General features: G+C 37.7%; 45 protein-coding genes (1 of these 45 running past the window's edge). 28 read left to right on the top strand and 17 right to left on the bottom strand.

Annotation, left to right across the window (positions count from 1 at the left end):
• The 10 genes from K0B81_04860 to K0B81_04815 all read right to left on the bottom strand — a co-directional run.
• Positions 1-1,120, bottom strand: partial view of an FAD-dependent oxidoreductase gene (locus K0B81_04860; protein ID MBW6515934.1) — the 5' portion only. Its footprint begins 1,361 nt before the window's first position; only the first 1,120 of its 2,481 coding nucleotides appear in the window; the start codon lies at positions 1,118-1,120; its stop codon lies off the left edge, out of view.
• A 46-nt stretch (positions 1,121-1,166) separates the two neighbouring features.
• Entirely contained in the window at positions 1,167-3,557 is a 2,391-nt protein-coding gene (locus tag K0B81_04855; GenBank protein MBW6515933.1) for a molybdopterin-dependent oxidoreductase, read from the bottom strand.
• A 2-nt stretch (positions 3,558-3,559) separates the two neighbouring features.
• Positions 3,560-5,086 (bottom strand): FAD binding domain-containing protein, encoded by a 1,527-nt coding sequence (locus K0B81_04850; GenBank protein MBW6515932.1) that lies wholly within the window; start codon positions 5,084-5,086, stop codon positions 3,560-3,562.
• 186 nt (positions 5,087-5,272) lie between these two features.
• Entirely contained in the window at positions 5,273-5,974 is a 702-nt protein-coding gene (locus K0B81_04845) for a hypothetical protein (GenBank protein ID MBW6515931.1), read from the bottom strand.
• A 207-nt stretch (positions 5,975-6,181) separates the two neighbouring features.
• Complete coding sequence (locus tag K0B81_04840) at positions 6,182-7,021, bottom strand: hypothetical protein (protein ID MBW6515930.1); 840 nt, start codon at positions 7,019-7,021, stop codon at positions 6,182-6,184.
• Between the two features lie 134 nt (positions 7,022-7,155).
• Entirely contained in the window at positions 7,156-8,241 is a 1,086-nt protein-coding gene (locus tag K0B81_04835) for a hypothetical protein (GenBank protein MBW6515929.1), read from the bottom strand.
• Positions 8,242-8,315: 74 nt separating this feature from the next.
• The gene (locus K0B81_04830) at positions 8,316-9,401 is read right to left on the bottom strand and encodes a hypothetical protein (protein ID MBW6515928.1); all 1,086 of its coding nucleotides are present in this window, start codon (positions 9,399-9,401) and stop codon (positions 8,316-8,318) included.
• Between the two features lie 113 nt (positions 9,402-9,514).
• Entirely contained in the window at positions 9,515-12,892 is a 3,378-nt protein-coding gene (locus tag K0B81_04825; protein ID MBW6515927.1) for a M6 family metalloprotease domain-containing protein, read from the bottom strand.
• Between the two features lie 82 nt (positions 12,893-12,974).
• Positions 12,975-17,063 carry a S8 family serine peptidase gene (locus K0B81_04820; GenBank protein MBW6515926.1) on the bottom strand — a complete coding sequence of 1,363 codons (4,089 nt, stop codon included), beginning with the start codon at positions 17,061-17,063 and terminating at the stop codon, positions 12,975-12,977.
• Positions 17,064-17,210: 147 nt separating this feature from the next.
• Positions 17,211-19,718: a S8 family serine peptidase gene (locus tag K0B81_04815; protein MBW6515925.1), complete on the bottom strand. Its 2,508-nt coding sequence runs from the start codon at positions 19,716-19,718 to the stop codon at positions 17,211-17,213.
• 252 nt (positions 19,719-19,970) lie between these two features.
• Between K0B81_04815 and ssnA the strand changes: the two genes are divergently transcribed.
• The 4 genes from ssnA to K0B81_04795 all read left to right on the top strand — a co-directional run bounded on the left by ssnA (position 19,971) and on the right by K0B81_04795 (position 25,150).
• Positions 19,971-21,299 carry a putative aminohydrolase SsnA gene (ssnA, locus tag K0B81_04810; protein ID MBW6515924.1) on the top strand — a complete coding sequence of 443 codons (1,329 nt, stop codon included), beginning with the start codon at positions 19,971-19,973 and terminating at the stop codon, positions 21,297-21,299.
• 101 nt (positions 21,300-21,400) lie between these two features.
• The gene (locus tag K0B81_04805) at positions 21,401-22,603 is read left to right on the top strand and encodes a YgeY family selenium metabolism-linked hydrolase (GenBank protein ID MBW6515923.1); all 1,203 of its coding nucleotides are present in this window, start codon (positions 21,401-21,403) and stop codon (positions 22,601-22,603) included.
• Between the two features lie 31 nt (positions 22,604-22,634).
• Positions 22,635-23,801, top strand: coding sequence for a threonine synthase (thrC, locus tag K0B81_04800; GenBank protein ID MBW6515922.1), 1,167 nt, complete (start codon positions 22,635-22,637; stop codon positions 23,799-23,801).
• 41 nt (positions 23,802-23,842) lie between these two features.
• Positions 23,843-25,150 carry an amidohydrolase family protein gene (locus tag K0B81_04795; protein MBW6515921.1) on the top strand — a complete coding sequence of 436 codons (1,308 nt, stop codon included), beginning with the start codon at positions 23,843-23,845 and terminating at the stop codon, positions 25,148-25,150.
• Between the two features lie 31 nt (positions 25,151-25,181).
• Here the strand turns inward: K0B81_04795 and K0B81_04790 are convergent, their stop codons facing one another.
• Positions 25,182-27,446 (bottom strand): S8 family serine peptidase, encoded by a 2,265-nt coding sequence (locus K0B81_04790; GenBank protein MBW6515920.1) that lies wholly within the window; start codon positions 27,444-27,446, stop codon positions 25,182-25,184.
• A 223-nt stretch (positions 27,447-27,669) separates the two neighbouring features.
• Here K0B81_04790 and K0B81_04785 point away from each other — a divergent pair, with 223 nt between their 5' ends.
• From K0B81_04785 to uvsE, 7 genes are read left to right on the top strand one after another with little or no spacing between them, the layout of a single operon-like run.
• Positions 27,670-29,937: a xanthine dehydrogenase family protein molybdopterin-binding subunit gene (locus K0B81_04785; protein MBW6515919.1), complete on the top strand. Its 2,268-nt coding sequence runs from the start codon at positions 27,670-27,672 to the stop codon at positions 29,935-29,937.
• Between the two features lie 29 nt (positions 29,938-29,966).
• Positions 29,967-30,446, top strand: a complete 480-nt coding sequence (locus K0B81_04780) for a (2Fe-2S)-binding protein (GenBank protein MBW6515918.1) — start codon at positions 29,967-29,969, stop codon at positions 30,444-30,446.
• Between the two features lie 40 nt (positions 30,447-30,486).
• Positions 30,487-31,671 carry a knotted carbamoyltransferase YgeW gene (gene ygeW / locus K0B81_04775; GenBank protein ID MBW6515917.1) on the top strand — a complete coding sequence of 395 codons (1,185 nt, stop codon included), beginning with the start codon at positions 30,487-30,489 and terminating at the stop codon, positions 31,669-31,671.
• A gap of 17 nt (positions 31,672-31,688) precedes the next feature.
• The gene (locus K0B81_04770; protein MBW6515916.1) at positions 31,689-33,146 is read left to right on the top strand and encodes a pyridoxal-phosphate dependent enzyme; all 1,458 of its coding nucleotides are present in this window, start codon (positions 31,689-31,691) and stop codon (positions 33,144-33,146) included.
• Between the two features lie 16 nt (positions 33,147-33,162).
• The gene (locus K0B81_04765; GenBank protein ID MBW6515915.1) at positions 33,163-33,705 is read left to right on the top strand and encodes an NTP transferase domain-containing protein; all 543 of its coding nucleotides are present in this window, start codon (positions 33,163-33,165) and stop codon (positions 33,703-33,705) included.
• The gene (locus tag K0B81_04760) at positions 33,698-34,498 is read left to right on the top strand and encodes an XdhC family protein (GenBank protein MBW6515914.1); all 801 of its coding nucleotides are present in this window, start codon (positions 33,698-33,700) and stop codon (positions 34,496-34,498) included. The genes K0B81_04765 and K0B81_04760 overlap by 8 nt, the downstream gene beginning before the upstream one ends.
• Complete coding sequence (uvsE, locus tag K0B81_04755; protein ID MBW6515913.1) at positions 34,495-35,406, top strand: UV DNA damage repair endonuclease UvsE; 912 nt, start codon at positions 34,495-34,497, stop codon at positions 35,404-35,406. Before K0B81_04760 ends, uvsE begins: the two co-directional genes overlap by 4 nt.
• A gap of 203 nt (positions 35,407-35,609) precedes the next feature.
• Here uvsE and K0B81_04750 read toward each other — a convergent pair whose 3' ends face one another.
• Positions 35,610-36,014, bottom strand: a complete 405-nt coding sequence (locus K0B81_04750; protein ID MBW6515912.1) for a hypothetical protein — start codon at positions 36,012-36,014, stop codon at positions 35,610-35,612.
• Between the two features lie 180 nt (positions 36,015-36,194).
• Here K0B81_04750 and K0B81_04745 point away from each other — a divergent pair, with 180 nt between their 5' ends.
• Complete coding sequence (locus K0B81_04745; GenBank protein ID MBW6515911.1) at positions 36,195-36,641, top strand: hypothetical protein; 447 nt, start codon at positions 36,195-36,197, stop codon at positions 36,639-36,641.
• 78 nt (positions 36,642-36,719) lie between these two features.
• On the opposite strand, the gene K0B81_04740 is transcribed toward K0B81_04745, so the two are convergent.
• Positions 36,720-37,403, bottom strand: a complete 684-nt coding sequence (locus K0B81_04740) for a M48 family metallopeptidase (protein ID MBW6515910.1) — start codon at positions 37,401-37,403, stop codon at positions 36,720-36,722.
• 188 nt (positions 37,404-37,591) lie between these two features.
• Between K0B81_04740 and K0B81_04735 the strand changes: the two genes are divergently transcribed.
• Complete coding sequence (locus K0B81_04735) at positions 37,592-38,797, top strand: M28 family peptidase (protein MBW6515909.1); 1,206 nt, start codon at positions 37,592-37,594, stop codon at positions 38,795-38,797.
• Between the two features lie 59 nt (positions 38,798-38,856).
• Here the strand turns inward: K0B81_04735 and K0B81_04730 are convergent, their stop codons facing one another.
• From K0B81_04730 to K0B81_04720, 3 genes are all read right to left on the bottom strand, one after another.
• Positions 38,857-39,504 carry a type 1 glutamine amidotransferase gene (locus tag K0B81_04730; protein ID MBW6515908.1) on the bottom strand — a complete coding sequence of 216 codons (648 nt, stop codon included), beginning with the start codon at positions 39,502-39,504 and terminating at the stop codon, positions 38,857-38,859.
• Positions 39,505-39,855: 351 nt separating this feature from the next.
• Positions 39,856-40,596 (bottom strand): hypothetical protein, encoded by a 741-nt coding sequence (locus K0B81_04725; GenBank protein MBW6515907.1) that lies wholly within the window; start codon positions 40,594-40,596, stop codon positions 39,856-39,858.
• Positions 40,597-40,644: 48 nt separating this feature from the next.
• On the bottom strand, positions 40,645-41,298 hold the full coding sequence (locus K0B81_04720; protein MBW6515906.1) for a hypothetical protein: 654 nt from the start codon (positions 41,296-41,298) through the stop codon (positions 40,645-40,647).
• 308 nt (positions 41,299-41,606) lie between these two features.
• Between K0B81_04720 and K0B81_04715 the strand changes: the two genes are divergently transcribed.
• The 15 genes from K0B81_04715 to K0B81_04645 all read left to right on the top strand — a co-directional run bounded on the left by K0B81_04715 (position 41,607) and on the right by K0B81_04645 (position 57,126).
• On the top strand, positions 41,607-42,611 hold the full coding sequence (locus K0B81_04715) for a hypothetical protein (GenBank protein ID MBW6515905.1): 1,005 nt from the start codon (positions 41,607-41,609) through the stop codon (positions 42,609-42,611).
• Positions 42,592-43,329: a polysaccharide deacetylase family protein gene (locus K0B81_04710; protein MBW6515904.1), complete on the top strand. Its 738-nt coding sequence runs from the start codon at positions 42,592-42,594 to the stop codon at positions 43,327-43,329. The genes K0B81_04715 and K0B81_04710 overlap by 20 nt, the downstream gene beginning before the upstream one ends.
• Before the next feature lie 94 nt (positions 43,330-43,423).
• On the top strand, positions 43,424-44,605 hold the full coding sequence (locus K0B81_04705; GenBank protein ID MBW6515903.1) for a phosphatase PAP2 family protein: 1,182 nt from the start codon (positions 43,424-43,426) through the stop codon (positions 44,603-44,605).
• A 139-nt stretch (positions 44,606-44,744) separates the two neighbouring features.
• Positions 44,745-44,927 (top strand): 50S ribosomal protein L32, encoded by a 183-nt coding sequence (gene rpmF, locus K0B81_04700; protein MBW6515902.1) that lies wholly within the window; start codon positions 44,745-44,747, stop codon positions 44,925-44,927.
• Positions 44,927-45,922 carry a phosphate acyltransferase PlsX gene (gene plsX, locus K0B81_04695; protein ID MBW6515901.1) on the top strand — a complete coding sequence of 332 codons (996 nt, stop codon included), beginning with the start codon at positions 44,927-44,929 and terminating at the stop codon, positions 45,920-45,922. Before rpmF ends, plsX begins: the two co-directional genes overlap by 1 nt.
• A 1-nt stretch (position 45,923) precedes the next feature.
• Positions 45,924-46,919, top strand: a complete 996-nt coding sequence (locus K0B81_04690; protein MBW6515900.1) for a ketoacyl-ACP synthase III — start codon at positions 45,924-45,926, stop codon at positions 46,917-46,919.
• A gap of 134 nt (positions 46,920-47,053) precedes the next feature.
• Positions 47,054-47,944 carry an ACP S-malonyltransferase gene (fabD, locus tag K0B81_04685; protein MBW6515899.1) on the top strand — a complete coding sequence of 297 codons (891 nt, stop codon included), beginning with the start codon at positions 47,054-47,056 and terminating at the stop codon, positions 47,942-47,944.
• Positions 47,944-48,684 (top strand): 3-oxoacyl-[acyl-carrier-protein] reductase, encoded by a 741-nt coding sequence (gene fabG, locus K0B81_04680; protein MBW6515898.1) that lies wholly within the window; start codon positions 47,944-47,946, stop codon positions 48,682-48,684. The genes fabD and fabG overlap by 1 nt, the downstream gene beginning before the upstream one ends.
• 18 nt (positions 48,685-48,702) lie before the next feature.
• The gene (locus tag K0B81_04675; GenBank protein ID MBW6515897.1) at positions 48,703-48,936 is read left to right on the top strand and encodes an acyl carrier protein; all 234 of its coding nucleotides are present in this window, start codon (positions 48,703-48,705) and stop codon (positions 48,934-48,936) included.
• 154 nt (positions 48,937-49,090) lie between these two features.
• On the top strand, positions 49,091-50,329 hold the full coding sequence (gene fabF, locus K0B81_04670; protein MBW6515896.1) for a beta-ketoacyl-ACP synthase II: 1,239 nt from the start codon (positions 49,091-49,093) through the stop codon (positions 50,327-50,329).
• 124 nt (positions 50,330-50,453) lie between these two features.
• Positions 50,454-51,227, top strand: a complete 774-nt coding sequence (rnc, locus tag K0B81_04665) for a ribonuclease III (GenBank protein ID MBW6515895.1) — start codon at positions 50,454-50,456, stop codon at positions 51,225-51,227.
• Positions 51,224-52,282: a radical SAM protein gene (locus K0B81_04660; GenBank protein MBW6515894.1), complete on the top strand. Its 1,059-nt coding sequence runs from the start codon at positions 51,224-51,226 to the stop codon at positions 52,280-52,282. Before rnc ends, K0B81_04660 begins: the two co-directional genes overlap by 4 nt.
• Before the next feature lie 62 nt (positions 52,283-52,344).
• The gene (locus K0B81_04655) at positions 52,345-53,844 is read left to right on the top strand and encodes a hypothetical protein (protein ID MBW6515893.1); all 1,500 of its coding nucleotides are present in this window, start codon (positions 52,345-52,347) and stop codon (positions 53,842-53,844) included.
• A gap of 8 nt (positions 53,845-53,852) precedes the next feature.
• Positions 53,853-55,130, top strand: a complete 1,278-nt coding sequence (locus tag K0B81_04650) for a hypothetical protein (protein MBW6515892.1) — start codon at positions 53,853-53,855, stop codon at positions 55,128-55,130.
• 1 nt (position 55,131) lies between these two features.
• Positions 55,132-57,126 carry a hypothetical protein gene (locus K0B81_04645; GenBank protein MBW6515891.1) on the top strand — a complete coding sequence of 665 codons (1,995 nt, stop codon included), beginning with the start codon at positions 55,132-55,134 and terminating at the stop codon, positions 57,124-57,126.
• A 126-nt stretch (positions 57,127-57,252) separates the two neighbouring features.
• On the opposite strand, the gene K0B81_04640 is transcribed toward K0B81_04645, so the two are convergent.
• Positions 57,253-57,393: a hypothetical protein gene (locus K0B81_04640; protein ID MBW6515890.1), complete on the bottom strand. Its 141-nt coding sequence runs from the start codon at positions 57,391-57,393 to the stop codon at positions 57,253-57,255.
• Positions 57,394-57,671 lie beyond the last annotated feature (278 nt).

The raw sequence follows: 57,671 nt of genomic DNA, 5'->3' as shown, positions 1-57,671 counted from the left end.
CACCGGTTATTACTAACTTCACATCAGGCATGAAGTTATGCTTTTCTATGAGTGAGGGTTTGTTACCGATAGCTATAAAAACCAGATCAAAGAGACGGATAGTATCACCGCTGCCCGGTTCATCAATAATCTTTGAGGGATGAAAATCCTCACCAAGAGGCAACATAACCGGTTTTGTCTTAACTCCCTTAACTATACCCTCATCATGAAGAATTTCAGTTAGTCTTGTACGGGGAGTGATGTGTACCCCTCCCTTCAACAAATCTTCTCTTTCCTTGTTCGTTAACGGCATTTCAGCGATACTTTCCAATACGATCATTTCACAATGAGCAGCTCCCATCATCTTAGCCAGAAGAGCAATATCGGCAGCAATAGCTCCACCTACGAGAGCGATCCGTTTGTCTTTTACTTCTATTGAGATGGGATTTTTCAAGTATTCAGTCCCATAAACAGCATACTCATCTCCGGGTATATTCAATCTTATCGGTTCAGTGAGCCCTACAGCCAAAACTACGCCGTCAAAGCCTTCTTCCAAGAGCTTTTGTGGATCATCTACCGGTTTTGCGAAGTGGAAGTTCAAACCGAAGCTTTTCTGAAGGAAATCTATATCTGTCAGCAGGACATTCTTATTTAGTCGCCATTCTGGGATAAGAAGACAGGCACCACCGTACGATTCATTCTCATCGAGAATATCTACCTGATATCCCTTTTGTGCTAATGTTACTGCAGCCCCTATTCCTGCAGGTCCTGCACCTACTACGGCGACTTTTTTGCCGTTCGGTTTTTCTCTCTTAAATTTGGGAAGTCGGTTTAATTCTTTAGCTTTTTGGATTATATAACCCTGTATTGCAGGTATATCGAGTGGTCGGTCAAACCCCTCTTTCACACAACCCTGCATACAGTGATAATCCGGACAGGCAGCGCCACAAACTCCACCAAGCGGGTTTTTCCCTATTATCATTTGAGCTGCCCGCTCAAAGTCCTGAGGATATCCGGCAGCTACTGCCATGATAAAATCTGCCGGTGAGCAATCTGAAGGGCAGGCAGCTTTACACGGTTTTTCTGCACAATAAATACACCGGGCTATCTCATTTTTAAATTGAGCTTCGGTCAGAAAGATATTATTTTCCAATTACTTATACCCCTTTAAGAATATTTTCATAAGTTTATAATTCAGGCTCGATCCCTGAAATTATTGATTTGATTTTCGGTTTCGGTTTTGTTGTCTTTTTTATCAGATTTTCTGCTATTTTTACTTTTGTTGGATTCTTTTTCTTGATCTTCTCTATTGTCATCAGAACTGCTTCAGGAGTTGCCGGGAAAGGTAATGAGATCTCCTCTTCAGACATTGATTGCAGAGCATTTTTAATTGCAAAATGTGCTGCCTCTCCATATATATAGGGTGGCTCACCAACCGCTTTACTACCTAATACACTGGCATATTCATTCTCAGATTCGATCAGTTCAACTTCCAGTTTTTCCGGCAAGTCACGAATACAGGGGATCTTATAAGTAGATACTGTCGAAGCGAGATAATGCCCCTTATCGTCCCAAGGCATCTCTTCGATAGTGCACCAGCCGTATGATTGCATAAAAGCCCCGATTGTCTGACCTCTATCTACATCAATATGGAGTGATTTCCCGTTCTGATGTATAATATAGACTTCCAGTAACTTGTTCTCTCCTGTCATCAGATCAATCTCTACTCTAACCAAAGCACACCCATAGACATAGTAATAGAAGGGATTCCCTTTGTTTTTGTCTTTATCAAACCAGATACCCGGTGTTTTATAATAACCGTAAGCACCTAAGGCAATTCGTCTGTCGTATGCTTGTTGGATAAGCTCAGGGAAAGAAAGTACAAAGAGTGGAAATTTTTTATCAAATACTTTATCATCTTCGAATACAATCGAACCGGGAGCAGGTTTAACGCTGTTCTTTGCTTCTAACAATTCCGCCGCGAGAGGAAGCAATCTGGAAAGCAATTCTTCACAAGCAATTCGGGCAGCGTTACCATTGATATCACTACCTGTAGATGCAGCCGTCGGAGAGGCATTACCAACTCGCTGAGTATTGCTACTCTCTACACGGATATTATCGCGAGATATGCCCAAAACTCTGGAAACTACTGCTGCAACTTTAGTATTTACCTCCTGCCCCATCTCAACACCACCGGTAGTTACCGAAACCGTTCCATCGATATAGATCCAGACCAGTGCTGAACCTTGATTAAGTACAGGTGAGGTGAATGAAATACCAAATTTAACGGGAACTACAGCCAGCCCTCTTTTTTTACGATCATTCTTTTTATTGAAATCTATTGTTTCTTTCTTTAGTTGTTCATAATTACTCTTTTCTATCAATCTGTCGAAGAGTTTTACCATATCGGATTCTTGCACTTCTTGTCCATAAGGGGTTATTTGTCCTGATTGATAGGAATTGAGACGGCGGATCTCCATCGGATCCTTTTTCAGGGTATAGGCAATCCGTTCGATTACGCTCTCAATTACATAAATTCCCTGAGGTGCGCCGAAACCTCTAAATGCTGTATTTGGAGGTAGATTTGTCCTGCATGCTCTCCCTCTGATCCTTACATTAGGGATATAATAAGCATTTTCGGCATGAAACATAGCTCTCTGTAAGATGGCTATCGATAGATCTGTATAAGCACCACCATTGGAAACCAGTTCTACATCATAGGAATTGATACAACCCAATTCATCAAAGCCGACTTTGTATCTGCTCCAGAAAGGGTGTCGTTTACCTGTATAGAGAAAATCCTCTTTCCTGCTTAACTTAAGTTCTACCGGTTTACCGGTTATCTTTGCTGCTAATGCTGTTAAACAGGCAAAGATTGTCGCCCTGCTCTCCTTTCCTCCAAAAGCCCCACCGAGACGCATCACATCAACAATCACATTATGCACTGCTGTTCCTAATACTTTGGCAACAGCTTCCTGTACTTCCATAGTACTCTGAGTTGCAGAATAGACCGTCATTTGTTCACCTTCTCCGGGAACTGCTATACATCGTTGCGTCTCAAAATAAAAATGTTCATGGGTTGAAGTTTCTGTCTCCCCTTCTAATATAAAGGCAGAATCTTTGAATCCTTTATTCAGATCACCGTTTTCGAATACTCTTTCCGGAACATACCAAGATTTGTTTTCTTCTGCATCTCTGATGCTGAGGAGCGGTTTAAGCTCTTTATACTTAAGAATGATCTGCTTTGTCCCCTCAGCAGCTACGTTGGGATAAGAAGAGAGTACAATTGCCAAAGGTTGACCTACATAGGTTATCTCTTCTACAGTTAATAGAGGTTCATCATCGAACAAATGTCCCAGTTTATTCTTACCGGGGATGTCCTTTGCTGTCAGGACAGTAGTGATATCTTTCATGGCTAATGCCGGTGAGATGTCTAATTTGTTTATCTGGGCATGAGCAACCGGGCTGAAGAGTAATTTCGCAGAGAGAATTCCTTCCGGTTTGGGCTCTTCTCCAATAAAACGCGAGTTTCCTGTTATGTGTAGTTTACCGCTGATATGCCAAGGTCTCTTTGCCATAATTACCTCTTCTCACTTTTCAACGATTTCTGATATTGTTCATAACAATTGATCAGGTAATTCATCATTTGATTACGAATCAATACTCTTCGGTAATCCTCTCTTCCCCGCACGTCACTGATAGGAGTGAACTCCGACACTGCAGTTTCTGCTGCCTCAGCAAACCACTCAGGTTCCAGCTGCCTCCCTTCTATCAGAGACATTGTCTTCTTTGCCAGTGCAGGATAGGGGGCTACTCCACCAAAAGCGATCCCTACATTCTCAATTCTTTCATCTATGATTAGTATTGAGATCGCTGAATTTACTGACGATATATCTACCGCTCGCCTCTTAGCTGCTTTCTGCATATCGTGATAATAGAAACCATTTTGGGATTTAGGAATTATTATGCGAGAGATAAACTCACCCTGTTTTAAGGCCGTTTTTTTATAATCGAGATAATAATCACCCAATTTGACAAGCCGCTTACCGTCAGCAGAGGTCAATTCTAATTCGGCATCGAGAACCATCAACACTGGAGGGGTATCTGCCACAGGGGAAGCATTACCTATATTTCCTGCTAAAGTCGCTAAATTCCGGATCTGCTCTGAAGCTATCAAAGTTATCGTCTTGATAAAAACAGGCAAGTGTTCCTGGATGATCTGAGATTTTGCTATCTCTGACAGAACGACGGTTGCTCCAATAGCTATTTTATCCCCTTCATTCTTTATTGAACGTAGCTCCGGGATCTCTGTTATATCAATCAACCAAGGTCGATACATCCGGTTGACATTTGCCTGGACAAGCAAATCAGTCGCTCCATTGATCAAACCATATTCTTCAGTTGAGTGAAATTTCTGTAAAAATTGTAATAATTCATTGATCGTCTTGGGTTGTAAATAACCTATTGTGCCCAGTAGTTCTCTATTCTCTTGAACTATCTCTTCTACTGTTTCATCCAGCTTCCCAATTTTTTCTTCTGCACCACTTAGCTTGGCTGGTAAGAGTGAATTTCCGGTTTCCAACTTTCCCCTCAAGTGCATAGTAGCTTGAAAGATAGCATCATAACCGGTACATCGGCAAAGATTCCCTTCCAATGCCTTGAATATGTCAGATCTTTCAGGATTCTGGTTATGCATGAAGAGAGCTAAAAGTGCCATCACAAAACCGGGGGTACAGTATCCGCATTGGGTTCCGTGGTGATCCAAAAGAGCTTCTTGTATCGGATGAAGTTTATCCGGTGTTCCTATTCCTTCTATCGTTATCAGATGTTTATTGTGGATACGAACTGCCGGATAGAGACAGGAATTGACTGCCTGATAGATTATCTTATCATCTTCTCGTTTCCCAATGATCACAGTACACGATCCACAATCACCCTCATTACAGGTTGATTTGGTACCGTAGAGATTGAGTTTATTATGCAGCATATCCAACAGGGTTATTCCCGGAGGGACTATTATTGACTTCTCTACTCCATTGAGAATGAATTTGATCCTTTTACTGTTAATATGCTCATTGGATCCGGGATTAGGGTTTTGAATTTTCATAATCATCTCGTACTATTTTAGTTTGTTGAATTAAAGATAGAGAGTTTGCTTGTAAAGGTTTTTTTAGGATAAATATCTCAACTTTGACGATACAAAGCTCTGTTTTCAGATATTTCTTCTCTTCTTAAGAGTGAATGACAATTGTTCTTATTGAAAACTCTCACTATAATTATACCCTGTGCCTGATCAAGATGGCAGATTTGCTACCAGAATGCCAATAAAAGCCCAGATGGCTACCAAATTAAAGACTACATCTTTCCGTTTGATGAAGACAATGATCTCTATTATCACGCAGACTAATATTACTAACCAAAACCAGAACCATTCGCTTAGACCAAAACGACTCCAGCCAATATTAACCAAAAAAGCTGTTATATTAGCAACTATAGCTATTGTTATCCAGCCGAGATATAAGCTAAATGGAATTTGGACAAATAGTCTCTCTATCAAAGTGAAATCATTCTTACCTATTCCCAATTTTAAATACAAAGAGATTAGAGAATCAAGAAGTAGTAGCATTATTATCACAGAAAAGAGAACCAATTCATAATGCCATGCAAAAATCCACCCGATGTTTAAGAGACAGGTTATGAAAAAAAACAACCCAACTTTGTTATGCAATTCTTCACTTTTCCTGGAATTACTGAAAAGATCACGTGCCTGATAAATAGTAAAACAGAGTAACATCAAGTATATCAAACCCCAGATCGAAAATGTATAACCGGCAGGTACAAAAAGATTCGGATATTGAGCAGATAATTCACCTGTACCTTTCCCTCCGATCGGTAAAATATTTGCCAGAGCATTTATTATCAACATCCCCAAAAAACCAATAATGTTAATGACCTGTATCACTTTTATCTTTCTCAATAAACTTTTCTCATCCATCTCGTATCTATCCTTTTTGCTGTTCTTCTAAATTGCCTTCAATTAGTAAGTTATATATTGTTTTTGTCAGAACAGTTCTTGAAATTTACATAATACCCTCTACTGATCTCAATATACTTAGATCTACCCTAAGGGAGGACCGTAGTCGGCACCCATCCGACTACGGTCCTCCCTTAGGGTAATTGTAAGATTGTTGTTTACAGGATGCTATTCCGAATCTACTCTTAAACCACGGGCATCAGGTCTCCCTGGTGAACTGTCATAAACCTCGACAACATAATAAACTACAGTCGGTATATATGTATCTCTTCCACCATGAAAGAATCTATAGACCTCATTTACATATCTGATAATCAGTTGCTCATATTCAGTGAGATCAGGATCATCCGGATGTAGAAGTCGAACGATAGTTTTTAATTTAAAAGTAGGAATATCAAGGAATACGATCGTTGAGATAGGATTGGTCATCTGATTAAGAAAAGTTTGAGTTTCAAATTCGGGTGTTGAGTATAACTCCAAAGAGACCTGTTTATCTTTATCAAATATCTCTTCTGCATTCTCATATAACTCTTCGAGGATATTCAATTTTTTAGCAAATTCTTCATTTTTGGTGTTCTCTAAAAGCTCTATTGTTTCCAATAATTTTTCGTATTTAGGCAAAAAACCCATCCCTTTGACAGCATTATTGAGCTTAAACTCCGTATCACCGCGTCTAATACCATACGTTGCTACGACCCCATTATGCGGTCCTGCCAGTTCAGGTGGCTGCATATTACGAAAACGACCTAAAGTATCAATTCTTTTGTTTATGTTCCATTCCATAAAAGATTCAGGAAAATCTTGCAGTTCAAATTCTCGCCATGTACCCTCTACAAGAGCTTCAATAGTCTTAACACCCGGTTGAGGAGTTACGATCCCCTGTTGTTGAAAGTAACCGTCAATCCAGTAACTACCTTCTTCATAAACCCTATCGGGTAGTTTTACTTCACAACTGACAACAAATAAGATTGTCACAGACAAAACTATTATTAAAATCAGCTTTCTCATATTAACCTCCGTAAGATAGATATTGTAAGTTAATTAAAAATAAGGTGTTGTAATTTGTCAATTTAATTGAAGGATCATAAAAATTAGCTGATTATACAGGAGCGAAAAGAAATATTTATCTAATAACTGTTAACTCACTGGATATTAGTATTATTGAGGGTACTTCGCATTGTTTTTACTCTGAAGAATAATCGTGACTCACTGTAATCAATAGGAAAACTCCAAAATACTATCTCGTCTATTTCTGTGAAATTCCCTTGATCGGAACTGATATTGTTGAAAACACCGTTGATATCATCCGTTGCCTCAACTATATAGTGATCTGCTCCTAATGCCTTATCCCAAGAAATGGTTAATACCTCATTTTCTATTGAAATAGCGATATTCTCCGGAGGATAATAGTTTTCGATAGCGTAGGTGATATTACCATTATTGAAAAAACCATCTAAAAGATCTTCGAATGATACTAGATAAGCAATTTCTTTGCTTTCAATAAAATAGAGCCATTCTGCTAAGAGCGTTAATGCAATATTGTTAGAATAAATTCCTGCATGTCCAACTCCATTAAGAGAGATAAAACTTTTGTAAATAGAAGCTAGATTGTTATAGATGGGAATTTGATGTGATGAAGGTGGAGTAACCCAATCAGCCGTTCCCGAAAAAGTCAGAGATGGTACATTAACATTCAGAGCGGCATTAATGGCTGAAGGATTAGTATCAGCAGCAGCAAATGTAGCTAAAGCCGAAAAGTCATGGGTTCCGCTGGCTGCCAGGACACTTGCTCCCCCACCCATAGAATGCCCCATAGCAACTGATATTGGTTTCACTTTGTTATAGAGAGGTGAAGCCGGGTCTTCACTAGCTTCTAAGATGGCAAAACTGAGAAAGGCAATATCAAGGGCAAAATTTTGATGACTGGGTGAAAACCCTCCTTCAGTTGTGGGAAATGCCATTATCCAACCCAAAGGAACGATAGCTTGCCAAACTGACTGATAAACGGTATAAGATTGCAGGAAGCCATGTCCAAATACGATAAACGGGAATTCCTGTTCACTTTGTCGGTTGGATTCAATATCAACCGGAATGAAAACCTGAGTAGGTATCTGTCTGTTATTACGGTCGGGATCAATAAAAGAAATGCTCACCTGATGGATCGAGTATGAAAATAGATTCAAAAGAATAAAACTAAATATAAAAACAAATATGATCCTTTTTCTCATAATTTCCTCCACTGTTAATACACTGTTCAGTACTCTATGAATAAAAATATAATATAGAGAAAGGAAAAATCAAACTAAAAAGTACTGTTTCTTTGATCTGTATTGCGTTCAACTCTTACCCTAAAGAAGAGAATATTTTGTTCTGATATCGGCAAAAAAGTCCAGCTTACACTATCTTCTGTCTCCGAAAATGATCCTTGCCCTGTACTAATATCAAAAAATGGGTTCAATAGATCATTTGTCGCTTCCACAATATAATAATCTGCTCCTAATGCTTTGTCCCATGTTAATACGATCCAACCACTATCGACTGCTATGGTAAGGTTCTGAGGAGGATACCGGTTTTGAATCATATAAGTAAGTATAGTCTCTGTTTCATAACTCTCTAATGTGTTCTCAAATAAAGCAAGATAGTCTGTCTCTTCTGTTACTATAAAATCCAACCACTGACTTATCAGATAAAAAACATCATCATTATTATAGATTTGAGAATGATTTACTCCGTCCATTAACAAATATACCTTATAGATAGAATTGAGATTTTGATAGATCAGAAGTTGATTATTTTCAGGTGGTATGAAATCATCATCTGCTCCGGCAAAAGTCAATGAGGGGAGATAGACGTTAAAAGCTGCATCAATTGGAGACGAATCAAAGAGACGCCAAGCAGCTAAGGTTACAAGTGAATCAAAACTATTAGCATAACTTGCCGCCAGAACTGAACAACCTCCACCCATGGAATGAGCAATGACAACAGATATGGGTTTTACTAAATCATAAAGTAGTGATGATGGGTTTTCACCAGCTGCGGGAATAGCAAAACTGAGGAATGCCAGATCAAGGGCAAATTGTTCAGTGTTAGCAAAAACTCCCCCTTCAGTTGTGGGAAATGCCATGATCCAACCGAGTGGTACCAAAGCTTCCCAGACGCTGTTATAATTAGAGTAAGAAGTTGTATATCCATGACCGAAAACTATGAAGGGAAATGATTCGTCTTCAGTCCTTGAATCATTATCAACAGGTATAAAGATCTGGGTCAGTATTTGCCTGTTATTGCGACTCGGATCAATAAAAGTTATAGCAAACTGCTCTATCGCATAAGAAAAAAGACTTACTGCAATGCAAGTTAATAAGATAAATAAAAAAAACTTCTTGTTCAATTATGCCTCCTTGGACATAAAATTAACAAGATAATTAAATCTGAAAGTTATTATTTGTCAAGATATTTTATAATTTAATCAATCTATCTTAAATACTTAAAAACAATAACTTCCTACTTGCGCTGAAAATCATGTACTGCTTTAACCCTAAACAAGAGTATGCTTTCGTTCTCATTAACTTCCATAGACCATGTTATTCGGTTTTCGTTATCAGCAAACTCCCCTTGTGAAGAACTAATATCAGAGAATTCGCTGTTGATATCATCAGTTACTTCAACAATATACTGATCTGCTCCAACAACTATATCCCATGATAATTCTATCCAGCCATTTTCAATAGAAATGGATACATTCTGTGGAGGATCTAGAATCAGATCTGTTACATTCAAGTTAACCGGAATTATTATCTGTGGTGAGTTGGGATCAGTATTTGTAACTACGATTGTTTTACTGTAATTGCCTAACGTTAGTTCATTAGAATCGAATTCCACTAAAATTTCTTGTGATCCAGTTGGTAGAATAGTTCCCGATACTGGTGTTACACTTAACCAATTAATTTCATCTTGAACATTCTCTAAAGTAATAATTCCATTAAGTGTATGTGGTTGAGAGCCATACTCATCACCATTTATCTGAAAGGGAAGTTCAATATCTCCAACAAAAGGTGATAAAATAGTAACATTAACAGTAGCAACTGCCGACTGGTTTGGATAGACAACCCCCCATCCCGAAGAACCGCTACCATGCCAATGAATTTGTATATTATGACCACTTGTTGTATCAGGATTCATATTTCCACCTGTACCCCCTACAAAAGGAGTAGCAGAGTTAACTACTACACCAGTGGGAAAAGTGATATAGACATCCTTTAACCATTCGTTATCTGTGCTGGCATTAAATACGGTGAAAACCCAATCTTCTGTCGTTCCCGGTAAAAAAGTTTCTTCGCTACAGGTTAAGGTGGAACCAATTATACTCCTATCCAGAGAATCTCTTCTGTCGCCGGAAGTTATGGTTATGCGATATTCTAATTCTCCTGAACCTTGATTATCAATGACGAATACCTCACTACTTTGAGAGTTCATCATCATTAGCTTATTTATCATATCCGGACTGATTAAAATTTCTGGTTGATCAGTTGCTTCTGTTTGGAGTAATAATGTAGTGTTGGGTACTTGATTAGTAAGCGTGCCACCGGATGGGTTTGCTGGGTCATAGGTAGTGCTATCCGAATACTGATAACGAGTTCGATTAGAAACCGCAGTTGAAGTAACATAGAATCTGTCATTAGAATTATAATACTGGTTGTCCATCGGTCTGTTGACCATTACGACAAGATTTTGACCATTATACTGGTAAGGTATCTGTAATGGTATATTGATGTTATTAACACCTGCAGGAAAATCAACTAATCCATCAAAAACGAGATTGAGCGATGTAGATGGAATCCAACCACTACTCAGATTAGACAATGAGGTCTCACCAACCCAAATCTTCACCGGTTTACCTGGCAAATTGGTCACGAAATTGTTATAATATGTGATTTGAGTCAATAGACCTTCAGTTCCTATATCACTTGCATAATAGATCGTTTGAGTAAGACTATTTTTCCAGTACATATTCAAGGGAATGTAGTTTGCCAGAGTACTTCCTGTACCTATATTAACGGCCAGAGGTTCAAGCTCTGTACCAGTGGTAAATGACCATACATCACCTATTTCTGTTCCGTACATATTGACAGCATCCACTCGCCAATAATATGTTGTTAAAGTTTCGAAGGGTGATGACAAAAGGTAAGTCGTATCTTCTAAATAGTGATTCTCTAATAAGTACTCAAACGGTGAATTCTTCCAAACTGATAAATAATAACCGGTAGCCCCTCCGCCATTAGTCCAACTAAGAGGATTGTTCAGATAAACAAAGAATGCTTCATCTTCCGGTTGCGGATTAATTGGTATTTCCGGTAGTCCTATGTTAATGGTAAAAGATATAGTTTCACCAGCTATACCGATAGAATGTATATTTAATCCACCCGGACCACCATTATAAAGAAAACTTATCGGATTGGTTGTATAGTCATTGATTTCTGTTCTACCTACACTACTGTTATAGTGCGCTGAATTAATTAAGCCATTTTCAGTGGGTGTACCATTAGGTCGGTATATATATACTTCGTCGGGAGGACCTTGGGCATTACCATTGAGAGTCGAATCAATTCTATATACAAGTAGACCTGAACCGGGAAGATTAGATTCGAATAATCCCATCTGTTTTCTATATTCCACTACAAAAAACTCCGTTGCAGAAAATGGAGAAGCAATTCTATAGGCATTATTAGTTGCCGAGGATAGTGGATTTAGTGTATAAGTACCTGATGTTGTAAGCTCAGGAATATTCGAGATCCATGCTTGATTTGCATATTTATATTTCATCCAAGCACCCATATGAACAAACCCTGAATGCATCAAATCCCAAGGACCAGCCGGCACAAAACCATCATAACTGTAATGATATAGATCCGGAGCTCCTAATGCATGAAAAAGCTCGTGACAAAGTACATAAACATCACATTGATTCTCAGGTTGAAAAGTATAGTCCCAGACTCGTTTATTATTGATTCTCACATCATAAGTATATAAAACCCAACGGTGTGCCCAAAGAAGTTCTGCCCAGCCACCTGAATTGCCTCTGATAATGAAACTGACGTTATCTACATAACCATCATTGTCGCCATCGATATTTAGATCTGTAGGAACCTGACTTCTTATGGCAAGTATAGCATTTTGTAGAAGTGTATGCTCTCTGATTCTTCGTTCGTAACCATTGTCTCCACCTGTATATCCTATCGGATTATTTACTTCATGGTATGGTTGATAATAGCCGCGAGGATTACTGTCCTGATAAGAAAGATTAGTAGTTAGATCACATATCGGATAATGATGACTAACAATATCCAATTGATCATAGGATACTTCCTGAAAATAACTTCTCACGGAACTGCCACTCAGATCATTAAAATTGGCATCATAAGTGCTGCGGGGAATAGTAAATTCAGTATCATCAGCAAATCTGATGTAGACAACAAGGTTATTCATCGTTCCGGTGTGTGGTGCCCTTACTGTTGATCTTTCAATTGGATCATTAAAAATTGCCCGTCGTTCTTGATAAGCTCTTTCTGATATCTTAACCCATGGTGATAGCCCAACACTAGCAGGATCAACACTGTTAACTCTGTAACTCGTTGGTACAACATCATCACCATCAGTGATGCCATAATAGTAATAACCATCTATCCCGACAATTATTGTGAATCCATTTACATCATGCAACCAGTTAAAGAACTCATCCCCAGAAGCATAACAACTAATAATCTCTCCCTCTGGTTGAATTATCTCTGTAGGAACAAATTCCAAATAAGCTGCAAAAGCTTGTTGGATCACTATAAAACAAAAAAAGATAAAAAAAGTCATAATAGAAAGTTTTCTTAACATAATCACTCCTTAGTGCAAATATGCCTAACCAATAACTGTATGAGTATCAATCATTTAAAATGCCTTTAACAATAAATCTCTATCATCTTGCAATAAAATGACTTGCCCTAACTCTAAAGAAAAGACGTGGTTGACTACTGTCAAATGGCATCGACCAGTTAATTCTATTCTCATTCTGAGAAAATAAACCTAGTTCGGAACTGATGTTTACAAACTGAGAATTAATATCATCGGTCATCTCAACAATATAATAATCTGCTCCTGTTACTATGTCCCATGATAAGATAATCATATTGTTATCAATAATAATATCAATATTCTGAGGAGAAGGTAGATCGGGTGAGAAAACTGTACAACTAATTGGTAACTCAATTTGTGGTGTTTGAGGGTCATTAGAAGAAATTGTTAGTACTGCCTCATAAAGACCACCTGATAAATTAGTAGAATCAAATTCGAGAAAAACTAAAAGTGAATCTTCCGGACTTATATCTCCTTCCAAAGGTGAGATCGATAACCAAGTTGGATCTTCACGGTTTAACAAAGTTAATTCGCTTCGTATTTGATTGTCATCTATGCTGATAGTAAATTCCAGATTACCCTCTCCTTCATTACGAATTGTTATCGTTTCTTCACCGATTTCTCCTACAAATAGTTCTTTCTCAATTTGTTGAGGTGTAACAATAATTATCGGAAAAAACGGAGCAGTAGTTTCTACTATGTTTGATGGTTCCGATTCACCATTTGTATAAATTGTCGTCACATAATAATCATAGCTAAGCCCACTAACAACATCATAATCATAGTACTCTCTGGAGGTTATGGGCTCTGGAGTAATGTTCAACCCATTCCGATAAACATTATAACCCAGTATCTCGGGGATTAAGTTACGGGTAATGTGACTACTTTTATTAGAATGATTATTAATTTCGTTTAAACTAATTCTCCTTAGTTGCTTTGAATTTTCCAAGAGAAGATTAACATCAGTTCCATCACCCTGCAAAGAAGAATATAGTTCATTATCATCTAAGTATTCAAAATACCCTTTGATATTCCAGTTATAATTTAATGAAGCCCCCATTTCAGTTAATGTAGTCCACTCACCACTATACCAGAGCATGTTACCATATCCGTTATTAGCAGGACCACTGTCACAGCCGGCAGGAAATCCTGTTTGCGTATCTACAGAATAACCGAACCAAATTTCTTGCTCAGCATCGATATCGACAGGTGTTTGCAATTCTATTGTATTCCAGGTATTAGCTTGGAAGACAGTAACTGGTTGCTCTAAAATCAAATAGCCCGGCTCTGTCTCACTACCACCTTTCCATACATTTAATGTATAAGATGCACTCTGTTCTCTGGGAAAGAATTTTATCTTAGTAAGATAGAAACCATTTAAATCCAAAATATCCAATATTGCAGATGAATATCTTATCGCTGCTTTAAACTGAATGGGACCACCATTGCCAATTGATGAATAATTGATTCCTTTATCCCAATTTAACCATATACCAAGCTCTGGGGCTTCCCAACTCAGAAGTATAGCATTACTAAAAACACCTGCAGATAAGTTATTTGGTTTAGGTAAAACGGGAAATGTAATATATGGTGTTACTACTGTATTATTTGATGGTTCAGATATTCCTTGTTCATATTGTGCAGTAACATAATAATGATAAGAAATTCCATTTGTTACTTCATAATCAACATAGTATGAATTGAGAATCAATTCGGGATTTATTATAAGATGATTACGATAGATGTTATATCCCAATGGCGTGTCATCTAATGGTGAGGACCAAAATAGATTAACCTCTGTATCACTAGGTATCGCAACAAGGTTTCTTGGCTCGGCAAATTCGTAAGCTAATCCACTAATCTCAATATCATCAACACACCAGTACCAGCCACCAGTTCCTGTGTAATTCCACTTAAATCTAACCTCTGAATGACCGAGTACCTGCAAAACCGCTTGAGAAAAATATGCAGGATTAGGGGATGAACTACCAGTCCATGTTGAGATAGTTGACCAAGTATTACCATTATCAATACTATACGAAAATGTGGCTGTTGAATTTGTGGAATGGCGAAAATAATGAGTAAATGAAACAATCAAATCATAGTAATTGGTCAGATCTAATATAGGGGTTATCAGATCACTATTTTGACTGCTCCCCGAACCATAAGCATTACTATTTAAAAAGGCATAATTACCTGTCGTTCCAGTCAATCCGTTACTAATAGTGCCAAAATCCCAAACCTGCCCGTTTCCTTGATGATCAATTATTTCCCAAAAATACGGTTTCGTATCAATTTCATCAAAAACTTCACTTATAGGTAGTGGTATTGAAATGTAATCTGTTATACCTGTTGTTGACACACCAGAAGAATATCTATTTTGATAATTATATGAAAAAGCTTTGTAGTGATATACAGTTGCTGGTTCAAGCAAAGTATGACTATATGTTGTTGCATTTCCTCGATAAAGAACTGTTCCACCACCGGGAATTTGCTGTCCAACACTATAAGCAGTTCCGCTAATGGGATTGCCAAATATTCCGGTCGGTGACCATACTAACAACACGTTATTGTTTTCTTCGTTATTAATCCAAGATAGATCAATCTGAGCTAATCCGACAGTATTTGTTGCTAGATCGGTTGGGTTTTCTATTTCAATCAACAGATTACCTGTTTCTATCAGAGCAGTATGTGCATTAAGTCTTCCTGATCCTAATTGTCCGATATAATTCGGATTAACTGAGTAATGATCATCTGTCGTGTCTCTCAAAATACCTGCAACTTCGGAATTATTCAAAACCAAACCGTTACGATAAGCATAGGAAATTACAAGAGCAGCAACTCCTGAAGCATGTGGACACGCCATAGAAGTTCCCTGATAATATGAATAACTACTTCCGGTAACAGTGCTTAGAACTCCGCGAGCAGTTACTTGATTTGTTTCTCCACCCGGTGCAGATATATCTACCCAAGATTCATATGTTGAATACCATGCTTTTTGATCTTGATTATTAGTCGCAGCAACTGAAAAAGTACCCGTATAACAAGCAGGATACCATTGTCCGGTGGTATTGTTATTACTGGCTGCAAAGATAGTGATACCCCCATTGAGAACATTGCCACCACCATTGGCATTAAAGTAATCTATAGCATTCAGAACAGAAACGTCATAAGCACCTACCTGTGTATAGCTCCAGCTGTTTTGAGATATCGCGGCTCCATTATCTGCTGCGTAGATGGGTGCTAAATGAAAACCACCATTGCTCCCTCCTCGAAAAACCTGACAACTCATCAATCTCACACCATTACCTGTACCTGAACCACCGGCAACACCTGCAACACCAACGTTATTGTTATTTACCGCCGATACTGTCCCCGCTACATGAGTTCCATGATTACCGGGAATAATATTACTATTACCATCAACAAAATTATAGCCAACACCACTCCAAATGTTTCCTGATAAATCTGGATGATTAGTTTGTATTCCATCATCTATGATGGCAACAATAACGCTGGTATGACCTTTCTCAATATCCCAAGCAGATAAGAGACTAATATCTGCTCCCGGGGTACCGTTTTGTTGCCCCGTGTTATGATAATGCCATTGATTACTGAGCTGGGGGTCATTTGGTGTCCAACGTAACAAATCTTCATTATCCATTTGAGTATAAAGTAATTCGCTATTCAACTGTTTTTTGTATTCCGGTTCTGCCCATTTTATTATATCACTCAACTGGCGGTAAGCCATCACAATATCCCTGATGTCTTCTGTTGAGTTAAAGTGCAATTCATACCACAGGTGAAAACCCCATAAACGATGCCGTTCCTCAAACTTTCCTTTCAAAACAGAACTATCAAATAGCTTTACTACTGATTGTACTTCATAATATCTATTGAGTTCATCAAAATCAGATATACCAAACACAATATTTCCTGATGATTCTCTACTTAATTTCATTATATCTAGATAATCAGACAATTCTTCTTTAAACTGTATTCTGATCCAGCCCTGCTCCATTGCTTCAGTAGGAATTTGATACAAATCAATATATGGACGTTCTCCAAATCTAACCTCACTGTCTATTGAGTAAATATCTGATATAATACACACGATGAGCATTGCTAAGACAAATAAAAACAAATTTCTCATAACATAATCCTATTATTTTTTATATCTTATGGCTATTTCTGAAAAAAGTTGTCAAGAAATATCTCAAGAGCTTTATTAAAGGGCTGTTAAAAAAAAGAGACCAGGAGTTAATTGGTCTCTTAATATAAAAATGTTGGTGTCTATTACTTATTCCGATACTGCTCTAACACGAAATAGTTTTATAGGATCAATTACTTCTGTTTGCCAGTAAATCGTATTTCCCTCTTCAGTAAAGAAACCAGATTCCGTTGAATCTTCAAAAACAGAGTCAGGGGCATTGGCGGTTTCTACAATATAACCTGTAGCATACTCAACTCTATCCCAGCTAATAACAATGTTACTTTCTTCTATAATGATCTGAACATTTGTTGGTTCATTTATAGCCAATAAGTTGCCGTTGATTTGGATATCGTCAATTGACCAACTACCATTCACCAACGAGGTAGTAAAATTCCATCTAAATTTGACATGAGATTCACCTGTTAAGGCAGGAATACTCTGATTAAAATATGAAGGATTACTTATTGAAGAAGACCATGATTGTAGTGATGTCCATGTATTACCATTATCGATACTGTAAGATATTGTAGCTGAAGCAGCAAAGAGCCATCCTTTAGTAAAATAATGAGTGAAAGTCAGATTTACTTCGGAAAAATCAGAGAAATCGAATCTGGGAGTTATTAAATCACTGTTTATAGAACCAAAAGTAGGGCTGGTAACATATGCATAATTCCCTGTAGTTCCTGTGAGTCCTCCTGAGAAAGTTCCAACCTGCCAGGAATTACCAGTACTGATCGTTGACCAAAAATCCGGTAGCATTGCCGTCTCATCGAAATCTTCAACAAATGGTAAAGTAAAAGGGAAATAATCGGTCAAAGCTGAAACTGTTCTTCCTCTGGAATATTCATACTCAAAATTGTATGAAAATACTTTGTAATAATATCTGGTAGCTTGTTCTAATTCTGTATGGTTATAGGAAGTATTACCCCCACTATAAAGCACAATACCACCATTCTCTAAGGGTTGCCCAACCTGATATAAAGCCCCTTCTTCGGGAAAACCAAACTCTCCATCATCTGACCAAACCAATAAAACTTCGTCGTTATTATCATTTCGAACCCAAGAAAGATCTATTTGATCTGTTGTAACCGATGTGATATTGAAACTTCGTGGATTAAGAACCCCTCCAATATAATCTTGTGTCTCTTGTAAAGCAGAATAAGCATTCAGTCGTCCTGTTCCTAATTGTCCAATAAAATTGGGATTGAGATGATAATGATCATCTGTAGTGTCACGCAAAATATCTGCTACTTCTTGAGCTGTCAATTGACCAAATGCTAAAGATACTATCAGTGCTGCTACTCCTGAAGCATGAGGACACGCCATGGAAGTACCTTGATAATAGGCATAACTGCTATCGGTTATTGTGCTGAGAACACCACCTTGTGTCTGAGGACTGGTTTGACCACCCGGTGCCGATATATCTACCCAAGTGCCGTAAGTTGAATATGATGATCGTATGTCCTGATTATTGGTTGCCGCTACAGAAAATGCGCCTGAATAGTATCCTGGATACCATGCTCCGCTAGAATTACTATTGCCGGCTGCGAAAATTGTAATTCCGCCGATAAGCGCATCACCTCCACCATTGGCATTGAAATAATCAATCGCATCAAGTACTGCCTGATCATAGGCTCCTGCAACACTATAGCCCCAGCTATTCTGAGAAATACTGGCACCGTTATCTGCTGCATAGATCGGAGCAAGATGAAAACCACCACTACTACTGCCACTGAAGACTTGACAAGACATCAGACTTATACCATCACCTGCTTCTGATCCACCTGCCACTCCTGAAACACCAACAGCGTTGTTATTAACGGCTGCCACTGTCCCAGCTACATGGGTTCCATGATTTCCGGGAGAAATATTAGGACTATTATTGACGAAATTATAGCCCACACCATCCCATATATTAGCTGCAAGATCGGGATGATTAATCTGTATACCGTCATCTATTATAGCAACAACAACATTAGGATCTCCTTTTTCTATATCCCAAGCATCAACCAAACTGATATCAGCTCCGGGAGTTCCTCCTGCCTGACCGGTATTATGATAATGCCATTGATTACTAAACTGTGGATCGTCTGGTATCCAACGACTTACACGCTCAGCTTCGTCAAAAACCAGCTGCTTTTTGTATTCCGGTCCGACCCAGCTAATAATCTCTTTTAGCTTTCGATAAGCCATAACTATATCTCTGATATCCTCTTCTGAATCAAAGCGTAATTCATACCAGAGATGAAAGCCCCATAAACGATGACGAGCTGCAAATTCATTTTTCAAGGCAGGACTATCAAAAAGTTTCGTTATTGTATGGACTTCAAATAAGCTGTTCAGTTCATCTATTTCAGGTAGACCGAATATTAAAATACCATTTTGGTCTCTTGTTAATTCAGCTTGATCAAGATACTCGGTATAAACTCTCTGAAATTGTAACCAAACTCTACCCGGTTCCATCGCCTCATCAGGGACTTGATAAATATCGATGAAAGGGCGTTCTCCAAAACTAACATTATTATCTACAGCATATAAAGCCAAAACAGAACTAATAATGATGACTAACGAAATAAATAAAACATTTCTTTTCATAACACTATCCTTATTCTTTTCCCTGAAAAAAACTAATTTGAAAAATAGTGTCAAGTAATTTATGTCTCGAATTGTTGATATAAACAACATATTACACTCTATGAAATCTCTTTTTAGTCTGCTATGACTGAGAATTAGTAACCCTACACTCTTATTCCCACAAAGTGATTTTTCATTAACATCTCTCCAAGTATTAGATTGACAAAAATCCTAAGAGTTAAGGATATTAGTATCAATTAAAAGGATGGAATGATGAATCATTTATTGTTATCAAATTGTACGATTTTAACTTTTAGTCCAGAGAAACCCTTAATTGAAAAGAGTTCTATTCTTATACAGAATGGAGAGATATCAAAAATAGCATCAATAAACGAATTCAAAGATTATTCCGGCGAAAGTCTTGATTTTTCCGGAAAGATCGTCATGCCCGGTTTGATTAATGCCCATCATCATTTTTATAGCACTCTTGTTAAAGGTTTAACTAAAGCAGAACCAGCCGTTAATTTCAACGAAGTTCTAAAAAATCTCTGGTGGCGTTTAGATATCAAACTGCAAGAAGAAGATATCTATTTCAGCACTCTATTATCTATTATCGAAGCAATTAAACATGGAACTACTACTATTATTGACCATCATGCCAGTCCCGGCAATGTAAAAGGTTCTCTGAAAACTATTTCTAAAGCAGTAGAAGAATCTGGGATTCGTGCATGTCTCTGTTATGAGGTATCTGATAGAGACGGTGAAAAAGTTACATCAGACGGTATTAATGAAAACATTGACTGGTTGAAGAGAGTATCTAAAGAGGATAATCAGTTTCTTAAAGGACTGTTTGGTATGCATGCTGCCTTTACACTGAGTGACAAGACATTAGAAAAGATCTCCGAAGTCAGCAGAGACCTTGATTGTGGTTTTCATCTTCATGTTGCTGAAGCTCAATCAGATGAGGATTATAGTATCCGTCATTTTAATAAAAGAGTAGTTGAGAGATTGGCATATTTTGGATTACTGAATGACAAATCAATTGCTGCTCACTGCGTTCACATAAACGACAAAGAGATGGAAATCTTAGCTGATAAAGGAGTAGGAGTAGTGCATAATCCACAATCTAATCTTAACAATGCAGTTGGAATCGCTAACGTGATAAAAATGGTCAATAAGGGATTGATAGTTGGATTAGGAACCGATGCCATGACCAACAATATGTTAGAAGAGATCAGAGTAGCACTCTGGGCTCAACATTGGAGACAAGAAAATCCTTCAGTTGGTTTTGGAGAAATTGGTTCCACCTTGACCATAAATAATCCTTTAATCGCCAATAGATATTGGCAAAAACCACTCGGGATAATTAAAGAAGGTTATGCCGCTGATATTATTGCTCTTGACTATCTACCCCCGACCCCATTAACAGAACAGAACTGGCTTGGACATCTCATCTATGGTATATCACAATCTGCAGTTGACACTACAATAATAAACGGTAAAGTACTGTTTTGGAATAAACAATTATTTCTTGACATAGAAGAGGAAGAAACGACAAGAAAATCTCAAGAAATAGCTCAAAAACTCTGGAATAGATTTTAATGAACTTTGCTTAATTTACCATAATATAGATCATTCAAAATAAGGGATAGACCCAGATATAGCTGATTTTGTCCGTTGATAAGATATTAGAGGAGGTTAAATTGTATAAGGAAATACGGGATAAGGCGTTTCAATACGAAGCTGATACGGTAGGCTATCTTGCTGATATGATCAGTATTCCCTCCTATTCAACAAAAGAAGCAGAAGTAATTTCGTATATCCGACAGGTCATGGAATCGTTACAATTTGATGATGTGCGAGTTGATGGCTTGGGTAATGTGATCGGTAAGATCGGCAATGGTTCCCGTTCAATTGCTTTTGATGCCCATATTGACACAGTATATGCGGGAAATCTTGATCTATGGCTCTCTGATCCTTTTGCACCGGTCGTGAAGGACGGAATGATTATTGGAAGAGGTAGTGTGGACCAAAAGAGTGGTATGGCATCTATGCTAACTGCTGCTCGAATAATTAAAGATCTTGGCTTAAATAGTCAATTTACGATATATTTTACCGGTACAGTAATGGAAGAAGACTGCGATGGTTTATGTTGGCAATATATTATCAAAGAAGAGCAGATAAAACCAGAATTAGTGGTAATTACGGAACCAACAAATCTCAATATATATCGTGGACATCGTGGCAGAATGGAGATCATGATCCATGCAAAAGGACTCTCTTGTCATGGTTCGGCACCTGAAAGAGGAGATAACGCTATTTATAAAATCAGTCGTATTGCTCTGGAGATAGAAAAATTACATCAAAGATTAAGAAGTGACCCTTTTTTAGGAAAGGGGAGTGTCACGGTTACTCAGGTTTTCTTTACTTCTCCTTCTCAATGTGCAGTTCCTGATTCAGCAAGTATCCAGCTCGACAGAAGACTGACATGGGGAGAAACGAAAGAAACTGCGCTGGCTGAAATAGCAGAAGCTTGCAGTTTAGCCGGTTATCCGGAAGCCGTGATTGAAGTACTAAACTACAATGAACCTGCTTTTACAGGTATTACTTACCCGACCGAAAAGTACTATCCGGCATGGGTACTACCGGCAGACTCTCCTTGGTTAGTCAAAGCGAGTGAAAGCTATCAGCAAACCTTAGATAGAAAACCCTTTATTGATAAATGGACTTTTAGCACAAATGGTGTTGCAATTTCCGGAATGTATGGTATTCCCTGTTTGGGTCTCGGACCCGGTAATGAAGTTCAAGCACATGCTCCCAATGAAGCATGCCCAATAACTCATCTTAATGAAGCAGCTGCTTTTTATGCTGCTTTAGTATATCGTTTGAATCAGGACAATGAGTAAACCCCTAACAGGTTATCAGAAAGGTTAATCAATGTATTTTCTATCATATCGTTGTACCCTCTGTCAGGCAGAATATCAGAGATCGGAAGTCCAATATCTCTGCCCTGATTGTAGCAAAGACAATAAGAAAGGAACCCCTTTAAAGGGTGTATTAGAAGTTTTATTTGACTATCAAAAGATCGCAGAACAATGGCGTATAAAACCTAACATAGAGCTCTTCTCTCCTATAGAGAAGCGATATTATCCGGAAATCCCGGTAGGTAATACCCCCTTTTATCGCACTATAAGATTAGAAAAATATCTCCAGAGATCTAATATCTGGATCAAAAATGATGCCCTTAATCCTAGCGGTTCACTGAAAGATAGAGCTTCTTATCTCATGGTTGCAGAAGCCAAACGATTAGGGTATGATACGATAGTTACTGCCTCAACAGGAAACGCAGCCAGTGCTTTAGCTGCAATGGCAGCAGCTCAAGGTATTAAAGCAGTTATTTTTGTTCCAGCTAATGCACCTCAAGCGAAAATTGCCCAGATCAAAATCCATAATGCCCAATTGATAGAAGTTAACGGTGATTATGATGAAGCATTTTTTCAATCATTGGAATATACAGCCCAACAGGATGGTCTGAATAGAAATACCGCTTACCATCCTTTCACTGTTGAAGGGAAGAAATCTGCCGGATTAGAGATATTCGTTCAAAACGGATGTAAAGTACCTGACTGGATAATAATCCCAGTGGGAGATGGAGTTATTTTGGCAGGAATTTATAAAGCATTTATTGATCTACAAAGAGCCAAGATCATTGATAGAATACCGAAATTATTAGCAGTTCAATCAAACTCATCTGCTGCTATAGTAAATTATTGGCAGACAGGTGAGTATGAAAATGCTGTAAGTCCAGAGACCATCGCCGATTCTATCTCCGTTAAAGCCCCGAGTAATGCGTATTGGGCAAGACAATGTCTCATTGACAGTAATGGTTATGGTACCACTGTTACGGATGAAGAGATTCTCAATAGCCAGAAGAAACTGGCAGAGACCACAGGGGTTTATGCAGAGCCAGCAGCATCTGCAACTATGGCGGGATTGATTAAAGGACTTGAGATAAATCTCTTTACTCCGGATGACCAGATAGTCCTCTTAATTACCGGTCACGGATTAAAAAGCAGATTTTTCGAAAGAATTGAAAAGCAATGAAAAAATAATATTATAACAATTCAAAGCGAGTAACAAATTATATGAAGTTTCTGTTAAAAAATGGTTTAATATGGTTTAAATCAGGTTTTAGAAAACAAGATATCTTAATAGAAAATCAAAAGATAGTAGAGATATCAGACAATATTAATTCACTTTATACTCAAGAGATTGATTGTACAGATTGTTATGTGATACCGGGGGTTATTGATCTGCATGTTCATACAGGAGAACCAATTAAGGACCTGTTGTTGGCAGAAGAAGAATCAATTACTACTATTAGTAGTTTAAAAGGGGGAGTAACATCAATTGGTACTTTTATTACCGAAACCGTAAAAGATTCCATAAAAGAATCTTATCCAAACAGAAAAAAACGATTCTATCGTTTACCAATTACAACAAGATGGCATTTAACACCTGTTGTAACTAAGTTGAGTCAACTGAAGGACCTTTTAATACAAGATTGTGATATTAAACTATATACGACATATAAAGAAGCCGGTATATATTCATCATATAAAAGAATTTCTGAGATGATGATTTACCTGAAAGGACTTGGTTTGCGTATGAAAAGAGAACCTGTCAGGATATTAATCCATTGTGAAGATAATACGATCATAGAAGAAAAACGACAGAGTATTCCCTTTGACAAGCCCTTTACCTATACATTGAGACGTCCTGAAATAGCTGAGATAAAAGCTGTTGATGAGGTTCTAAATTTAGCTGTAAAGCATAATTACCCTCTACATATAGTTCACGTCTCCTCTCCAGAATCTGCTTTATTGATCAAAGAAGCTAAAAAATCAGCTCCAGTTACCTGTGAAACTGCACCACAATATCTCTTCCTAAATGAAGAAATATTGCTTAAAAAAAATGGTCATCGTTGGCTTTGTACCCCTCCTTTACGATCAGAAAGATCTCGCGGAAAGATGGTTGAATTAGCTCAGGAAGGTATATTTGATGCTTTCGCATCAGATCATTGCCCTTTTGCTGTCTATGACAAAGACAGATATGCTTCAGAACCAGACAAGGTTCCGATGGGATTGCCAGGAGTTGGTGCTCTACTCCCTCTATTGTATGAAGGTCTTGTCGCCAGCGGTAAGATGAGTCTTTCAACATTGATCACGCATTTAACAACTAATCCTGCCAGAATTTTGAATATCTATCCAGAAAAGGGGATAATTCAAGAAAACTCGGATGCTGATTTAGTGATCTTTAAAATTATTGAGGAAGAAAAAAGTGCACAAGTTCAACCAACAGTAGCAATAGCTCATAACCCCTGGGCAGATAGACAGACTTCGTTATCAATAAAGAAAGTCCTTGTGAAAGGGAAACTAATGGTTGATCTCTAATCTAATACAACAAAATATACGAACGGGAATTTCATTTAACCAATAGAAACTTTATAACCCCTTTGTAACCTGAACTAGTCATAACTACCAGATAAACACCGCTGCTGACCGCATCCCCTCTCATATCTTTTCCATCCCAATAGAAAGAATGATGACCGGAAGAAAGCACTTCTGAAACGATATTTATTACCAACTGACCTTTAATGTTGAAAACATCTAATACTGTAAAACCTGTGTTTTGAATAGAGAAAGTTATCTGCAGGTTCTGGTTTCTTGAGTTGCTATTTAGGTTAAAAGGATTGGGAAATACTTTGTGTAATAAAGTATGATATACAATATACTCATCGTCAGTAGAAGATGAGGATCCGGTAGTAAAATTGAATGTTTGTGACCATTCACTATTCCCACCCATATTAATAGCGAGTACTCTCCAATAATAAGTAGTATTCTCTGGAAGTTGTGAAATTGGATAATAAGGATTTTCAATCCTTACCGGTTCAATAAAAAAGTTCTCAAAATCCGAATCTAAAGCAAGTTCTAAAAGATAACTCTCACTGCCATACATCTCTTGCCACTGAAACACTAATTCAGTGTCGGTACTAGTTGCACCATTCTCAGGAAAGATTAATATCGGAGCTGCTGGCGGAATAGTAACTAATGCCGAATTGGAAGGGTTGGAATTTCCGGGAGGGTCTTCAAACCCGGCTACCACATAATAATCATAAGTCCAGCCACTACTAATTGTGATATCAGTAAAACAATTATCATCACATTCATGGTAGGCAATGATTTCTCCATTTCGATAGATCAAGAAATAATGAGGAATTCTATACTGATAAACCTCCCAATTCAGTAAAACTTCATTTCCCGTATATTCAGCGGTCAGATTAAAAGGAGCCGGAGTAAAATCTTCAGAATTATAATCCAATACCATCTGCAGAGCATTGTTGAGATTTAATCTACCTCCGCTGACTGTAATACCCTCTAAAGCCGGAATAACATCAACACTCTCTAAAAGCATATCTTTCAAGAGTAATGCTAACTCGCCCGGATAATCATCATAAAAGTCAATCAATTCTACAGGAGCTGCAGCATACATCATAGCTACCGCACCGGCAACATGAGGAGAAGCCATAGAGGTACCCGACATATTATTGTAATTATTCCCCGGTACTGTCGAGAGAATTTGTGAACCGGGTGCTCCCAGATCTATAGTAGTAGGTCCATAGCCAGCACTTGTGCTTTTTTGATCAGTTCTCGTTGTATTTGTTACACTAATCAAATAGGGACTGGGAAAAGCTGTCGGAACATCACCTACATTATCAACATTTGCATTGATATTCATAGTGGCTGCAGCGCTTAAAATGCCAATTTCACCCATCGCATCGTACATTGCCCCCCAGAGAGGATAATTCTCCGGTTGTCCATAATTGACACCAAAAGAAGAATTGGTAGCAACTACATAGGCACCTAAATCACCATTGGTCTCGTTATAAAGAGACCTCATTTCATAAACATACCCATAGGCAGCTACAACTGTTGCTTCGTTAGATGAAGAACCAGCAATCGGCATTATTTTGACATTCCAATTCACTCCCGAGACACCAAGATTATTATTACCAAATGCCCCTACTATGCCGGATACATGTGTTCCATGTGAGGCACTCGGTATGTTACCTGTATTATTATAGGCATTCCAGCCTTCATAATCATCAATATACCCATTTCCATCGTCATCAATACCATTACCGGGTATTTCATTGATATTCTTCCAAAAATTGATATCAGAGTGAGTTAAAGAAAACCCATCATCTATTACAGCAACAACTATTTCTCGCCCGTTAGCAGTAATCCCACCTGTTGTTATATCCCATGCCAGTGTCGCATCTATATCAGCTCCGGGTACTCCTCCGCTCTGACCGGTGTTTAACAATGCCCATTGTTGATTGAATAAGGGATCATTGGGTGTAGCACGTAGTGATACTTTATGATTGAATTGAGCTTCTTCAATCAGGGGATATTGTTTAAGTGTCTGCAAGAATTCACCTGTAGTAATACTTTCATCGTTGAAAGATATTAGATAGATCCTTAATCTTCGCGATAAAACTCTTTCGACTCGCAACCCATAGTTTGAAAAATCTGCTTCTAATCTCTGTAAATCTGCTTCAATAGTCGTTGTGTTGCGAAAATCACCCTTGATCTGCACGATCAATTCACCCTGAAAATACTCGGTTGATTCAGCTATTAACGTATAAATCAAGAGAGTCAGGATCAGTATTAAAAAAAAGTATTTCATAAGCACCTCTTCTATCTACTATCAATATATATAAAAAGGGTATATAAGTAAAGCAAAAAATCCCTGCAAATATTTACAACGCATTCTTGAGATTCACGTTTAACCACCGAAAATAGTCACTTTCATCTCAATGAATCTTACCAAAAACATTCAATTAGACGAACATCTTTATTCTTGACGCAAGCCAATACAATATAATTCTTAGTAACAAGAAGGATCTGCTATGAATAGTATAAAAGATAACCGTCAGGATGCAAAAGCGTGGAGAAATGATGCCTATGCTAAGGTCACGGGATCAGCTAAATACACTGATGACATGAAAATGAATGGTATGCTGCACGGTGTACCCGTTTATACAAACGAGATTCATGGTAAGATAATCAGTATCAATACTTCAGAAGCCAGCACAAAATCTGGTGTTGTTGCTGTTATAACTGCAGACGATATTCCCGGTGAGATCAAATATGGTCAGATCATTCGCGATTACCCGATATTAGTTAAAGATAAAATCTGCTCCACAGGTGATGTTGTAGCTGTGATTATTGCTAAAACACGAGAGCAGGCAAAAGCTGCTGTTCCATTTGTCAAAGTTAGAACGAAAAAGCTACCCCCTGTCTTTGATCCGGAAAAGGCATTAGATCCAAAATCCGTACTGGTTCATGAAGAGTTTGGCAATAACATTGTAAATCATCATTGTATTCGGAGGGGTGATCTTTCCAAAGGTGAAAAAGATAGTGATCTAATTATCGAGCAAGACTTTGAAACGAGTAGAATAGAACACAGCTATTTGGAACCTGAAACAGCTCTTTGTTGGTTACGTTCAGACGGTGTAATGGAAGTATATGGCAGTATGCAGCACCCCTTCAGCACTCGTCGTTTTGTGGCATCTACACTTGGTGTCTCACTCTCAGAAGTAGAAGTTAGGTCTGTCCCGATGGGTGGTGGTTTTGGCGGCAAAGATGATCTTGCTGCCATCAATTGTGCCCGAGCTGCTTTAGTTGCTAAGATTACCGGCAGACCGGTCAAGATAACTTATGACCGTGAATGGTCTTTTCGCGAGAGTTATAAGCGCCATCCCTACAAAATGCAGTATCGTATGGGCTTGAAAAAAAATGGTAAAATTAGCTTTGTAGAATGCCGTCTTATTGCCGACGGTGGAGCATATTGCTCTGTAACACCTTGGGTGACATGGCGCTCTACTGTCCAATGTTGTGGCCCCTATTTCGTTCCTCATGTCAAATGTGATACTTACGGAGTATATACCAATAATATCTTTTGTGGAGCTATGCGCGGTTTTGGCTCTCCTCAGGTTTGTTTCTCCAGTGAACAACTGATTGAAATAGCAGCCGAAAGGTTAGGTATTTCGGAAATTGAGATGCGTCGTATAAATATGCTTAGACAAGGTTCCGAAACAATTACAGGACAGAGGTTAGATACCCATAAGGTAAGTTTAGAAGAGGTCTTAGACAGAGTTATAGCGGAAATAGATTATCACAAGAAAAGAAAAAAATGCAGCTTCGGTAATAAAAACCAGAAAGAATGGTATGGCATCGGTTTAGCTATGAGTTATCGGGGGATGAGTCTCGGTGCTGAAGGGATAGATTTTAACAGTGCTATCATCAATATTCAAAATGATGGCTCGGTACTTCTGGAAACCGCTGTTCATGAAAATGGGCAAGGTGCCGAGACCACAATGATGAGAATTTTAGCGGAAGAATTAGGTATTGATATCAAACGGATCCGTTACCGGCAACCTTCTACATCAAATATTCCCGATGGTGGAACTACAGTAGCATCACGTGGAACATTAATGGGTGGAGGTGCTGTAGTTTTAGCTGCCAAAAACTTGAAAGCCAAAATGGCTAAAGTTCTGGCTTCCGACCTTAGCTCTTCTCCACAAGACATAATATTCAAAAATGAAACCCTTATTAGTAAAGATAAAAAGAAAAAGATCAGTTTCGATGAAGCAATCAAGATCATGTTCAATCGTCAGGAATATCCCTACAGCTTTGGCCAGTTTCAGGGACCTAGCGTCTCTTGGAACGAGAAAACAGGACAAGGTAATGCTTACTTCACTTGGGTATATGGTTGTCAGGCAGTAGAATTGAAGGTAATTCCCGCATCCAACAAGATTATTCTCCTCAATATGGTAGCTGCTCACGATATTGGCAAAGCTGTTGATATTCATCTTTTAAAGGGACAATTTTACGGCGGAATGACTATGGGGGCCGGTTATGGACTATTCGAGGAATGGAAGACACTCAAAGATAATCAGTACCCTGCTAATTTTAATCAATACAGGGTTCCCAGAAGCATTGATATGCCTGAAATGACAGCTATCATTATTGAAAATAGAGACCCACTCTCACCTTCCGGAGCAAAGGGGATAGGAGAACCGACTAACGAATTAATGGCTCCTGCTATTGCTAACGCTCTCTATGCAGCCACCGGGAAGAGATTCACTAAACAACCGCTGAAGTTAAGGAGTTAGCGTTATTATCTGTGTTGAGGAATAAAGAGATGAAAATAAATTATACAACCGTTAACGGTAAAAAAATTCGCCTGAAAAAGCAAGATCTACAGCGAAAATTAATAGATTGGTTAAGAGAAGATCTCGATCTGACGGGAACTAAAAACGGCTGTGGTATTGGAGTGTGTGGTACTTGTACTGTCTTACTCAACAGGCAACCTGTCAGGTCTTGTATTACAAAGGTTGAAAAAATCATCGATAAAGAAATATTAACAATTGAAGGATTAGCTTATCCGGATGGTTCGCTTCACCCTTTACAGCAGGCATTTATTGATGCCGGAGCCATCCAGTGCGGTTTTTGTACTCCGGGGATGATATTGACTGCCCATGCTTTCCTTTTGCATAATAAGAAAATTAACAGAGATAACATCAGAAAGGCTTTAGCAGCCAATATCTGTCGCTGTACCGGTTATCAACAGATCATCGATGCAGTAATGTTAGCAGCTAAAAGTTATTCAAGGTCAAAATAAACAGTTAAGTGCATAATGTCAAAATGATAAAGAGGTAAAAATGGAACAAGATCTACCTAAGAATCCCGAGCTTTTACTGGAAAAACTAAAGGATTTAAACTTTGATCTATATAATAAAGATTTTCTCCTTACCTGGCAAAAAAGCAGAGATGATTTAATTGCAGTCATGACTGTCGCAGAAATCCTGCAAGCTCTACATAGAATTAAGAAGCCGTTTAAGGTTTTTGATTATGGTTTAGCAATCTCTATCTTTCGTGATCAATCAACCCGCACCAGATTTAGCTTTGCGTCTGCTGTCAATTCGCTTGGACTTGCCTTATCAGAGCTCGACGAAGTCAAATCGCAAGTTGCTCATGGTGAAACTGTGCGAGAAACTGCCAATATGATCTCTTTTATGACTGAAACGATTGGCATCAGAGATGACATGTTCTTGGGTTATGGTCATACCTATATGAAAGAAGTAGCAGAGGCAGTGGAAGATGGTTTTAAGGCAGGAATATTAGCCCAAAGACCTTCTATTATCAATCTGCAATGTGATCTTGATCATCCTACACAATCGCTCTCTGATTTACTGAAATTAAAAGACTACTTTGGTGGTCTGGATAAATTAGCCGGTAAAAAGATAGCCATGAGTTGGGCTTATTCACCAAGTTATGGCAAACCACTTTCGGTACCACAAGGAGTCATCACTTTAATGACCCGTTTTGGCATGGAGGTTGTCCTGGCCTATCCCGAAGGATATGATCTTCTGCCGGATACAATACAAGCGGCACAAGGATTCGCTCAAGAGTCCTCAGGTTCTTTCCGCATTAGTCATAGCATGGAAGATGCCTTTGAAAATGCTGATATTGTCTACCCTAAATCATGGGCTCCTATGTCGGTCATGCAGCAGAGAACTAAGCTGCTGCAAATTAAAGATATGGACGGTTTGAGAGAGTTAGAGAAAAGTTGTCTGGCAAATAATGCAATGTATAAGGGCTGGGAATGTACTGAAGAAATGATGAAGCTAACCAAGTACGGTAACGCCCTCTATGCACATTGCCTACCGGCAGATATCAGCGGTGTTAGTTGTGAAAGAGGAGAGGTTGCCGCCTCTGTATTCGATCGATATCGATATCATACCTATCAAGAAGCCGGCTTCAAGCCGTTCGTCATAGCTGCAATGATCCTTTTAACAAAAATTAATGACCCCTGCTCAAGGTTGTCATCAATATTAAAACACTAATTACGGGAGTAATATTAATGTCTAAAATTTTACCTAAACTGAATGAAGAAATTCGACTTAAGACAGCCCAACGCTGTAAAGAGAGAAATATAATTATCCCTACTTTTACCCAACTGAGAGATCCCGAGACGATTCCAGCTGATATCAAGAATAAGTTGGCTAATATAGGACTTTGGGACGTTGATCCGCTTAATCTTTTCCGTATCACTTGGAAAAATAATACTCAAACGGGACTTTTTGGTGCTGCCAATTATTTAGAGATCCCTTCTGAATTGAGTGGAGTCAAAGCTCGCATTATCGGTTTAGTGGGGAAATATTTTCCTACCGGTTCCCATAAAGTCGGTGCAGCTTTTGGTTGTCTTGTACCGAGAATGATCAGTGGAGAATTCGACCCTACTTATCACAAGGCAGTCTGGCCATCAACTGGTAATTACTGCCGTGGGGGTGCGTTTGACTGTGCATTACTCGCCTGTGATTCCATTGCTATTTTACCCGAAGAAATGTCTCAAGAACGCTTTGACTGGCTACATGAAATCGGAGCCCAAGTTATTGCTACTCCCGGGTGTGAATCTAATGTTAAAGAAATATACGATAAATGCCATGAATTGAGAAAAGATCCGCAAAACATGATCTTTAACCAATTTTCTGAGTTTGGTAACCCCTACTTCCATTATCACGTGACAGCACCTGCCGTTCAAGAAGTTTTCCAAAGTATTGCCAATGATAAGTCCCGTCTGACTGCCTTCGTTTCCTCTACTGGCTCTGCCGGTACAATTGCTGCTGCCGATTATTTAAAGAAGATCCATCCTCTTCTAAAAACCGTTGCCGTTGAAGCATGGGAATGCCCGACACTACTATATAACGGTTTCGGGGGACATCGGATCGAAGGGATAGGAGATAAACATGTTCCTTGGGTACATAATGTGCGAAGCACTGATCTGGTAGCAGCTATAAAAGATGAAGACTGTATGAGATTGCTCAGATTGTTCAATGAAGATGAGGGAAGATTATGTCTTCTTGATCAAGGTGTTTCTCAGAAAACTATTTACAGACTATCTCTACTCGGCATCTCTTCTATCTGTAACTTACTGGCAACCATTAAGTTGGCTAAATACTTTGAGCTGGATAATAATGATGTCATCTTCACTATGTTCACCGATTCGGCAGAATTATATCAATCACGTCTTCTCGAACAACAGAACCAAAAAGGAGATTACTCGAAACTACAAGCTAATATTGATTTCGAAGGATGTCTGAAGAGTCAGGTTTATGATAATCTTTTAGAATTGAGTTACTGGGATAAGAAGCGAATCCATAACCTTAAGTACTATACTTGGATCGAACAACAAGGTATGGAACTCGATGAGCTAAATGCTCAATGGTCTGAGGAGTACTGGACTGAAATATATGAGGATGATGTGGAAAGAATTGAACAATTGATAGTCGAATTCAATAAAATAGTCGCAAGCATATAAGTAAGTGATCTTGTAAATGAAGAGTTCAATATTGTCTTTCAAGCAGATATATGCAATCATTCCTGCAGCAGGCAAGGGAGAAAGATATGGAGAACCTAAAGTTGATGCGTCCATCGGAGACAAAACCTTTATCAAACAAATTCTTGATACTTTATCGCAAACTCCTATAGCTGGAGTAAAGATCGTCAGAGATGTCGAAACCGTTGATATGCTGGACTCAATAAAACTCGGGATTAAGTTGGCTCACAACGATGGCTGGAATGCTCTTGGTTGGTTAATATGGCCTGTTGACCATCCTTTGATTAGCAAAAAAACTGTTATGACTCTCTTAACTACCTTTTACCGGAACCCCGATAAGATTGTCAATCCGTTATATAATGAGCAACGAGGTCATCCAATTGTTATCCCGGTTGATCTAATTATACCGGACAGTAATCTATCAGGTGGCTTAAGACAAGTTATTGCCGATTCTGCTTTTGAGAGAATTGACGTTGAAGTACCCGACTCTGCTGTGATTCAGAACATCAATCACTATGAGGATATACTTCAAGATGTTTGATTTTCTCGATTATTACCAAAAACTCAAACAATTATTGGAACAAAGTGAATCACTCTGGCAAGCAATAGTTGTTCAAACTGATGGATCTACACCAGCCAAACCAGGTATGCATATAGCAATTCCTTTAACAGGAAACCCTTTGGGTAATCTCGGTGGTGGTAACCTTGAATACAGGGTTATTAACATGATCCGTGAACAACAACCATCAACACCGGTTCTTTGGAAATTCAATCTCGATGAACAAGGACTGCCAATTGACGAGAATACTATTTCAACCAGCATGATCTGTGGTGGCAGAGTTGACGTATTTGTTGAACCCCTTTTTTTTGCCCATAAACTCTATGTAATTGGTGCAGGTCATTGTGGTAAAGCGTTAGCTCAACTAGCTTCCAGAGTTAACTTCCAAGTCACTCTTATCGATAACCGTCAAGATTTGCTGATCAAAGAAGAGTATCATGATAGCTGTACTCTTATCTATAATGACTACAATGACATCGAAAAAGCGATCAAATTCGATAAAAATTGCTTTATTGTCATCATGACATACGGTCATGTTCATGATAAACAGGTACTCGAATATTGTTTGAGAAAGCCATTTTTTTATCTCGGCATGATCGGTAGTGAAAAGAAAGTTGCCGAAACATTCGATAAGTTAAGAGCTCAAGGTTTTTCACAAGAAGATCTACAAAAAGTGCATGCTCCTGTTGGACTTACAATCGGTTCCCAAACTCCCTGGGAAATTGCTGTCAGTATAACGGCAGAACTTATAAGAGAGCGAAATCTTCTTAAATGATCCGACTCGGTCTTTGTTGTATCTTTAAAGAAGAACCTATCAAGTTCCATGTTACGACTGCCAAAAGACTGAATAGTTACGAGCAACAAGAACATCTGCGAATTTTAGGTGAGCTTTGTCTCCATAATGCTAAAACTTTGAAAATTGCGCTACAATACTGCGCAAATAACGGTATTGGCGATTTTAGGATTCTCAGCCAGATCAACCCTCTAAGAACTCATCCCGATGTTGGTTATAAACTACATGACCTGCCGCAAGTCGATGAGATATTAAAATATTACAGAGAATGTCGTAATTTCAATAAAAAAAAGAATATTCGTACATCTTTTCACCCCGACCAATTCATTGTCTTATCAACTCCACATCCGAATGTTCTGCAATCATCATTGGCTGAACTAGCATACCAAGCAGAAATAGCCGAATTCATCGGAGCCGATGTCATCAATGTTCATGGTGGTGGTGTTTATGGAAAGAAAAAAGAAACTCTTGGGCGCTTATCTAAGGAAATAGAAAAATTGCCGGAAAAGCTACTCACCAGACTTACTCTGGAAAATGATGATCGTAGTTATACACCAGAAGATCTTATCCCAGTCTGTAAAGCACTTGCTATTCCTCTTGTCTATGATGTTCATCATCACCGCTGTTTACCAGATAAACTGTCTGTGGAAAAAGCAACCGATCTGGCCATTCAAACATGGAATAGAGAACCGCTTTTTCATTTATCAAGTCCTCGAGATGGTTGGAATAAACCAAATCCGCAATTTCATCACGACTTTATAGACATCAACGACTTCCCCGACTACTGGAAAACACTCGATTTAACTATTGAAATTGAAGCCAAATCCAAGGAAGTTGCCATCAAAAAACTAAGAGCAGAATTGATAGCCCAAGGAGTTCAACTTAGATGATCATTTGAACATTCTTCTTTTATGTTTCTATGCCCAACATGATTTACTGCAATAAGTTATAGTTTTTTCGTGTCCAAAAATACTAACGTAAAACACACACTGAATTATTGACATTATCTTCTGCTGAATCAATAGTCACCCTACGAGTCGGCCCTAGCCGACTCGTAGGGTGACTATAGGTAATCTAAAAAAACAATGAAGCTCTAGCTAAGTGATTTTTCAGATTGATTAACTGTGTTTAACAATTCTGTTGCCTCTTGATGACCGGCTTGAGAAGCTTTTTCCCAATATTCTTTAGCTTTATTGATATTATCTATACCATAGAGTTTACCGATTTTGTAGAGTATTTCGGGATCAGAAGACCTTTTCTTGAAGAGATAAAGTTCGTAATGTTCAATCGCTTTTTCTTTATTTTCTGCAGCTTCATAACTCTTAGCCATTTCGAGAATCAGATCTTCTTGAGTTAATTTATCTTTAGAACTACCAAAAAGAGTCTGCATCCTCTTATATTCTTTCTTAGCCACTCTTCCCAATATCAGGAACCTTAAGAGAATAAAAACAAGAACTATTATGAATAATATCGGGAAGATAGTTACAATTGGGTTCATTATCTCTCCTCAAGAAGTCATTTATTTTGATCATTTTCAAAAGTACTTCTATCTTATGTCAAGTTTTATCTGTCAATAATATCCTTGCGATAACTTAACAAAACCAATATTATTAAAACTACTTGACTTTTCATGCATATCTACTAATTTAAAACATATATTCTATAAAGGAGTGTAATTATGAAACGAAGTATGATTCTATTGGTAATCCTGATATTACCAGTGCTTCTACTGTCTAAATCCGGTATTGGTATAATTCTTGGTGAACCTACTGGCATTTCTTTTAAGATGTGGACGAGTGAAACTACTGCTTTTGATGCTGCTTTAGCTTATTCATTTGCCGACAAAGAGCATTTCTATGTGCATGTTAATCACCTCTGGCATAGTACTATTGATTTAGGAGAAACCAAACTACCATGGTTTTGGGGTATCGGTGGCAATATCCGCTACCGAGAAGCAGCTAAAGATAAAGTAAGGGTTGCTGGAAGAATTCCTTTAGGTATTTATCATATGTTTGAAACATTCCCTGCTGATATCTTTTTGGAGGTAGCACCCGGATTAGACGTTATCCCGGAAATATCCTTCTCATTCGGAGCAGCGATAGGGATAAGATTCTATATCTTTTAACCAGATTATCTCTGATAAAAACTGATTGTTATTTTAAGTGAAGAAATTGTGAGGACTAATTAGTCCTCACAATTTCTTCTATAATCTCATTCTTCTGTCGTTTTCCCGCAGCCATTTTTTTCTCTGCCTGAAATCGGGCATGAAACTCTCTACCCTCTTCCAGAAACGAGAAGAATGATCCCTTACTTCAAGATGCACCAATTCGTGAACGATAACATAGTCAATAACTTCTAATGGTGCCATCATCAGTCGCCAACTGAAACATAGAGAACCTTTACTACTGCAAGAACCCCATCTCCGTTCAGCTTTAGTGATCTTAACATCATTAGGACGGTAGTTGAACTTTTCAGATAACTCTTTTACTCGTTGTGGGATGATTTGATACCCCTGATAAATGTACCAAGCAACCAGAATTTCTCTGATTTTGGGTTGGGCTTTTGAATTGAAAAATAGTTTATCCCCTAATTCTATTATCTGTTCTGTATGCTCTCTATAGCTTATAGGGTATTCCTCACCCAGATAAAGAATCGATGCACCCTCATCAAATCTTCTTTCTTTTGGTCTGGTCTCAAGGGCTATTCCGATTCTTTTTCTGATCCAGTCATTCTTATGCTGGACAAATTCAATTATTCTAGCTTCTGAGAGATGATAAGGTGCTCTAATTATCAACTCCGCATCAGGGGTTACCGTTAAAGAAAGCGTTTTCCTGTTAGATCTGATAATAACACCTTGTATTTGATCCTTTTTATCATCTTTGGTCATGAGTCAGCTTCCATTTATTTTTACTACTAATATGCCCTATTATATACAAGTCAACATTAAATAAAAATTCTGAGATAACTTCACTTGCCTAGATCAATTAAGAATTGACGATATGAGACTCTATCTTTATCTGGCTTCTTTTCATAATAAAAATCTTTTTAAAACATTGATACGTCAAAGGGGACTATATGACTGATTTAAATGCAAATAGAATCAAAAATTATTTACAGGAACTATGTAATCACTATCCTCACCGTTGTACAGGGAGTATAGGAAATAATTACGCTGCGACCTATTTTCTGGAAAGGGCTAAAGAACTCGGTTTTGAAGTTACAACTCAAGACTTTGATTGTATTGATTGGTATTCAGGCGAGGTTTTACTGACTTCAAGAGGTTTAAGCTATCAGGCATCTCCATCCCCTTGGTCTTTAGGTACTGATAGTAAAGCAGAGCTTATCTCTATCAGTAATTTAAAAGAGCTCAAAGAAGAGAATATTCAAGACAAAATTGTCCTTTTACGCGGAGAAATAGCCAAAGAACAATTAATGCCTAAGAATTTTATCTTTTATAACCCTGAAGAGCATCAAGAAATTATCAAACTTTTAGAGCAAAAGCATCCCAAAGCTATCATAACGGCAACTGAGAAAAATCCCGAACTGGTAGGGGCAGTTTATCCGTTCCCACTATTCGAAGATGGCGATTTTAATATACCATCAGTATATATGACTGCTGAAGAGGGTTCTAAGCTGTTAGAGCAAGTAGGAAGATCTGTTCATCTCAAATTTAAGACGATCCGTATTCCGGCATCAGGTTTTAATGTGATAGCTCGTAAGGGTAATAAAAACGCTAAAAAGATAGTAATTTCTGCTCATATTGATACCAAGCTGCATACACCCGGTGCTCTTGATAATGCGACCGGTGTTGTCATCATGCTCTCAATGATGGAGTTGTTAAAAGATTATCATGGTGAACATTGTATAGAGTTTTTAGCAATGAACGGGGAAGATTACTATGCAGCTTCGGGTGAAATGAAGTACTTGGCAGAAAACGAGGGTAAATTCTCTAATATCATGCTTAACATCAATATCGATGGGGCAGCTTATAAAGGAGCTAAAACAGGTTATTCACTAATGTGTGATAATCCGACCTCAATGGAGCAAATCATAGAACCATTAAGAACTAATCCCGTTTTTAAGGAAATTGAGCCCTGGTATCAGGGTGATCATATGATCTTCTTTATGCAAGGAGTACCGGCATTAACCATAACCTCTGATAATCTTTCTTACATACTGACCGAGATTGCTCATACAGAGAAAGATACTATCGATAAAGTTGATCATAAAATTCTAGCAGAAACAGCAAGAGCACTCGCTTTAATAATTAGAAAGATCTAATTTAAAGGATTCAAAAGCATCAGGTAGGAATATGAACTTCCTACCTGATGCTAATGTGGTCAGCGTATTAAATTCATGAAGTGATAGAGATGTGTTGGAAGGTCGCCCGGCTTACGAGCAGTAACGAACTGACCATCAACTACCGTTGCCTCATTAATAAACTGAGCACTCGCATCCGTTACTTCTTCTGCTATACCTGGCCAAGCAGCAATCCGTTTTCCTTCAACTACACCGGCTGAGATCAATATCTGGGGACCATGACAAATAGCACCTATTGGCTTATTTGTTTCTACAAAATGTCGAACAACTTCTAACACTCGCTCATCACGGCGTAAAAGCTGAGGAGCTCTTCCACCGGGTAGATATAGTGCCTGATAGAACTCGGGCTCTATCTGTTCTATAGGAGTTGTTGAAGGCAATGGAGCAGAATTGTAACCAACTACTGCTGTCCCTTCCAGTGAAGCTACCGTAACAGCGTATCCCTCTTCTATAAACCGATACAATGGGTAGAACAATTCCAGATCATTAAAATTGTTCTCTGTAATGATCAATATTCTCCCTTTAGCATCCAGATGAGGGTTTTCCGGTACATAATTGGCTGATACTTCTACCGGCTCTTCAATCTCCGGGGCACAGGAGACTAAGGCAAATGTTGCAATAGCTGCGATCGAGATAATTATTCCCTTCAATGTTTTTAATGCTTTCATAAAACCTCCTTAGTATTAGTTAATCGTTCTTTCGAATAGTATTAGAATTAGAGTTATACAAGCTAAAAACTAACCCAATTGTAGAGATGATAGAACTTAAATTAATTCTCCCAACAAAGATAACCTCCATCCTTAACTTATATATTATCTATATAGTTAACGTCACTTGTGCTTCAGAATTACAGATAATTTTTAATAATACTGTTTCCAATCTATTTATCGATTATTAATTATATACAAAATACTTTCTTTGTTAACTAAGTGTTGCTGAATTAGGTGGACTATTATTGTCTTTAGGGCTAATTACTTTATATGTATTCCGATGAGTTATTTCAAGAAGAGGTTGTTCAACTAGAAATTGATTCTCAATCCCACCGCCAGATAGTTGAATAGAGCAAATGTATAAACCTCATCAACGTCAGAACCACCTTCAAGAACCCTGTATCCAACTCTGACATAAGATTTTCTGTTGATCTCGTAAATCAAAGCCAGCAGAACATCGGCTGCTCTACCATAAGGAGAGAAGAGGGCTTCACCGTCCATATCCAAAGTAATTCGGGGTGTTATAGTGTATCCTAAATGAAAATTTATCAATGGTACTACCCCAGTATCAAGTTTTGTTGCTGATTGCTCCTCAGATTGAATCGAGATCTCAGCATCTCGAACCTTTAAGGTTAGTCCAACACCTTTGATAATGCGATCTTGATTACGAAAATAATAGCGATATTGCAAACGATAAGAATCAAACCGATAAATTGCAGAAAGCTTTTCACCTGCTTCAAAGACCTCTCCCTGAAAACTAATATCTCTATCTAATTCACCTTCCGGTTCTATCGTTAGTGGTGCATAGAGTAATGAAAAACGATGCCTTTCTTTAAATCTATAATGCAGATTTAATCTATAATAAAAGCCAATGCCTGCATCCAATTCTTCAGTCAGTGAGAATTTTGTGGCATCTCCTTTTCCCGGAATGCGAACATCATTGTATCCAGGAATAAAGATTCCACTTTCAATATCAGCTGATAGAAAGGCGTAACCAGCTGTAGCAAAAGTTATCAAGAACAACCAAGTCAGCAATATAGTCTTTTTCAAAGCAACCTCGCTTAGTTTTATTACCTTTCAATATAATACATTTTTGTTCTAATGAAAATGATATGTAGCTTTCAGTAACGGAAACATAATGAAATCACCTGTATCCTCTAAAGGTCTGATCCCACCAAGCTCCCATGACATATTCGTCGAACGAAATCTGACACCAAAGGAGATCAGTCCGTTAAAATCTTCTTCAAACAAACGAGTCATATTAGCATATTCAACTATTAATGAGATTTTATCGGAAGGATCAAAACGGTAACCTCCCATTACTACAAATTGTCCTGTAATATCTTTTTCAGGCACGAAAAACATTAATGCCACATGAAGGCTGTTTCCACGATTTTTACTGAGACTAAACACATTGCCCAACGAATATGTCGATGTTTTAAATGTATATGATGTAAAGAGAGCTGATTCCAGATAGTCAGTACTTAAATAGTTTTGTTTTGCTCCAATTGTTATGGTCTCGAAAGCCTCTTTAACGATCGGAAACAAGGTAAAGGCACCTAAATGAGTACTGTTGGTTATCCCGTAAACATAATTCAAAAAGAATACCTCATACACAGTAAAATAGGAATCATGCTGCGGCATAGTATAAGCAGTGGGCATCAGCAATAAATCATGATCACCCACTCTGTAAGTATTAGCATAGGAAAGCAAAGGAATCATTAGAATGATTAAGAGAATAGTTTTTTTCATAAATACCTCCGGAGATTTGTATTACTCCCTTCAGTATAATTTATCACTAAAATATTGGTGCATTCCGGAGAGTAATTATCTATTCTTATAGATAATAATCCTTTTTCTCGTGTCAATAAAAAATCTCTATATATACTTAGACCGGTAGCTAGATATTCTCTATGATGATATCTTGCTCTTTGTTGATTGAAATAATAGACTCTGTTTCTCAAAGAAAGACTAATCTTTACGATCTACTCATTAGTTAACCCTGTTAAGTTTATTGACAATTTTCTCTCTAACCGGAGAGCTTGATAAGGAGTCAAACAATGAAAAGGATTGTTATTCTGTTACTGCTCAGCTATGTGATATCACTTAATTGTTCAGCGGTTTTCTTTGTTGATATTAATTCGTTTATTGGTAGCTACTATTATCCGGAGCGCACAGATAAAGAATTCAACTATTATGATGTTCAAGATGTAAGGTTTGGCTTAAAGAATATCAGTGTGGATAATCTAAATCTAGCTGTAACCTTGAACTATTCTGAAAATTTAACTGATTACACAATCGGATTGAAGAAACTGCAAGTATCCTACGAGGGGTTTAATAATTGGCAGTTAGCTTATCTTATTGACAACTTAGGTTATGGAAAGGCATCCGAATATTTTGAACAGGATTTGACCAATCCTGATTATCGACTTCATAGGTTGGGAGATTATAGATTTTCCGGCATTAATTTAGAACATAAACTATTATATCACATTACTGCAGCTCATTTTTTGGGGGGTAACAAACATAATACTGTTATCGGTACTTCTGCTTTAAAATGGAATTTGAATCCATTATCAATCAAACTGTTCTATTTACATACAGGAAGAGACAATAACTTTAATAAAACAATGCATTCTATCGGCTTCGAAACAGAATTACAGACAACCTATGTTGAATTTTTTCATTCCCAGTCATGGCAACACTTGAACTCAGTATTTAAAAAAACTAACTATCTTACTTATTCTGAGTTGCTCTTCTCCTTCACACCGGAGTTAATCGCCGGAGGCAATTTCTTCTATGCTAAAGAATATCGTGGTTTTTCTTCATGGCAAGATTATTCGCTTTTAACAACATATCAATTAAAAAGTTTAAATAACACACTGATTTTCAGCCACACTTCAGCTAATGATCTTAGAAAAAGCAAGCTGACAGCTATCATTTCTTATAGTTTTACAGAAAGTTTTTCTTTAGGGATAAATGGTGCAACTCATCTACCTAAAACAAATAGGAATTACTACTCTTTGGGGTTTCAAGTCAAAATAAATGAAAAGTATCCTTTTTAGGTCTATTCTGCTTATTGCTGTCATTATGTTAACTCTTCTCTCTTGCTCATGGGATGAAGAAAGAAGATTAGCAAAGACATATATCGTTATCACTTTTGATGATCAGCATTCAAGCATCTACGATATTGCCCTACCTATTATGCAACAGCACGGTTTTAAGGCTACCAATGCTATCAATACAAACAGGATAGGAAGAACAGGTAATTTGACTTGGCAACAGGTTGAGGAATTGGAGTTTTCTATGGGCTGGGAAACTGCTGGTCATACTCTTAATCATGCCAATTTACCTGATTGTGATGATGATGAAGCACTTTATGAAATTGAACAGGATTGGTTAAATCTTAAAGAAAGGGGATTAAGTCACGATACTTTTGTTTTACCCCGAGGGCATGCTACAGAGCGAGATTATCAAATTATTAAACGGTTTTATAAGAATATCCGAAACAGCATTGATTCCAGAATGCGTTACCCTATTGATAGATGGCATATTGGCTATTTCCCCTATTTAACACATTTCACTGCCCAAGATGCCATAACGAGGATCTCAGAAGGAATACTTAATAAAGAAGCTCTAATTGTCATAGGTTTTCATCGTTTCAATGATCCTGAACATACTCACAGTTGTGCTGAAGAAGACTTTATCCAGATCATGCACTTTATCAAGGATCAAGGTCTAACACTGATAACATTGAAAGAGGCAGCAGAATTATTGAGATAAGGTATAAAGCTCACAGATATATTTGCTTGACGATTAACCAGAACTCGTATATCTAACTTTGCTTTGAAAATGATAAATCATTCTAAGGAAATGTATGAATAGAAAACTGGCTATTAGGGAACTGGCTATTCTATTGGTTATTCTCTTTGTTGGGACTTACATTTTCCGCACTACAGACCTTGATATTAGAATTCAACGTCTCTTCTTTTCCCAAACTGAGGGTTGGTTTCTCTACAATCTACTTTTATTCAGACTTATATACTATTACGGTAATATTCCAGCAATACTTACAGTAATAGGAGCCATTGTTTTTCTTGTTGTGGGGATTAAAAACAAAAAATACGCTATCTACAGAAAGATTAACTTTTTTATCATTCTGACAATGCTAATCGGACCTGGTTTAGTCGTAAATGCCGTTTATAAAGAACACTGGGGCAGACCAAGACCACGACATATTACAGAATTCGGGGGTAACGAACAACATCTCAGGGTATGGAATAAAGGGATCAGTGGAACTGGGAATTCATTTCCTTGTGGTCATGCTTCAATGGGCTATTTTTTCTTCGTCTTCTATTTCATTTTCAGGGGAAAAAATCGGAAGCTCGCAAACATATCTTTGTTGTTTGCCTTAGCTTTTGGCTCTCTAATAGGTCTTGCCCGTATTGCACAGGGAGGTCATTTTGCCAGTGATGTCTTGTGGACTGCCGGATTCCTTTACTTGATTTCATTCCTACTGTATCATCTCTTAGGTATGGAAGCAAACCTGTACAGTACAAAAGAGTTAAACAGCAAGATCAGTAAACCTGCCATTATACTGTTACTTGCCTTAATCCCTATATCTGTTTACTTGCTTCTTTTAGCAACCCCTTATTATAAAACTAAGCAAATTAACTTATCGTTATCAGAAACAAACTTTAATTTTGTTAAGATTGAGGTTGAAAGAGGAGCAATAAGCTTTGAGTTATCAGATTCACTTGATCTGACTTATCAAGCACAAGGATTTGGTTTCCCCGGTAGCAAAATAGATTATACTAAGCATGTTAGAACTAGTCAGGATACTACCTATACAGAACTCTTTATTTATCAAAAGGGATTATTCACAGAACTCAATAACCAGATCACTCTCACTTTAGCTCCAGATAATAATACTGCCTATCTTATCACTGTTCAGAAAGGACAATTTTATCCTCTGGAATCACAACACCTTCAACACTTCGAAGTAGTCTCAAAACAAAATCAACTGCATATCTCTCCACGAGTTATAATAGAAAACTAACTACAATCTCCAGTAATGATATAGCAAATATATGAGTAATCAGTTAGCTTCTATTTCCTTGACAGCTAAACCAGTAATAAAAAACATAGTCAGATTGAACAAAAAATAACCTAAAGATAAAATATAACAAGGAGTTAGGATGCCAGTACCAAAGAGGAAAACTTCAAGAGCCAGACGAAATAAGCGTCGAACTCATCAAAAGGCAGAAATGCCTGTGTGGACTACTTGTCCTCATTGCAATGAAGCAATGCGTCCTCATAATATATGCGAAAAATGTGGGCACTATAAAGGAAAGAAGTTTATCAATATCGTCAAAGAATAATGCGAATCGCTTTAGATGCTCACGGTAGCGATAATTCACCAGCACCGGAAGTTGAAGGTGCTGTAAAAGCTATCTATGAAAATTATTGTGACTTCGTTTATTTAGTAGGGAAAGAAGAAGTTATCAATAAAGAACTAAGTAAGTATTTTTATGATAAAAACCGCATAAAGGTCGTTGATGCCAGACAAGTAATTACTATGGAAGATTCGGCTGCTTTGTCTTCTAAAAACAAACCCGATTCATCATTAGTAAGAGCAATGGAATTGCATAAAAATGGAGAAGTCGAGGCTGTTGTCAGTGCCGGCAATACTGGGGCAGTTATGGCTTCATCACTTTTTCTACTGGGCAGAGTAAAAAATGTCCATAGACCTGCTATAGCTTTACCACTACCTACTCAACAAAATTATGAAATTGTACTCGATGTTGGCGCTAATGTAGATTGTGAAGCGGAGCATCTTGTTCATTTTGCTATTCTTGGTAGTTTGTATGCCCGTGAGATGTTAAATATCGAATCTCCTCGCGTATCACTACTTAATATTGGTGAAGAAAGCGTTAAGGGAAGTAAATTGATCAAAACAACTTATGCACTACTGGCTGCCGAGAAGAAGATTAATTTCATTGGTAATATCGAAGGGAAAGATCTTCTAAAAGGAGTTACTGATGTTGTTGTGTGTGATGGTTTTGTCGGTAACATAATATTAAAAACCGTTGAAGGTGCAATTGTCTCTATATTTGATATAATGAAAGAACAGTTTAAAAAAGATTGGGTAGCTAAGATTGGTGCTCTTTTATCTTTTCCTGTCTATAGTTACCTTAAAAAAAAGCTTGACCATACAGAGTATGGGGGAGCATTATTGGTCGGTCTTAATGGATTACCTATTGTCGCCCATGGACGATCCAATGGAAAAGCAATAATGAACGCCTTGAAATTTGCTTGCAAGATATCAAACTCAGGTTTTGTTCATAAAGTGCAACAATATTTTGAAGAGGTATAATATGATTGCCATATATGAAGCAAGGTTTACCGGAACCGGTAAGTACGTTCCGAAGAAGATTTTAAACAATTACGATCTGGAGAAAATGCTCGACACAAGTGACGAGTGGATAAAGACAAGAACAGGCATGTTTGAAAGAAGAATAGCTGATCCAAGCGAAGCCTCTTCCGATTTGGCTTATGAGGCTTCAAAGATAGCCATTCAGGCTGCTGGTCTCAAACCGAAAGATATTGATATGATCATCGTTGGCACTATTTCCCCTGACCACCTTTTCCCATCAACTGCATGCATTTTACAAAAAAAACTCGGTACAAAAAACTGCCCGGCTTTTGATATCTCAGCCGGTTGTACAGGTTTTGTTTATGCTGCCAGTATCGGACATCAATTTGTAGTGACAGGGAAAGCAAAAAACGTACTGGTTGTTGGTGTTGAGATTCTCTCAAGGATTACCAATTGGGATGACAGAGGCACTGCCGTTCTCTTTGGTGATGGATCTGGAGCAGCTGTTATCTCACGTACAGAGCCAACTAGCATTTCAAAAATCATTGACTTTGATATGAGTGCTGATGGAACGTTTGGTGATCTACTGATCATACAAGCTGGTGGTTCAAGAATGCCACCTACCATGGAAACAGTGAGAGATAATAAACATACTCTATATATGGAAGGTAATAAAATCTTTAAGCTTGCTGTCAGATCAATGCAAGAAAGTGCTGAGACGCTCTTACATCGTAACAGATTGGATATAAGATCAATAGACTGGCTCATACCTCATCAAGCTAATTTAAGAATTATTGAATCACTCGGTAAAAAACTCAATATCGATTTAGAAAAAGTCATTGTAACTATTGATAAATATGCCAATACATCTTCTTCTACGATCCCAATCGCTCTTGATGATGCCATAAGATCGAATAAGATCAGACATGGTGACCTGGTTCTATTAGTTGCCTTTGGTGCAGGATTAACTTGGGGTGGCATACTTTTCCGTTATTAGATGACCTCATAACTTTTCAATTTTTTCGACAACTCTCACATCTCTAAATACACATAGATAAGGAGGTTTCTTTGGCTTATAAAGATAAAAAAATTGCTTTTGTTTTCCCGGGACAGGGTGCTCAATATATAGGAATGGGCATGGATTTTGTTGAGCAGTTTCCTGAATTAATCAACGTATTAACAGATTTTGATAAAAAAAATAATACAAACTTAACTAAGATTATCAAGGAAGGACCTGAAGAAGAGCTTAGACAGACTAAATATACCCAACCGGCTATACTATTTCACAGCATAATTTCTCTACAGGCATTACAGAAATACATATCAATTGAACCCGATTTCGTAGCCGGACATTCATTAGGAGAGATAACTGCTTTAGTAGCAAATGGAGTATTGAGTTTTGCTGATGCTTTGTATTTAGTGCATAAACGTGGTGAATTTATGATCAAAGCTAATCAGGGAACCCCTTATGCAATGGCGGCTATCATAGGATTAGAACCTTCAATCATAAATGAAATTTGTACAGAAGCTTCTTCTGAAGGATTGGTAGTTGTGGCAAATTATAATAGCCCGGAACAGACTGTTATTTCTGGAACAGAAAATGGTGTTAAAAGAGCATGTGAATTAGCAACCCAAAAGGGTGCAAAACGAGCTTTACCGCTACCTGTTGGTGGTCCATTCCACTCGCCTTTAATAGCACAAGCAAGTGAATGGCTTGCCCAAGAAATGGATAAATTAACCTTCAATGAGACCGATATACCTGTAATCTCTAATGTAGATGCCAAAGCCCATACTTCTCCTCAACAGATCAAAGAGAATTTGACTCGCCAAGTGACATCTTCAGTTTTATGGGTAGATTGTGTAAATGAGTTAATTAGTTTGGGAACTGATCTATTCTTAGAATTCGGACCTAAGAAGGTTCTTGCCGGAATGATTAAAAAGATTGACAGAAACGTTGAAATTATAAGCTTAGATACAATACAGGATTTAAGAAACGTAAGGGATGCATTGGAGCAATATTGATGAGATTAGAGAATAAAGTAGCTGTTATTACGGGAAGTGCCAGAGGAATTGGATTTGCCATTGCTTCTGCTTTTGCCCGTCAAGGTGCACTATCGGTCATAATTGATCTTTATCAGGATGCAGTTGATGCTGCCGTTGGCAAAATAAACGACCAAGGATATAAAGCAGTCGGTTTTGCTGCTAATGTTACAGACTCCCAAAGTATTGAAAGTGTTTTTACCGAGATTATTAGTCAGTATTCAAGAATAGATATTCTGGTTAATAATGCCGGGATAACGAGAGATATGCTCATCATGAAAATGAGTGAAAACGACTGGGATAGTGTTATCAATGTTAATCTGAAGGGAACTTTTAATTGTATCCAGAAAGTCTGCCGCATTATGATGAAACAACGAGAAGGGGTCATTATTAATATCTCCTCCGTTATTGGTATCTCGGGAAATGCCGGTCAAGCTAATTATGCCGCTTCAAAAGGTGGTGTGATTGCCTTAACAAAGTCAGCAGCTAAAGAATTTGCATCCAGAAATATTAGAGTTAATGCTGTAGCGCCCGGTTTTATTCAAACGGAAATGACAGCCAATTTACCTGAAACAGTTGTAAGCAACTATCTGGAATCTATCCCTTTGAAAAAAGCAGGTACTGCTGATGATGTAGCAAACGTATGTATATTCCTGGCTTCTGAAGATGCCAGTTATATAACAGGTCAAACCATCAATGTTGATGGTGGCTTAATTATGTAAAACGAAGAGGAGGAATCAATGGACATTTTGTCAAAAGTTAAGGAGATAATTGTTAACGAACTTAGTGTAGACGAAGCACAAATTACTCAGGAAGCCAGATTTATTGAAGATTTAGGTGCTGATTCTTTGGATACCGTTGAACTGATCATGAAATTCGAAGAAGAATTTGAGATTAGTATTCCGGAAGAAGATGCTGAAAAAATGAAGACAGTCGGTGATGCTGTCGAATATCTTAAAGGAAAATTGGGTTAATTATTTGTTAATTGCTCAGCTGCTTGATGCAGCTGAGCAATTATTTTCTTTGCCATTCATTCTCTACAGTTATATTAATGATCCCGTAGAGAGAAAGATACATTTTTAATGAATAACTCTGTAAATGTAAATAATGTTAAAGAGGTAGTAGATAATGAATAAAAAACGAGTAGTCATAACCGGAATAGGCGCTATAAATGCATTAGCAAACAATGTTAATGACACTTGGCGAAAACTGATCAATGGTGAGAGTGGCATCGCTTTAATAACCAAGTTAGATACAACAGAATTATCGAGTAAGATAGCTGCTGAGATCAAAGATTATGACCCCTTGAATTATTTCGAACCTAAGAGTGTTAAGAAACTCGACCTATATACTCAATATGCTCTTATTGCCGGTAGACAGGCAATGGAAGATTGCGGTATCTTAAATACTCAATATGATGCTAATCGTTTTGGTGTGATACTTGGTGCTGGTATTGGCGGAATACAAACTTTCGAAGAAGAAGCAAACAAGATGTTTACTGCCGGTCCAAGAAGAATTAGCCCATTCTTTATACCAAAAATGATATCCAACATAGCTGCTGCACAGCTTTCGATAGACTATCGGTTGAAAGGGGTTAACTATACTTGTGTATCAGCTTGTGCTTCGGCAAATCATGCTATGGGTGCTGCTTTTAGGGCTATCCAATACGGAGATGCCGATATGATTGTTACTGGTGGTAGTGAAGCAGCAGTGACACCTCTGTCTCTGGGTGGCTTCTGTTCAATGAAAGCTCTGAGTACCCGTAATGATGAACCTCACAGAGCTTGCCGTCCCTTTGACAAAGAACGAGATGGATTCATTATGGGCGAGGGAGCAGCATTACTAATAATGGAAGAATTAGAGCATGCCCTAAAAAGAAATGCCAAGATCTATGCTGAAGTAATTGGGTTTGGTGCTAGTTCAGATGCCTATCATATAACTGCCCCCGAAGAAAATGGTGGTGGTACTGTCCTTGCTATAGAGAATGCCCTTAATGACGCAGGATTAAAACCGGAAGAAGTTGATTTTGTCAGCGCCCATGGTACCTCTACTCCATTAAATGATAAAACCGAAACAATTGCTATTAAAACTGTCTTTGGTGAACATGCTTATAAGTTGAAAATAAATTCCACTAAATCTATGTTGGGTCATACTCTCGGTGCTGCTGCAGGTATAGAAGCAATTTCCTGTATCATGTCTTTTCAAACAGGAGTTATTCATCCTACTATCAATTACGAATTCCCTGATCCCGACTGTGACCTTGACTATGTCCCCAACAAAGCAATTAATCATACTGTAAATGTCGCCATCAGTAATTCTCTAGGTTTCGGTGGACATAATAGTGTACTTGTATTGAAAAGATATTAAACTTCTGGATCTTTTCGATATTTTAAATAGGTTATAGAAATATACCGAAATGTTTTGAATAAGTAAAAATAACTTTTTTGAGGTAGGGCGACTCAAGTCGCCTTTTTTCCTTAGTGATGAAGCTATGAATAAAATAATCTCATTTTTTAAAAACTCTTTAACGCGAAAAAAAAAAGATCAGACAGTATCGTCATTTATATCAAGGAAAACTGATCTTAACAAACTCCAGTCAACTATATCCTATATTTTCAAAAATCCGCAACTCTTAGCTACCGCTTTGACTCACAGTTCTTGTAGTAAACATAAGAACGGACATTCTAAACCATTTGAATATGAAAGGATGGAATTTTTTGGAGATGCTATCTTGGGTTTGGTTACCGTTGAATTTCTCTTTCATAAATATAGCGACAAAGCTGAAGGCGATCTCTCCAAGTTAAAATCAAATATCGTCTCCGAAAACTATCTGTCTGTGAAGGCAAAGACGATCAATCTCGGTTCTTATATCAGATTAGGAGAAGAAGAATTCAAATCAAAAGGATATGAAAAGAAATCGATATTAGCAAACATGATGGAGTCTTTGATTTGTTCAATTTATCTTGATGGTGGCTTAGAAGCGGCAAGAGATTTTATAACTAACTTCATATTGAAAGGTTTTGAAAAAGAGCTCTTAAGTGAAATTCATATCAATTATAAGAGTATTCTTCAAGAATACTGCCAATCTAAATACCAGAAACTTCCTGACTACAAAACCGTCTCTGCAGAAGGACCAGACCATAAAAAAACGTTTACCGTTGTAGTATATCTCAGTAATGAGAAGCTCGGGCATGGCATCGGAATGACTAAAAAAGCTGCTGAACAAAATGCTGCTCGGGAAGCTTGTCATAAACTGGGAATATGAAGATTTTTCCCATCTTTATCCCCTTTGCCGGTTGTAAAAACAGATGTATTTATTGTCAGCAACAACTTATTACACGGACAGTAAATCCCGATTTTATTAAGATTAGGGAGCAGCTATCCAAGTTTTGTGTCAAATATCAAGAAATAGCAAAAGAAATTGCTTTTTATGGTGGTTCGTTTACTTTGCTAAGTCACAAACAACAAAAAGAATTGCTCAACGAGATTAAACCTTTTATCCCCTTTGTTGAAGGTATAAGAGTTTCAACCCGACCTGATGGTATTACAAAGGAGAGTCTCTCTTTCGCTGCGAACAACCGGATAACTACAATCGAACTTGGAATACAAAGTTTCGATGATCATGTATTAATTGAAACAAAGAGACCTTATAATTCAGCAGAAGCAATAGCGGCTTCCAGAGCAGTAAAAAGTGCAGGAATTAAATTAGGCATTCAACTAATGCCCGGTTTACCAGGAGAGACAGCAGAAAGTATCCGGAATACTATCAAACAGACAATATCACTTCAACCTAATTTTGTCCGTATTTATCCTACATTGGTACTCAAAGATACAGAAATGGCAGAGATGTATCAGGCAGATATTTATGCACCATTAGCTTTGGAAGAAGCTATCCGTATTTCTGCCGAAATGACCATTAAATTCAGAAAAGCTGCTATCAAAGTAATCAAGATAGGATTACATTCAGATCTATCTGCAGATTCAGTGACGCAAACAACTAAATACCATACAGAGAATAATCCTATCTCATTGAAGATTCCAGATTTACCCGATACCATTATTGCTGGACCTTATCATCCTGCATTCGGAGAACTTGTCTCGCAGGAAATACTGTATAAAAATATCATCAATTCTTATCAACCAAACAGATCTTATCTTATCTCAACCCGAGCTATTTCCCTCTTTAAGAGGGATGATGAGTATCTGTTAAAAAAAATCAAAAAAAACTTGCCTATTAATAAGCTACCGGTTATCTTAGACGACAAAATTGAAAAAGAAATGGCCTTCTTAATTGAAAGTAAGCCCGATTTTCTATGGTAATATGCAAAATGATACGGAAAATAGTCTTCTTTATATGTTTAATTTTTATCGCTGCGATTTTAATGCATTGTGCTCTACCAAAGGAGTTTACTGGGCTTTCTTGGAATGTTGACTTCAATGTACCCTTAATGAACAGAATGTTTCATGTTTATGAATTAGAAGACGAATCCCATTTCATAATGGATGGTGAAGAAATGTTTCTCGTCTATTGTGATGATCTGGAGAGTGATATTGCTGCATCTGAGATCAGTATAAATCCGAAAACAACCGATATTACACCAATCTCTTCTTTCGAAACAGGAAATATTATACCACTTTACATTGATGAAACAGGCATCGAACTGGAAGATATTGAACTGATCCATGGAGTATTAGAAGAGGGTATTTTTAAGATAGAAATAATTGATCCCAGACCTGAAATTGAAGAAATGGAGATAATATGTTACGATATCTTAGACCAGGAAGGACAACCATTTCAGGTGAGGATCACTGACTTTACTACCTCCGTATACAGCTTTGACCTCAGTGGCTTTTCGATCGGAGATGTAGAGAATGATCAAGTGCTTGACTATCTGGAGTTTTTTGTACAAACTACTTCTGAAGAATTTTTCTATGATTTGCTTTATCTGCGTATTTTTTTTGATGAACCTTTATATTTTTCCTATTTTCGTGGTTATCTGGAAAATAAAAGAATCCGTCTAAATGATACAATACTTGCTAATGATATAAATTTCCCCATTAATATCTCGAATGCCTTCCAGTTTGATGAAGGAACTTTAGAGTTGACTTTCAGCAATGAACTCGGTTTTGACACTCAATTTATAGGCACAATAACCGGTGTGAATGAAAAAGACCAAAAGATCTATGCACTCTATATAACTGAAGAAGATCTGGTTGTTTTTTACAGAGCAGTAGGTATTGATACTCCAACTACAACAACTGTCAGTATCACAAAACCGGAAGTAACAGATCTGATCAATATCTTCCCAGAAGAGATGTTAATCGAAGAATCTTACTTCATATTAGGTAATTCTGATCAGATGCCTGGATTTGCCTTAGCATCCGACAAAAACAGTGGTAGTTTTACTCTGAAAACTCCCTCGATCTTTTCAGTGAGCAATGAAACTGTTGTACCTGACTCAATTTATACTTTAGAAATTACAGAAACTAATCGAGATTATATTGAGAAATATACGGAAATGGTATATCTCAATATAACTTTAGAAAACACTATACCTGTGGGTTTATCTATTGATATTTATTTCAGTGAGGTTTCAGATACTCTTTTTATTTTTAACCCCGATATCTATCCAGAGATTCATTCTATAAAATTTGCAGAGAATTACGTTTCAGGAGCAGTTAATGACTCAGAACCTACAAAAAATGAAATTGATTTCTTATTAGAACGACAAGAGATCGAACTTTTTCTTAACGAAACCATCTATTATGCCTTCAAAATAACTTTTGATGAGAGTATTGGCACTGTTACAGTGCTTCCAGATAACTACTTAAGGTTAATCAGTAAATTGGGTATTAATCTCAATGTTGATCTGGATATGTAATTGATACTATGAATATATTATATCTGAGATTTCTTCATCCCACAAAAGTACAATTAGTCATCTTAATTGCGATAATTTTGCTTGGCCTTTCATTGAACCTTTCTGCCTATTCAGGTAGTTCTCTCGCTCTGGCTGGTAGCTACTCTCTTAGGGCTTCGGGTAGTGAAGCTAATTACTGGAATCCGGCAAATTTTGCCTATCCGTCTACTTATGACACTGAGATCATGCTAATTAACTCATATATCTCTCTCAATAATAATGCTTTATCCATAGGCAAGTACAATGATTACAACGGCACTTATCTTACCGACAAGGATAAACAAGATATTGTTAATAGTCTTCAAAATCGCCTATTGGTCAACTCTTCATTTTCTCATTATCTATTAGGATTTTCCTTCAATAGATTTGCCATCTCTTCTAAAATCAACCTCTTTGCTCAAGGCAATCTCTCGGCAAAATATGTTGAGCTACTTCTACTTGGAAATGAATACGATCGTTCATATAGTTTTGGTAAAGATAAAAATAATCTGGAAGCATTAGGATATATTGATTTTACTATCGGTTTTAGTCCCTATTCTTTTATCTTAATTGATTATCTAATACATACTGGGATTGCTTTGAGTTATCTTACAGGATTAGGAGTATTAACAACCGAAGATTATGAAGGAATTCTCAATGTTTCCGATGATGGGGTCCAACTGGAGCAGAATATTACTATGAAAAATGGTTTGTCGGGCTATGGATTCAAATCTATGATTGGATTCCGTTCAGACATCAACGAAAACCTTAGCATCGGCTTATCCATAGACAATCTTGCCGGTTTTATCAACTGGACTTCTAATACAGAAAGAAGATACTATTCTGCCTCTATTGATAGTCTCTATATTATTGATCTTGACGAAGATATCTTTGATCATAGCGAGATAAAAGAAGAGATCGGACATTTTAAGACCTATCTGCCCGTCTTTACGCGAATATCGGTTTTATATCGTTTAGAGAATGTTGATCTTTCACTTGATTGGAAACAGGGCTATGTTAACAGCGTTCTAACAAGTAAAACACCGGAAATATCTATGGGTACAGAATATTATCTAACACCTTACATTCCTCTAAGAATGGGATTTAGACCCGGTCTAGGTGCGGAACCTTATAATCTGACATACGGATTAGGTTTTGAAACAAAGAGCTTTGAATTCAACTTAGGAATAAATTCTATCGGTGCCTTAATACCAAGCACCTATTCCAAAGGTATAGCAGTTGCAATTTCTTCCAAATGGAGATTCTAAGATGATATTTCTTCTTCTAATTCCTGCTCTTTTACTCATTTACTACTACTATCGTCAAACAATACCTGAAATATCAAAATTAAGAAAGATCCTCTTATTTGCTCTCAGAACAATTGCTGTGGTTATTCTACTAATTCTACTATTTAATCCGATCCTCAATTTCAGTAGATCGATAACAAACAGAAACAAAGTCATTTTTTTAACTGATAACTCATACAGTATGGGCCTACCAGCAGGAAAAGTAACAAAATCAGAACTAATGCAGAGTTTTCAGAAAACTCTTGAACCTGAAATAAAAAACAATGATTATGAACTTGTGAATCTGTATTTTGCCTATGGAATCAATGGTAGCAAAACATCAACTAATCTGACTAAATCTCTACAGGATATGGCGAAGCAGGTAAATCTACAACATATAGACAGAATATTTCTTCTTTCTGATGGCTGGTTTACTGATCAGCAACTCGATATTGTAACTCGCCTGAATGTTCCAATCTGGACAATTCATCCTGATTATGAGCACGATGAATTTGATGTCGGTATTAATTCTCTCTTTTATAATCCGACTGCCTACACCGAAGATGAGAACATTATTATTGTTGATATTTTTGCCGATAATTACGATGGTGAAGCTGATCTATCTTTATATATCAATGATAGATTAGTTGATAAACAAGTAGTTAACTTCGCCGATGACAATCTGCAACAGATAAGTTTTAGTCATGTTTTCAACAGTGCCGGACTTTTCCCGATAAGAGCTGAGATCGAAGCCAAAGAGGAAGAACACAATAAGGACAATAATGTCTATCCGGGTGCTATCAGAGTACTTGATAAGCGTTCCGGAGTCTATATTCTGACCGATAATCTAAATTGGGAAGTCAAGTTCCTTAATAATGCTCTGCGTCGAGATGAACGGAAGGATGTTAAGGTTTTTCATAACCATAGAGGTACAATTTATAGTGGTATAGATACTGTCCCCTTCGGAGATATTTTCCCTGAACATTTACAGATGCTGATTATCATAAACAATGGTAACCTTAACTTAACTACTGCTCAAATTGAGCTTCTGGATAGATTTCTTGGCAATGGTGGTGGCTTGCTTTTTATCGGTAATCCCTTATCTTCACTGGAAAACATCCTCGGGGTCAGAGGGACTACGATCAATCAGACCTTCCGTAGCACTCTTTCCCTTACTCCTGAAACCAGGCGTTTTCAAACCTTTGCAGATATCACACCAAATCAGATCCCGACAATTGATTATCTCTACGTCGAACCTTTGTTACAGACTACTATCTTGGCAAAACTCAATAATGACGAACAGAGTGCTGCTGTTATCTATAACGACTATAAACAGGGAAGAGTTCTTAGTTTGACCTTCTATAATCTCTGGCGTTGGCAACTACGAGGTGAAGGTGAAAAGTATAATGATTTTATCTTAAATGTTACCTCTTGGCTCAGTAACCCAAGCGAATCAAATTTCATAGTTATGTCTGATAAGAATAGCTATTTTCTGGGCGAAGCTATCAATATCAGATTGACCGCTTATGATGAAACTCTCTCTATTCATCACGGTTTAAATCCGAAAATCTTACTTTATGACGAAGATGATAATATTGTTCTGGAAGAATTTCTTACCTTTGATAATCGCTATTATTACCTTACTCTGGAACAATTATCTGCAGGGAATTTTAGATACGAAATTATAGAAGATATAACAGGTAATCGTGCTGAGGGAAGTTTCATAGTTTCTGATCTCGATGCCGAAAGGCGTAATCGTGGCTTTAACTTTCCACTATTGGCTTACATTTCGAGGCAAACAAATGGCTCAATACTACTTGAACAAGATCTACAAAACTTTGATCTTGATAGAGCTGTACATTCAACCGAGAGAATAAGACGCGAAATCCCTCTCTACCGGCATTGGCTGATCATTACGCTATTCCTGCTTGCTTTTTGTACCGAACTATTTTTACGTAAAAAATGGGGACTACTATAAAATTATTCAAGATAAAAAAAGGGCGGTTCGTGAACCGAGGAATAATCATCTTCGTGGCTGCTTCCGAGCTCGACGAAGTCAACCGTCCCTACATAGTTTTTTCATCAGTTTAATCTGATATTTCTGTTAAATCCGTGTTCCATTTCTTCCTGCTATTCCTTCCGCTGGAGCATCTCGGTCTTTTCTCAGTGTTCTCTGTGCCCTCTGTGCCTCCGTGGTTAATTCTTTTCCTTGCTTGTCTCCGAAAGCACCCTTTATGGATGCCATATGATAGCCTGCGACTTTATTCGCAGGTAAGTGCCGAAGACCCATGCTGGCTGGTGGGTGGGAAAAGATCCGTTGAGAATATCATCCATAACCAGACACTGAAGTGTCTGGCTATCATATTTCATACCCCTGCGGGGCATGATAAAAGACTTTTTCTTCACCTTGTGCATCTTAATTTTTCTCTGTGCTCTCTGTGTCTCTGTGGTCTAATCCCTGCTTTGCCCTTTTAATGGACTTGCTACCCCCTACTCTTCAACAAGCAATTTAGGTGCTCTGGG

The organism is Candidatus Cloacimonadota bacterium (genome assembly GCA_019429305.1).
GTDB lineage: Bacteria > Cloacimonadota > Cloacimonadia > Cloacimonadales > JAJBBL01 > JAHYIR01.
Note: the sequence above shows the minus strand (reverse complement) of the source record. Positions and strands in the feature narration are given on the sequence as shown.

Excerpts from the sequence above, each read along its gene's own strand:
- K0B81_04855 (MBW6515933.1), bottom strand. The coding sequence starts at position 3,557 with ATGGCAAAGAGACCTTGGCATATCAGCGGTAAACTACACATAACAGGA.
- K0B81_04850 (MBW6515932.1), bottom strand. The coding sequence starts at position 5,086 with ATGAAAATTCAAAACCCTAATCCCGGATCCAATGAGCATATTAACAGT.
- K0B81_04845 (MBW6515931.1), bottom strand. The coding sequence starts at position 5,974 with ATGGATGAGAAAAGTTTATTGAGAAAGATAAAAGTGATACAGGTCATT.
- K0B81_04840 (MBW6515930.1), bottom strand. The coding sequence starts at position 7,021 with ATGAGAAAGCTGATTTTAATAATAGTTTTGTCTGTGACAATCTTATTT.
- K0B81_04835 (MBW6515929.1), bottom strand. The coding sequence starts at position 8,241 with ATGAGAAAAAGGATCATATTTGTTTTTATATTTAGTTTTATTCTTTTG.
- K0B81_04825 (MBW6515927.1), bottom strand. The coding sequence starts at position 12,892 with ATGTTAAGAAAACTTTCTATTATGACTTTTTTTATCTTTTTTTGTTTT.
- K0B81_04820 (MBW6515926.1), bottom strand. The coding sequence starts at position 17,063 with ATGAGAAATTTGTTTTTATTTGTCTTAGCAATGCTCATCGTGTGTATT.
- K0B81_04815 (MBW6515925.1), bottom strand. The coding sequence starts at position 19,718 with ATGAAAAGAAATGTTTTATTTATTTCGTTAGTCATCATTATTAGTTCT.
- ssnA (MBW6515924.1), top strand. The coding sequence starts at position 19,971 with ATGAATCATTTATTGTTATCAAATTGTACGATTTTAACTTTTAGTCCA.
- thrC (MBW6515922.1), top strand. The coding sequence starts at position 22,635 with ATGTATTTTCTATCATATCGTTGTACCCTCTGTCAGGCAGAATATCAG.
- K0B81_04795 (MBW6515921.1), top strand. The coding sequence starts at position 23,843 with ATGAAGTTTCTGTTAAAAAATGGTTTAATATGGTTTAAATCAGGTTTT.
- K0B81_04790 (MBW6515920.1), bottom strand. The coding sequence starts at position 27,446 with ATGAAATACTTTTTTTTAATACTGATCCTGACTCTCTTGATTTATACG.
- K0B81_04785 (MBW6515919.1), top strand. The coding sequence starts at position 27,670 with ATGAATAGTATAAAAGATAACCGTCAGGATGCAAAAGCGTGGAGAAAT.
- K0B81_04780 (MBW6515918.1), top strand. The coding sequence starts at position 29,967 with ATGAAAATAAATTATACAACCGTTAACGGTAAAAAAATTCGCCTGAAA.
- ygeW (MBW6515917.1), top strand. The coding sequence starts at position 30,487 with ATGGAACAAGATCTACCTAAGAATCCCGAGCTTTTACTGGAAAAACTA.
- K0B81_04770 (MBW6515916.1), top strand. The coding sequence starts at position 31,689 with ATGTCTAAAATTTTACCTAAACTGAATGAAGAAATTCGACTTAAGACA.
- K0B81_04765 (MBW6515915.1), top strand. The coding sequence starts at position 33,163 with ATGAAGAGTTCAATATTGTCTTTCAAGCAGATATATGCAATCATTCCT.
- K0B81_04760 (MBW6515914.1), top strand. The coding sequence starts at position 33,698 with ATGTTTGATTTTCTCGATTATTACCAAAAACTCAAACAATTATTGGAA.
- uvsE (MBW6515913.1), top strand. The coding sequence starts at position 34,495 with ATGATCCGACTCGGTCTTTGTTGTATCTTTAAAGAAGAACCTATCAAG.
- K0B81_04750 (MBW6515912.1), bottom strand. The coding sequence starts at position 36,014 with ATGAACCCAATTGTAACTATCTTCCCGATATTATTCATAATAGTTCTT.
- K0B81_04745 (MBW6515911.1), top strand. The coding sequence starts at position 36,195 with ATGAAACGAAGTATGATTCTATTGGTAATCCTGATATTACCAGTGCTT.
- K0B81_04740 (MBW6515910.1), bottom strand. The coding sequence starts at position 37,403 with ATGACCAAAGATGATAAAAAGGATCAAATACAAGGTGTTATTATCAGA.
- K0B81_04735 (MBW6515909.1), top strand. The coding sequence starts at position 37,592 with ATGACTGATTTAAATGCAAATAGAATCAAAAATTATTTACAGGAACTA.
- K0B81_04730 (MBW6515908.1), bottom strand. The coding sequence starts at position 39,504 with ATGAAAGCATTAAAAACATTGAAGGGAATAATTATCTCGATCGCAGCT.
- K0B81_04720 (MBW6515906.1), bottom strand. The coding sequence starts at position 41,298 with ATGAAAAAAACTATTCTCTTAATCATTCTAATGATTCCTTTGCTTTCC.
- K0B81_04715 (MBW6515905.1), top strand. The coding sequence starts at position 41,607 with ATGAAAAGGATTGTTATTCTGTTACTGCTCAGCTATGTGATATCACTT.
- K0B81_04710 (MBW6515904.1), top strand. The coding sequence starts at position 42,592 with ATGAAAAGTATCCTTTTTAGGTCTATTCTGCTTATTGCTGTCATTATG.
- K0B81_04705 (MBW6515903.1), top strand. The coding sequence starts at position 43,424 with ATGAATAGAAAACTGGCTATTAGGGAACTGGCTATTCTATTGGTTATT.
- rpmF (MBW6515902.1), top strand. The coding sequence starts at position 44,745 with ATGCCAGTACCAAAGAGGAAAACTTCAAGAGCCAGACGAAATAAGCGT.
- plsX (MBW6515901.1), top strand. The coding sequence starts at position 44,927 with ATGCGAATCGCTTTAGATGCTCACGGTAGCGATAATTCACCAGCACCG.
- K0B81_04690 (MBW6515900.1), top strand. The coding sequence starts at position 45,924 with ATGATTGCCATATATGAAGCAAGGTTTACCGGAACCGGTAAGTACGTT.
- fabD (MBW6515899.1), top strand. The coding sequence starts at position 47,054 with ATGGGCATGGATTTTGTTGAGCAGTTTCCTGAATTAATCAACGTATTA.
- fabG (MBW6515898.1), top strand. The coding sequence starts at position 47,944 with ATGAGATTAGAGAATAAAGTAGCTGTTATTACGGGAAGTGCCAGAGGA.
- K0B81_04675 (MBW6515897.1), top strand. The coding sequence starts at position 48,703 with ATGGACATTTTGTCAAAAGTTAAGGAGATAATTGTTAACGAACTTAGT.
- fabF (MBW6515896.1), top strand. The coding sequence starts at position 49,091 with ATGAATAAAAAACGAGTAGTCATAACCGGAATAGGCGCTATAAATGCA.
- rnc (MBW6515895.1), top strand. The coding sequence starts at position 50,454 with ATGAATAAAATAATCTCATTTTTTAAAAACTCTTTAACGCGAAAAAAA.
- K0B81_04660 (MBW6515894.1), top strand. The coding sequence starts at position 51,224 with ATGAAGATTTTTCCCATCTTTATCCCCTTTGCCGGTTGTAAAAACAGA.
- K0B81_04655 (MBW6515893.1), top strand. The coding sequence starts at position 52,345 with ATGCATTGTGCTCTACCAAAGGAGTTTACTGGGCTTTCTTGGAATGTT.
- K0B81_04650 (MBW6515892.1), top strand. The coding sequence starts at position 53,853 with ATGAATATATTATATCTGAGATTTCTTCATCCCACAAAAGTACAATTA.
- K0B81_04645 (MBW6515891.1), top strand. The coding sequence starts at position 55,132 with ATGATATTTCTTCTTCTAATTCCTGCTCTTTTACTCATTTACTACTAC.
- K0B81_04640 (MBW6515890.1), bottom strand. The coding sequence starts at position 57,393 with ATGGCATCCATAAAGGGTGCTTTCGGAGACAAGCAAGGAAAAGAATTA.